This is a genomic window from Flavobacterium sp. WV_118_3 (assembly GCF_039778605.1).
Taxonomy (GTDB): domain Bacteria; phylum Bacteroidota; class Bacteroidia; order Flavobacteriales; family Flavobacteriaceae; genus Flavobacterium.
This window is the reverse complement of the sequence record NZ_CP156060.1, coordinates 2,693,223-2,750,893: the sequence shown is the minus strand read 5'-3', so window position 1 is coordinate 2,750,893 and position 57,671 is coordinate 2,693,223. Positions and strand designations below refer to the sequence as shown.

The following is a 57,671-nucleotide window of genomic DNA, read 5'->3' as shown; positions in this document are numbered from 1 at the left end:
AAAATCGGAATGGTAGAAACAGAATATGGTTTCCACGTAATTAAGGTAGACGATAAATACGACGCTGTTCGTTTGGCTACTATTGCACAAAAAATTGAGCCATCTGAGGCAACTGCTGATGCGATTTATGTAAAAGCTACAAAATTAGAAGCGGAAGCTGCAGATAAAGATTTTGACAAAGTAGCAAAAGAAATGGGATTAACGGTAGTTCCGGCTATGAACGTTAAAGCGACAGACGAAAGTCTTCCAGGACTTCAAAACCAGAGACAAATTGTACTTTGGGCATTTGGAAAAGATACAAAAGAAGGAGCTGTTAAGAAATTTGATAACCTTGAAGGACATATCATCGCAAAATTAAAAGGGAAAAACGAAACCGGATTGATTTCTTTGGAAGAGGCTAAACAAACGGTATTGCCAATCCTGAGAAACCAGAAAAAAGCGGAGAAAATCAAAGCTAAAATGCAAGGTGCTACTTTGGAAGCGGTTTCACAAAAATCAGGTGCTGCTGTTAACGTAGCTTCAAATGTGACAATCGATAACCCAAGTATCCCGAACATCGGGCAAGAGCCTAAAGTTGTAGGAACGGCTTTCGGATTAGGAAACGGAAAAACTTCAAAATTAATTGAAGGTCAAATGGCTGTTTTCATGATCAGAACGAAAGACGTAGTAAAAGCTCCGGCTTTACCCAACTATGCGACTTACACTGCAAAAATCAAAACACAATCACAAGGCGCTTCTTCATACCGCGTAATCGCTGCCCTGAAAGCAGCTGCTAAGATTGAAGATAACAGAGCTGCGTTACAATAGTATACCGACTGTAGTCCATAAAAAAAGGCATCCGATGAAAATCGGATGCCTTTTTTTATGATGCTTTTTTTATAAAATCATTTCAGAATAGGGAATAACAACCGGAAAGCCTTTTTCTTTAAAATAAGCCGTAGGATCACCTGGCGCTATGGCAAGTATAAAATCGCCGCCCCAGGCACCAAGACTCTTTAAGACGCCTTTAAAATCGTTGAAAAAGCGTTCCTTAACGGTTTCCATTTCCAATATATCACTTAGCATACTTTCGTGTTGATTGATCAACGAACCGAATTGATACAAATCATTGGCAACAAGAATCGCTTCCGTTAGCGCATCGATTTTAGGAATCATTTTGTCAATACGTTGCTGTTTGTCGTAATAACTCATAATCGCCGATTTGCTGCTTTGCTTCTGATTCAGATAGACAAAGTACAGATTTTGCTGAAAGGATAAATCCAACTGCAAAGGGGTTACCGTAGGTCGTTTAAAACGCGTCAGCTGGTAAATGATGGGGGTATTGTTTTGCGCACAGGCAATGTCATAACCGCTACCGCCAAAACTGGTTTCCAGCAAACGATAGGCGTCGATCTGAAGCCATTGTGCGATATTATTAATCAAAGTCGAAGACGTACCAAGTCCCCATAAACGCGGAAACGTTAAACGCGTCGTTACACTATATCCGGTATCGGAACCAAGAAAATCAGGATTAAGCTGTGCGGCTTCATACAAAATTTCGATTAAGGTGTTTTTGATTTCGGCTTGCGATCCGAAATTTTCCTTATTACGAATACTGTCAAACGAAATAGTGTCTTCAAACCAGATGCTCGAATCGGCATCATAACTTTGCCAACGTATCATTTGTTCCGGGCCTTTTTCGATATCGAGAAACTGACCGTATTTTGTGGGAAGTGCAATCGCTTTCGCACCGTCCAGAACGACATATTCGCCGGTAAGCAGGAGTTTTCCGTTGCTGTAAAAAGTCTTTTTCAAAATGAATTATTTACGTAAAGATGCCAAATAGTCAACTACAGCCGAATGACTCACCGTGTGATGCTCGAAATGAGCGGTTACCTGTAGACGTTCGGTTTCGGTAGCCTGAAACTGATTCAGGATATTCATCAAATGCATTTTCATATGCCCCTGTTGAATTCCGGTCGTCGTTAAGGAACGTAAAGCGGCAAAATTTTGCGCCAGTCCGGCAACAGCTACGATTTGCATTAACTCTTCGGCAGATGGATGTTCCAACATTTCAAGTGCTATTTTTACTAAAGGATGTAAGCCGGTTAAACCACCTACTGTTCCCAATGCCAGAGGGATTTCCATCCAAAACGTAAAAATACCGTTTTCGACTTTGGCATGCGAAAGGCTCGAATATTTTCCGTTTCGGGAAGCAAAAGCATGCACTCCGGCTTCTACCGCTCGGAAATCATTTCCGGTTGCGATCACCACGGCATCGATACCGTTCATGATTCCTTTATTGTGTGTTACGGCGCGATACGGTTCGATTTCGGCTATCTGAACAGCACGAACAAACTTTTCGGCGAACTCTTCCTGCGAAATATGTTTGTCTTCTTTTAAATCGGCTACCGGACAGGAAACTTCCGCTCTAACAAGACAATTCGGAACATAATTAGACAAAATACTCATCACCACCTGGATTTGTTTTTCCATTTCCGAAAAAGCATCGTACTGAAGCGCTTGTTCTTTTAAGGTCTTGGCAAATTGCTCCAGACAGGAATTGATAAAATTGGCCCCCATACTGTCTTTGGTATTAAAAGTAGCATGAAGCTGGTAGTAATGCTCCAGTTCGCCGGTTTTATCGCGCAGGTTGATATCGATAATTCCGCCACCTCTTTTTTGCATGTTTTTCGTAATGCTTTCGGTCTCGGAAAAGAATTTCGGTTTAATGGTGTGGAAAAAGGTTTCCAGTTTATCGGTAGCACCTTTGTAAATAAAGTGTACCTGACCGATTTTTTCGGTACTGATCACCGTGGTTTTAAAGCCACCACGATTGGACCAGAATTTGGCTGCTTTTGACGCTGCTGCTACTACAGAACTTTCCTCGATAGCCATTGGAATGGTCACATTTTTTCCGTTGATCAAAAAATTGGGTGCCACACCCAAAGGCATGTAGAAATTGGAAATTGTATTTTCAATAAACTCATCGTGAAGCTTTTGAAGGGCTTCGTCGGAATTCCAATATTGGGTGATAACTTGTTTGGCAGTTTCCGGATTGTTAAAATGGGTGTTCACAATCCAGTTGATTTTTTCTTCTTTCGACAACTTCGAAAATCCAGCAATAGCTTTCGTCATTTTTTGGCATCTTGAATTCTACTGCAAAGATAAGATTTCGAAAATGCAATCGGGGATAATTTTTAAAATACGTTTTTTTAAGGAAAAAATTACAGTAAAAACTTATAAAATTGGCTTTAAATTCGAAAATTGAATTTGCATTTAACACATAAAGTTATGGCTAATTGATAAATTTTCACTAAAATTGGAAGTTTTTTTACCATTTGACAAAATGAATTACTTTAAAAAATCGTTATTTCTACTGTTACTGACATCATTGTCGGCGGTAGCACAACAGAAAATTACGCTCGAAGAGATTTGGAGCGGTGCTTTTAGAACGCAGGGAATGACTGCTTTAGAAGCGATGAAGAACACGAATCAGTATACGGTTCTGAATTATGACCGGAATTCGCGGTCGTCACAAATTGATCTGTATGATTTCGCCACACTAAACAAAGTCACCACGCTGATCGACTCTAAAGATCACAAACAACTGGACGGAATAGACAGTTATACTTTTAGCCCGGACGAAAAGAAAATTTTAATTGCGAATAACTCTGATCAGATTTTCCGCCATTCTTTTGTAGCCGATTATTTTATCTACGACATTGCCAAAAAGACCCTGACCAAACTGGCCGACTATAAAGTTCAGGAGCCAACTTTCTCACCGGACGGGACCAAAATAGGATACGCACACGACAACAACTTATACGTGTACGACCTGACCACACAAAAACACACTCAAATCACGAAAGACGGAAAGAAAAACCACATCATCAACGGTATTACCGATTGGGTGTATGAGGAAGAATTTTCGTTTGTACGCGCTTTCGACTGGAATGCCGGAAGTGATAAAATCGGATTTATCCGTTTTGACGAAACCGAAGTACCGGAATTTTCTATGGACATGTATAACCAGGGATTATACCCGACACAATACGTATTCAAATATCCAAAAGCAGGAGAGAAAAACGCGATTGTATCGTTGCACGTGTATGATGTAAAGACCGGAGCAACAAAAAAAATCAACCTGGATACCTACAAGGATTTCTACATTGCCCGTATCAAATGGACCAATGAAGCGAATACGTTAAGTGCGCAGGTATTAAACCGTCATCAGAACAATCTGGATCTTTTATTTGTAGACGGAAATTCCGGAGCGACAAAAATCGTTGTAAACGAAAAAGACAAAGCCTATGTGGATGTGACGGATAACCTAACGTTTTTAAAAGACAATAGTTTTATCTGGACCAGCGAAAAAGACGGTTTTAACCATATTTACCATTACGACAAAAACGGAAAGTTAATCAATCAGATTACCAAAGGGAAATGGGAAGTGACCAACTACTATGGATTTGATACTAAGACGGGAACAATTTTCTATCAGTCGGTAGAAAACGGTTCCATCAACCGTGATGTATACAGTATTAAATTAAACGGAAAGGACAAAAAGAGACTAACTACTGAAACCGGTACCAATGCGGCGACGTTTAGTCCGAATTTTGAGTATTTTATCAATTCGTTTTCAAGTGCTAAAAACACACCGCGCTATACCCTTAACGAAAGCAAAACCGGTAAGCTTGTAAAAACCATCGTTTCGAACGAAGCTTTGGAAAGCAAACTGGCAAAATACGATTTACCAACAAAAGAGTTTTTTGAATTAACTACCGAAAAAGGAAACCGTTTGAACGCGTGGATCCTGAAACCGAAAGATTTTGATCCGAACAAAAAATACCCGGTATTTATGTACCAATATTCCGGACCGGGATCACAACAGGTAAACAACGACTGGAACAATACCGACGACTACTGGTTTGCGATGTTAACGCAACAAGGGTATATTGTAGCTTGTGTTGACGGACGCGGAACCGGTTTTAAAGGAGCTGAATTTAAAAAATGCACCTATAAAGAATTAGGAAAATTTGAGGTAGAAGACCAGATCGACGCTGCAAAAGTAATTGGGAACTACCCTTATGTTGACAAAACCAGAATTGGAATTTTTGGTTGGAGTTATGGAGGTTTCATGTCGTCAAACTGTATTTTCCAGGGGAATGACACCTTTAAAATGGCCATTGCTGTGGCTCCGGTGACCAGCTGGAGATATTATGACAGCGTTTATACAGAACGATACATGCAGACACCTCAGGAGAATGCATCCGGATATGACAACAATTCACCAATCACACATGTGGCGAAATTAAAAGGAAACTTCCTTTTGATCCATGGAACTGCCGATGACAATGTGCATGTGCAGAATACCATGAAAATGGTCGAAGCGTTGGTACAGGCAAACAAACAGTTTGACTGGGCGATTTATCCGGACAAAAACCACGGTATCTACGGTGGGAAAACCCGTTTGCAATTGTATACTAAAATGACCAACTTTATCAAAGAAAAACTATAATTAAACCAAAAACCAAAAACGAAGCAAATGAGCGAACAGAAAGTAAAACAAGGACATCCAAAGGGACTTTGGGTATTATTCGGAACCGAGATGTGGGAACGTTTCAATTTCTACGGAATGCGTGCGTTGTTAACTTTATTCCTGGTTAATTCATTATTAATGAAAGAGGCTGATGCTTCTTTAATTTATGGAGGATTCTTAGGTCTTTGTTATTTAACACCTCTTTTAGGCGGGTTTATTGCCGATCGTTTCTTCGGGAACAGAAATTGTATCTTGTTAGGAGGTTTTATGATGGCTGTAGGTCAGCTGTTACTGTTTACCAGTGCGACCGTTTTTCCAACAAATTTACCATTAGCGACCACGTTAATGTGGACAGCACTTGGGATTATTATCTTCGGAAACGGATTCTTTAAGCCGAATATTTCCAGTATGGTGGGAAGTTTGTACCCAAAACAGGAAAAAACAAAATTAGATACTGCTTTTACCATTTTCTATATGGGAATCAACATCGGTGCATTTTTAGGACAGTTTATATGTCCGTTTGTAGGAGATGTTAAGGATTCGGGAGGAATAAGAGATATCCATGCTTTTAAATGGGGATTCTTGGCAGCCGCTATAGCGATGTTAATAGGAACTGTGTTGTTCTATATCCTTAAAAACAAATATGTAGTTACCCCGGAAGGAAAACCTATCGGAGGACTACCTTCCGGTCATGATACGGGAGATTATGAAGAAGGAGAGTCTCAAAAAGCTCATTTTTCACCACTTTCTTTAGGACTAGCAGTTGTAGCATTCATAGGATTATTTTCAATCTTTCATTACTTTACGGATGGTGATAATGTGGTCAAAACAATTATTTATCCAATTATCTATGCGAGTGGTTTAACATTGGCGGGTTTAATTTTATCGGATAAAACATTAACAAAAGTAGAAACACAAAGAATTTGGGTTATTTATATTGTTTCGTTTTTCGTGATTTTCTTCTGGGCTGCTTTCGAGCAAGCCGGATCTTCCTTGACATTTATTGCGGATAATCAAACCGATCGTAACTTTTTCGGATGGAACATGCCACCATCAATGGTACAGATCTTTAACGGATTATTCGTTGTAATATTTGCTGTTCCTTTCAGTATCTTATGGGATAAATTAAGAAATGCAGGAAAAGAGCCTACTTCACCATTCAAACAGGCTACAGGATTAATGCTTATCGCAATTAGTTACTTTATTATTGCTCATAGTGTAAAAGATTTAGGAAACAACGGATTATTAGCTATTTATTGGTTAATCTTATTATATCTTATTCAAACTTTTGGAGAATTATGTTTATCACCAATCGGATTATCACTAGTTGGTAAATTGGCACCAAAGCGTTTTGCTTCTTTGGCATATGGAGTATTCTTTATTTCAAATGCAGCAGGTTATGCATTATCCGGAACATTAGGATCTATTTTACCCGCTACAGGAGACAAATTCAATAAGGCAAAAGAATTAGGAATCGACCTTCAGGCGATTTTAGACAAAACTGTTACACCAACTGCTGAACAGTTAAAATTATTAGCCGACAATCAAATCAGTGCACAAAACCCTGTTTTTGCAGGATTTGAAATTCACAATTTATATGAATTCTTTATGGTGTTCGTTGTATTGTGTGGTATTGCATCAATTGTATTATTCTTATTGACTCCGGTTCTTAAGAAAATGATGCACGGTGTAAAATAATTTTAATCCCTTTAAAAAGCAGCTATGTGGAATAAACATCCAAAGGCATTGCCATTTTTGTTCCTGTCCGAAATGTGGGAACGTTTCGGTTATTATCTGATGATCGGTATTTTCACCCTTTATCTAAAAGACGTGGAAGCCGGTTTTGCAATGACCGAAAAAGAAGCCTCCGATTTATACGGAACTTTTATTGCATTAGTATTCTTAACACCGTTTTTAGGTGGATTAATAGCCGACCGTTATTTAGGCTATCGCAAATCGATTGTATTGGGAGGAATCCTGATGGGACTCGGATATTTCCTGATGGGCGTGCATTCGATTACCGTATTGTATATCGCAATGACGCTGGTTATTGTTGGGAACGGATTTTTTAAACCGAATATTTCGACCTTGTTAGGAAACTTCTATTCCAAAGAAGAATATAAAGACAAAAAAGACGAAGGCTACAATATTTTCTATATGGGGATTAACGTAGGCGCCTTTATCTGTAACTTCTTCGGTGCGGCACTGCAAATCCTGTTAGGATGGCACTGGGCTTTTATGGCTGCCGGTGTGGGGATGTTTATCGGAGTATTGGTATTCCTGATGGGAACCAAACACTATGCAGGTTATGATCATAAAAAAGGCGTACAGGATGGTGACATGCCGTTCTGGAAAATCGTATTATTTATCCTGGTACCGTCAGCGGTATTTGGAGTAATCGGATGGTTGCTAAAAGGAGTGGCTTCCGAGTCCAATCCGGACAGTTATATCTTCGGATCCGATAGTACCGATGCCTTTATCTTTGCCTGTATTCCGGTAATATTGTTTTATTCCAGCTTGTATTTTAAAGCCAAAACAGAAGACAAAAGACCGATTGCGGCCTTATTGGCCATTTTCGGTGTTGTAATATTATTCTGGGCCGTTTTCAAACTAAACGGCTCGGCATTGACAACCTGGGCCGATCGGTATACCGATCGACAAACAACCGGTACGACTTCGAAAGTCTTTAACGGACTAAAGTTGGCCAAGGAAGTCGAATATAAAAAAGACTCGGTCGAATTATACGATGCGCAGTTCCGTTTGCAAAAAGAAAACGGTGTGGTTAAAAAAGAAGTCAACTACCCGTTGTATTTTAGAAACGTAGCACCGGAAAAACTACCGGCCGAAGGATCAAAAGTAAGTTTATGGGCCACCAATTTAAGTCAGTCGATTAACCCGGGTTGGGTAATCATCCTGACGCCTTTGGTAGTCGCCTTTTTTACCTTCCTTCGCAACCGTCGTAAAGAACCGTCAACACCAACCAAAATCGCTTTCGGTTTACTGATTTCGGCCTTGTCGGTATTGGTTATGGTTGCAGCGGTAAAAATGGGAGGAAACGGAACCGAAAAAGTAAGCGTATGGTGGTTAGTGGCCAATTATGGTGTGATCACGATCGGGGAACTGTTTTTAAGCCCGATGGGATTATCGGTGGTTTCCAAATTAAGCCCAACCAATATCACCTCGTTAATGATGGGAGGATGGTTTTTAGCAACGTCAATCGGAAACAAATTAAGTGGCGTATTAGCCAGTATGTGGGACACCTACGAAGACAAAACCGACTTCTTCTGGGTCAATTTTAGCTTATTGCTAACGGCATCCTTAATGATGTTTGTGTTGTTGAAATGGTTAAATGCCATTATGAAAGAAAAAGGAATAAATTAGAATATGTATCAAACAGATAATTTAGAAACAATTCAAAATTTTAAAGGCAAGTACCCCAAACAATTGTGGTACTTGTTTTTTAGTGAAATGTGGGAACGTTTCAGTTTCTACGGAATGAGAGGGATGCTGGTAATCTTTATGGTAAGCCAGCTAATGATGAACGGAGAAGTAGCCAACCTGCAATATGGCGCTACTCAGGCATTCGTATATGCCTTTACTTTTATAGGCGGATTGTTTGCCGACAAAATCCTTGGGTATCGTAAATCCCTGTTTTGGGGAGGATTGCTAATGATCGTGGGAAGTGTGATTCTGGCAATCGATCCGAAGCAGTTTTTCTTTTTCGGAATCAGCTTTACGATTGTAGGAACCGGATTCTTTAAGCCGAATATCTCGACCATGGTTGGGAAGTTGTATAAAGATGACGATATCCGTAGAGATGCGGGATTTTCGTTGTTTTATGCCGGAGTTAACCTGGGTGCTTTAATCGGAGGATATATCTGTATCGCGGTAGCCAACGGAAGCATGCTAAGTAGTATGGTGCCGGAACACCTGCGTTGGAATGTAGCCTTTGGTTTTGCTTCGGTGGTGATGTTTATCAGTTTAATCACGTTTACGCAAACGCAGAAAAGTCTTGGTCCAATCGGACTTTCACCCTTAACACATCTGGAAACATCCAAGAGAAAGTTATACGAATATGCAACCTATATCGGATCGTTAATCGTATTGCCCATCATCATGACGATGGTGTCCAAAACGGAATATACCGATATCTTTATGTACATTATCGGACCGTGTTCGTTGTTGTATTTGTTTTATGAAATGAAAAACTACTCGGTAGCCGAAAATAAAAAATTATTAGCGGCCTTGGTATTTATCATCTTTTCGATTTTCTTCTGGGCGTTCTTCGAACAAAGTGGTGGGTCGTTAAGTCTTTTCGCGGCAAACAACCTAAACAATACCATGTTCGGAATGAAATTTGATCCGAATGGTGTGAACAACTCCGCAAACTCCTTGTTCGTAATTGTTTTCGCGGCTTTGGTCGGAATGGTGTGGTTATGGATGGCGCGTAAAAAAATCGAACCCAATACGATTGTGAAATTCGGATTGGGATTCCTGTTTCTGGCAGGTGGTTTCTACGTATTTTACTATACTAAATTCTTTGCCGATGCCAACGGTATGACAGGTTTAGACTTGTTTACATTCGGTTGGTTTGTGATCACCTTCGGGGAACTGTGTTTGTCACCGATCGGAATGTCGGTAATGACCAAATTATCACCGGAAAAATTACAGGCGGTATTAATGGGAATGTGGTTCCTGGCGAGTGCCTACGGACAATATTTCGCAGGATTGTTAGGAGCCAACATCGCCAAAGCTTCCGAACATGCGACCAACCTTGAAAAATTAAATATTTATGCCGATGGCTACAAGCAATTGGCACTTTACGCCCTGATTGCAGGGATTATACTGATTGTTATTGCACCACTCGTTAAAAAATTAATGCAGGGCGTTAAATAACATACTAAATTAAGCATACCATAATGGCAACAACTTCAGCAAACCCCGATTTTTTTAAAACCAAAGTATTAGGACATCCGTCAGGATTATTCGTATTGTTTTTTACCGAAATGTGGGAACGTTTTTCGTTCTACGGAATGCGCGTATTATTGGTAAATTTCCTTACAATGGCCGTAGCCGGAGTCGACATGCCGGGTTGGGGATGGAGTAGTGAAAATGCCGGAGCCTTATTCGGAACCTATGCCGGATTACTCTACTTAACCCCGATTTTGGGCGGTATGATAGCCGACCGTTATATCGGTTACCGTTGGGCGATTGTAGTTGGTGCCGCCATTATGACCCTCGGTCACGCCGCTATGGCTGTAGAAACCGAGTTTATGCTTTACCTCGGATTGGGATTACTCGTTATAGGAACCGGATTCTTTAAGCCGAATATGACTTCGATTATTTCTCAGATGTACAAAGACCTGCCGGAAAAAAAGGACGGTGCCTACACCATTTTCTATATGGGAGTTAATGCCGGTGCTTTTTTCGGAATGATGCTTTGTGGTTATCTGGCGGAAAAAATCGGATGGAGTTGGGGATTCGGATTGGCCGGAATCTTTATGTTATTAGGAACATTACAATTCTGGATGGCCAAACCGCTATTCGGAACGATTGGTGATGTACCGGATAAAGCCAAGAAAGATGCCGAAATCGATGCGACCGAAAAACGGAACCCATTCACCACAATCGATAAAATCCTGATTGTGATCACATCGTTAATTGGTGTATTGTATATTTTTAACGATCCATTATCCAAAATCGGAAAGATCAATATTTTACCACAGGAATTTGTAGTTTCAAAAGATACCTTAACCGGACCTTTGGTTGTAATTATAATCGGCCTGGTGTTGTTCCTGTTTTTGGCAATTAGTCGTATTCTACGGTACGAACGTGTGGTACGCGATCGTATGTTTGCGTTTATCGTATTTGCGTTTTTTACCGTTTTCTTCTGGTTATCGTTCGAACAGGCGGCAACGTCACTGGTTATTTTTGCCCGTGATTTTACCGACCGCGCACTGGATGGAAATTCATTGGTGATTTTTAATATTGTAAACACCTTACTAACCGTAATTCCACTGGCGATTATTACATGGGTTTTGGTTTTATTGTTTAAACAAACACGATCTCAGATTTTACGTTCGAACATTACTCTGTTTATCTGTTTCGGATTGATGTGGGGCATCGTAATCTGGATGTTATACCGTGAATTCACAAGTGCAGCATCCGAAGTGACGGTTTCCTGGTTTAGTATCCTAAACTCCTTTTTTATTATTGTTTTTGCTTCGTTATATACCCGTTGGTGGGATAGTAAATACAACCCAAGTGCGGCGGTTAAATACGGATTGGGATTAATCATTATGGGATTAGGCTATGCCGTATTGGCCTATGGTGCGTCGGTGATTCCGCAGGGTGCCGTAGCCGGAACCGTACGCGTTAGTATGATCTGGCTTATTCTGGCCTATTTATTTCATACCTTAGGCGAATTGTGTCTGGCACCGGTAGGACTATCCTATGTGAGTAAACTGGTACCGCCGCGAATGATTGCTTTTATGTTTGGAATGTGGTATCTGGGTATCGCCATCGGAAACAAACTGGCGGCTAGTGTTGGAGGAATGATTGATGATGTGGTACGCGATTATGATATGACAACCTTTTTCCTGATCTTCACACTGGTGCCGATTGTAGCGGGTAGTTGTATCATGTTGCTGAATCCGGTATTGAAAAAATTAATGCATGGTGTTAAATAAATGTTTTAGTACATGAAAAAACTAGTTTTTGTATGCATATTTGCATTGGTTTCGATGTTGACAAACGCACAGGAGACTTCGCTGGAATGGCATACGGATGTTAAAAAGGCGGTACAGCTTTCGCAAAAAGAAAACAAACCGCTGTTTCTGTTTTTTACCGGAAGCGACTGGTGCGGCTGGTGCATCCGATTGCAGAAAGAAGTATTTTTTCAGCCGGAGTTTGTTACCTGGGCCAAAGAAAATGTCATTCTGGTAGAATTGGATTTTCCGCGGAGAAAAGCATTGGCACCCGAAATACAACAAACCAACAATCAACTGATGCAATTATTTGGCGTTAGAGGTTATCCGACGGTATGGTTTGTAAAAGCAACGGAAAAAGAAGGGAAAATTAATTTCGAAAAACTGGGAAGTACCGGATATGTCGCTGGCGGACCGGCAGCCTGGTTAACAGGAGCAAATCAAATAATCAAAAAATAAAATAAAAAGCAATGAAAAAAATACTAGTACTATTGTTCCTGACGGTTGGAGCAATTGCTGCCCAGGCGCAGGAAATCAGATGGATGACGTTTGATGAGGCAATTAAAGCCCAAAAGAAAAACCCGAAACCCATTTTTATGGATGTCTATACCGATTGGTGCGGACCATGTAAATTATTAGACAAAAATACATTTAGCGACAAAACGGTTGCGGATTATATTTCAAAAAACTACTATGCCGTAAAATTTAATGCCGAAGGAAACTCGGAAGTAAATTACAAAGGCAAAAAATATACGAACCCGACTTTCGATGCCAACAGAAGGGGAAGAAACGGAATCCATGAGTTTACCATGTTTTTACAGGTTCAGGGGTATCCGTCGATGTTTATCTTAGATAAAAAAGGAGATGTACAGTCACCATTGGTGGGCTACAGAACTCCTGAGGAATTGCTAAAAGATTTAAAAGGTTAATTGATACTAGCAATTGAAAAAAATCCCTTTTTACCGGTAGCGTAAAAAGGGATTTTTGTTTTCCGGCAACTCACTTCCCACCGCGTTATGTCGGATTTATAATTGGTTCCGTCAGCGATGATCAATTTCGGTTGTACGATACCAATCAGTCGATCCAGATTAATTTTTGGATGATTGATCAATATGACAATGTCCGGCTTTTGAATAGCGTCGTATATTCCATCGCGATCAACAATCAGGATTTTTCGACCGTTATAAAAAAACGTATTGCGTAGTGGCAGATATTGGATTTTAGGATAAAATAAACCACTTCGGTAACATTTTAGATTGCGGTTTGTATCGATAAGACTGTCGTTCGAATAGACTGCAAGATGATTGTGGTTCTTTATCGTGATCAGCGTATGTTGTTGCTGAAAAACAACTAATTCGTCCGTATTTCTCGTACGATATAGCGTAAGCCAATACGTGACTTGAAACAAGATAAGCGTCGAAAGCAATCCCATTAATCGGATCGGATTTCGTTTTTGAGACCAAAAAAGCAACGTGATCAGTAGTAAATAAAGAGCCAACAGTAGGCCAAGGTTAAAGGGAAGATCGCGTAGCGTTAACGAACGGAACGATGCGATCCAGCCGATATACGAATTCATGGTTTCGATCAGAAACGACAATACTTTCCCTAAAAATAAAACAAGACTTCCCGGGATAAAATTAAGGATCGTCAGTAGGATGCCGAATGTCAGAATAACGGTCGTCATGGGTAAAACCACCAGATTGGAAACGATAAATAATAACGGAATCTGATGAAAATAGAAAAGGCATAACGGAAGTACGCCAATCTGGGCGGCAAACGAAACAAACACGATTCCGATAAAATAACGGGCGATCGGATTTTTCGGTAATCGGATTTTCTGAAAAACAGTTTGCAGCGAAATAATGGCAAACACAGCCATATAACTCAATTGAAAACCGACATCAAAAACAAAGTTGGGTTTCAAAACCACCAAAAGAAGCAGGGAAACCAAAATGCCCTGATAACTATTCGCCGAACGGTTTAAAAAAAGACCCAAGTTCAAAAAACTCAACATCGTTACCGAACGAACCACCGAAGCCGAAAAGCCAGTCAATAGCGCGTAAAACCAAAGAAGTACTATTGGGATCAGGAGCTGTAGTGTTTTGCCGTTTTTAATCCTTTTTAGCGGCTTTGTTAGAAAAAATAGGATTCCGTATAAAAGGGCGATATGAAGCCCGGAAATGGCCAGAATATGCGCCGCACCGGCATCGGCATAAGCGGAGACAGTTTGACTATCCATGTCCTGTCGTTGTCCTAATACCAAAGCATTGATAATATGTTGTGTTTCCGGTTTAAAATGATGCTTTACAAAACCTTTGAGTAAGCGATCGCGATAGGTGGCAATCCGACTTGTAATGGTATTGGAATGACCTGTGACTATAAAATTGTCCTGATTCAGATAAATTTGATGGAACACATTCCGTTTGGCCATATAATCGGCATAATTAAACTGAAAAGGATTGCTGTTTTTCGGTAAAGCGGCTACAGCATCGTACAGGAGTATTTCGGAGCCAATTACAGGCTTGGGAAGGACAATCGATTTCGAAACATAGAGTAAAAGTGTTCCGTTTGCTTTTTGCTGATCGATCTCCGACACCTTAAAAAGATACTTTTCGAAAGCAGTACGGGTTTTTAGTCGTTCCGAGAGCATTCCCCGGATGGGATAATGTCCGTGATGGGGTAAATAATGACTATAATGTTTCTGCTGATTTGGCGCATAATGGAGGTGATGTGTACAACTTCCACAGAGAAAAGACAGCAAATAAACACTAAGTCCGAAATAGTTTTGTTGGATAAAATGCCGGTTGGAATAGCCATAACAAACACAAAACAGGACAAATGAAATCGCTAGGGCTATAAAAAGGACTGTTGTGTCCGGTTTTGTATAAAAGTCGACTACAATTCCGGATACAAAGCAACACGTAATTCCGAATATGGGATATCGCAATACCTTCATGGAAACAATAAGGTATTGAAAAAAAGCGAAAAATAAAAACCGGGATTAGTTCACCATTCGGTTGGCCTGAACAAACGAACGCTCGTAATACGGTTCTTTTGTTGACGAAATGATCACACCGCTGGACGTTGAGGAATGAATGAATTTTATTTCGTCTTCGACTACTTCTACAACCAGTCCGACATGATTGATAACCCGTCTGCCATTGGTTTTAAAGAAAACAAGATCCCCGCGTTTAATATCTTTAAATTCGAGTTTTTCGCCCACTTTGGCCATGTCGTTGGAACTTCGGGGCAGTTGCATGTCAAACGAACTAAAAACAGCGGTAACAAGTCCGGAGCAATCCATTCCTTCGCGGGTTGTTCCGCCACCGCGATAACGAACACCAAGATAATCCATCGCGCTGTTGGTTAATTGTTCGGCCAGATAACTTTCGTTTTCATGGCTCACAATGATATCGTTTTCCGGAATATCACTGTCTACAATTTTTCTTTTTTTCTTATCCGTTTTTTTAGATTCGGACGGTTTGGCGTTTTTATCGGAAACGGCTACAGTTTTAGATTTTGTTCTTTCGGAATAGGTATAAACTCCTTTTTTTTCGGCTTCTTTTTTAGAAGTGATAATGGTAGGAGCGGCAGTTTTACAGGAAACCACCAGAAATAATAAAACCAATACTTGTATAACCTTTCTCATATCTTCAAACGCTTTTCAACAAAATTAGGGAAATAATTTTTTGGGCTTATGTTAAATTATCCATAATTAAACGGGCCGTTTTATCGCTAGCACCTTCTCCGCCGAGCTTTTCTTCCAGCAAATCATAAGCAGCCAATACTTTGGAACGATGATTCGGCTCTAATATTTTATGCAGCTCTGCTTTAATTTTTTTAGGATTGCAATCGTTCTGGATCAATTCGGTTACCACTTCCTGATCCATGATCAGATTTACGAGTGAAATATATTTTAAGGTGATGATGCGTTTGGCAATCTGATACGAGATCCAGTTTCCTTTATAAAGCACCACTTCGGGGACTTTAAAAAGCGCGGTTTCCAGGGTGGCGGTTCCGGAAGTGACCAGTGCCGCATGTGCCACACTCAGCAAATCGTACGTTTTATTTGAAATAAAATGCACCCTTTTGTTGATCAGGAATTGTTGGTAAAACTCAAAATCCTGACTTGGTGCGCCGGCAATCACAAACTGATAGTCCGGAAAGCTGTCGACAGCCGATAGCATTTCGGATAACATTTTGGAAATTTCCTGTTTCCGGCTACCGGGTAATAATGCAATGATCGGTTTGTCGTCCAGATCGTGCTCTTTTCTAAATTTTTCGGTATCGGTTTTTGGCCGGTTATGAATCGCATCGATTAACGGATGGCCAACAAAATCGACCGGATACTGGTGTTTTTTCTCGTAAAAATCCTTTTCAAAAGGAAGAATCACATACATTTTATCCACATCGCGCTTAATAGCATGAATACGGTTTTCTTTCCAGGCCCAGATTTGCGGCGAAATATAATAATGTGTTTTCATACCAAGGGCTTTGGCCCATTTGGCGATACGCATATTAAAACCGGGATAATCGATAAAAATCAACACATCCGGTTGAAAAGCCAGAATATCGGCTTTACAGATTTTAATATTATTGAGGATCGTTTTCAGATTCATAACGACTTCTGCAAACCCCATAAAAGCCAGATCGCGGTAATGTTTTACCAGTGTTCCGCCGGCTTGTTGCATCAGATCACCACCCCAAAAGCGGATTTCGGCTGTGGGATCGTGTTGTAAAAGAGCTTTTATCAGATTGGAACCGTGCAGATCGCCCGAAGCTTCCCCGGCAATAATATAGTATTTCATGTTGGTACGATTATAATAGAACGGTTAGGATGGCCAAAAAAAGGGTTGCCAGTACAACACCACGTGCCATTTCTTCTTTGTGGAATTTTAATAAAATAAAAAAACAAATCAGATTAGCAATAGCACCGAGCGTGATCACTTTTCCGGATAAATGTTGTTGGCGGATAAAATGCAAGCCTTCAATACCGCGAATATCGGTAAACAACAACAGAAAAAGTCCGGCGCCAATACAGGCGGCCACAATACCGATAAGAAACCCGATGATAAGATCTTTTTTAGTCATAGTGTTTTTATGGATTAAGATTCCAGGTATTCAGTTGCTGGATGGCATGGTGTGCTGTTAAATCAAATTGAACCGGAACTACGGAAATATATCCGTTGGCCAACGCCCATTCGTCGGTATCTTCACCTTTATCCTGATTGATAAATTCGCCGGTTAACCAATAATAGTCTTTCCCTTGCGGATTGGTTCTTTTATCAAAACGCTCTTCCCACATGGCTTTGGCCTGGCGACATACTTTGATTCCTTTGATTTCGTCTGCCGGTAATTTTGGCAAATTCACATTTAGAATAACACTGTCGGGTAATCCTTTTTCCAGTACTTGCAGCGTGATCTTCTTTACAAAAGCCTTTACCGGTTCAAAATCGGCATTCCAGCTAAAATCGAGTAGCGAAAAACCAATGGCCGGAATTCCTTCGATACCGGCTTCTACCGCGGCGCTCATCGTTCCGGAATAGATGATATTGATAGATGAATTCGAACCGTGGTTGATTCCTGAAACACAAAGATCCGGTTTGCGCTTTAAAATTTCATGTACGGCAATTTTTACACAGTCAACCGGAGTTCCGGAACAACTGTATTCCATATCCAGATCGGCATCGATTTTGACTTTTTCGATATGTAGCGTATTATTAATGGTGATGGCGTGTCCCATAGCCGATTGCGGACTGTCGGGCGCCACTACAACTACATCACCAATCTCTTTCATGACAGCAATTAAAGCACGTATTCCGGGTGCAACAATACTATCATCGTTGGTTACCAGAATCAAAGGTTTTTTGTTCATTTCGGGCATTTTTTTAACTTTCGCTAAAATACGCAATTTCTAAATTTGTTCTGGTACAATTTTTGTTTTTTGAAATTTTAAGAAAGGGCTGATGATTCACTAATAAAAAGAAACCTTTAACAAAAAATTATCCGTATATTAAGAGAGTGGCGTCCTTTTTTATGTAATTTAGTTGAAAAATAGTAATGAATACTTTTTGGCAGTTTATGAAGAGAAATTATAAGATTGTATTGTTGATAACCGCTTTGTCAGCAATACTTTGGAGTTTTATGCCCAGCAAAAAATCAGATCCGGAAAAAGACCGTCTTTTACTGGAATTACTGACATTTGTGTTGGAAAAAGGGCATTATGATCCGGTGCAGATGGATGACGCGTTTTCAAAAAGTGTTTATAAAGAATACATTTCGGCACTCGATCCGTCGAAGCGATTCTTTATCCAGTCGGATATCGATGAGTTTTCGAAATACGAGACACAGATCGACGATATGATCCGTAATAAGGATTTAACCTTTTTTGACCTTACGTATACCCGTTTGATGGAACGAATGGGAGAAGCGAAAGGCATTTACAAAGACATTCTGGCACGTCCGTTTGATTTTAATACAGACGAGCAAATCAATCTGGATTATGACAAACAGCCGTTTTCTAAAAATAAACTGGAATTAAAAAGCCGTTGGGAAAAACAACTGAAATTAAATGTATTGTCTTCTGTAACCGATAAGCTGAAATTACAGGAAAAAGACAAAGAAGATAAAGGAACCAAAAAAGAAGGGACAACCACCAAAAAAGAATCCGATTCCAAACCAAAAACAATGGAAGAATTGGAGAAAAGCTCTCGAGAAACGACCTTAAAATCGTTGGATGAATATTTTGGATTTGTTCAGGAATTGGATCGTGACGATTGGTTTTCAGTGTATCTGAATGCGATTGTTGAACGATTTGATCCGCATACCTTTTATTTTGCACCGGACGACAAAGAGAAATTCGACATTAGTATTAGCGGAAGTCTGGAAGGAATCGGAGCGCGTTTACAAAAGAAAAATGACTATACTGAAATTACCGAACTGATACCGGGTGGACCGGCATGGAGAGGAAAACAATTGGAACAGGGTGATGTGATCATGAAAGTTGCTCAAGGGAATGCAGAGCCGGTAGATGTGGTTGGAATGCGTTTGGACGATGTGGTGAAAAAAATTAAAGGTAAAAAAGGAACCGAGGTTCGTCTGACCGTTAAAAAAGTAGACGGAACGATCAAAGTGATTCCAATTGTCCGTGAGGTGGTTGAAATTGAGGAAACTTATGCCAAATCATCGATTGTAAAAAAAGGGGATATGACGTATGGTATCATCAATCTTCCGAAGTTCTATATCGATTTTGAAAATAAAGATAAAAGAGACGCTTTTAAAGATGTGGCTCAGGAAATCGAACGCCTTAAAAAACAAAATGTTCAGGGAATTGTGATGGATCTTAGAGACAATGGTGGTGGATCGTTACAAACCGTTGTCGATATGGTTGGTTTATTTATTGATCAGGGGCCGGTGGTTCAGGTGAAATCGGCTAACGGTAAAAAAGAAGTATTATACAACAAACAGTCAAAAGTACACTGGGACGGACCGTTGGTGGTGATGGTGAATAATTTCTCAGCTTCGGCATCCGAAATTTTTGCAGCAGCCATCCAGGATTATAAGCGCGGTGTAGTGATTGGAAGCAAACATACCTATGGAAAAGGGACGGTACAAAATGTAATCGACCTGAATCAGTTTATCCGAAGTAACCCTTATGGTGACTTAGGTGCGTTGAAAACAACTACGCAGAAATTCTACCGTGTTAACGGAGGTTCTACACAACGCGAAGGTGTATTGAGTGATATCGTAATGCCGGATCGTTATTCGTATATCGATATGGGTGAGCGTGATATCGACAATGCAATGCCGTGGGATAAAATTGACCCGGCGAATTACCAACCGGTAAAAGGATTGGATTTTACAGCAGCTATAGCAAAAAGTAAAGAGCGTATGGCGACAAACGAGCAATTCAAATTGATCGATGAAAATGCCAAATGGATTAGCTCCCGTAAGGATATGAATACATTGAGTCTTAACTTTAATAAGTTCCGAGCTGAAGAAACGGCAGTTGAAAACACCGCTAAAAAATTCAAAGCACTGGCCGATTATAAAAACAATTTGTCATTCGGATCCTTGCCATATGAAAAAGAAATGTTTAAAAATGACACCGTACTGGCTCAGAAAAGAGAGCGTTGGCATGAAAGCCTTGGTAACGATGTATATGTTGATGAGGCTTTGAATATCCTAAACGATATGAAAAGTAGTGGAAAAGATGTTAAAGGTTCCATCACATTAAAAGACAAAAAAAATAAAATTGTTGATAAAGTAAATTAATGAGTTTATCAAATCAATCGCTTACTGCTTTAGCGCTCCAGAAATTCCGCAGGAATTTTTGGGGCGTTTTCAGTTTAGTGTTTATAGCTGTACTGGTTTTTATTTCCGTTTTTGGCTATTTTTTAGCCCCGGATTCTACCCAATATGCCAACTGGGGTGATCTGGCCATTCGTTCGAAAGAACCCGGTTTTAAAGTGACGATGTTACAGGTTCCGTTGGAAAACCAACCTGAAAGTCATTGGTATGATTATTTTACGGGTCATCCGGAAACGGTTATGCAAAAACCGATCAATACTTATAAAATAGCAAACGACAGCTTGTATTTTGACGAGTATTCGGACGATAAGAGTATTGTTATTTCCGATAAAATTCCTTTATCTGCTTTTGGAAAAGCTGTTGGTAATAAAACGATTGAAAAAGAACATATCACCGAAAAGAAATTCCTTTTAGGAACGGATAATCAGGGACGTGACCTGCTTAGTCGGTTGATTATTGGATCGCGGGTTTCGATAGCCATCGGATTTGTAGCCGTTTTGATTTCACTGGTCGTTGGAATTTTCTTTGGCGCTTTAGCAGGTTATTATGGCGGTAAGATTGATGCGATGGTGATGTGGTTGATCAATGTAATTTGGTCCATTCCTACCTTGTTATTGGTCATCGCGATTACATTGGCACTGGGAAAAGGATTCTGGCAGGTTTTTGTAGCCGTAGGACTTACCATGTGGGTGGAAGTCGCCCGTGTGGTTCGCGGCCAGGTTATGGGAATTAAAGAAATGCAATATGTAACCGCGGCACGTGCTTTAGGCTATACGAACAGCCGGATTATATTCCACCATATATTACCCAACAGTATGGCACCGGTGATCGTAATTTCGGCGGCCAATTTCGCCTCGGCAATTCTGGTCGAAAGTGGATTAAGCTTTTTAGGATTAGGTGCGCAGTTACCCGTACCGAGTTGGGGTGCTATGATCAAAGATAACTACAATTATATCATCCTCGGAAAACCCTATCTGGCGATTATTCCAGGTGTGGCCATGTTGCTACTTGTTCTGGCCTTTATGATGATCGGAAATGCATTACGCGATGCGCTTGATGTAAAGACATAAATTAATGATCTCAAAATAAAATTGTTTATTATGTTTAGCGTTCTGTTTTGTCCGGATGCTGTTCCCTTTTTAGTAAGTTGAATTTACAAAATTTGTAAATTATTTTCGTTTTTTGTAACTTTAACTAGCACAAGAGTTTATGTGGGGAATTATGGAGGTCAATACGAAAGTATTTAAAGAAATATGTATTGAACGGGTTGAAGATCAGGATTACAAAACGATAACAAAGACACGATTTTTCTTTAATTGGAAAACGGAACAACAAAATAAGGTATACAAACTAAGAATTTTAGAAAGTGAAATTGTTTTAGGACTAATGTCGCTTATAGATTACCGGGAGGATTGTCTGTTAACCATAAATCTTTTGGCAGTTTCCAAAGAGAATAGGGGGAAGAATAAGCAGTATGAGGATATTGCGGGTAATTTAATAGCCTATGCCTGTCGGGAAGCGATACGGTTATATGCAGAAAAAGGATGTGTTTCGTTATTGCCAAAAACAGAACTAAGGCAGCATTACATTAGTAAATATGGAATGAAAAATGCTGGAAAATACCTGTATTTAGACGGAATATTATTGTTTAATCTCGTAGAAAAATACGACAGATGAAAAGAGATCAATTAAATAAAAAATATACAGCGGAAGAACAGGCCGAATCATTTGTGTTTCGTAGTAAGAGCACTTCAAAACAAAAAAAAGAAGCTGCCGATGAACTGAATCGGGCAAGAAAAGACACTAATGAGTCGTTAACGGAGCATCAGTTATTGTATGCACGTGTACAACAATTGCGTTTTGAAATAGAAGATTATTTGAAATCGGGTGTTTATACTAAAGAACTGTCTTTTGCTTTTTTTCTGCGAAAATATATACGGTTGCGCTATAAAATAAATAAAGACTTTGCGAAAGACATACAATTGTCTGAAACGGAGTTAAGTTCGATATTGAGTAATGATAGATCGCCGAGTAAAAAGACCATTATTCGCTTAGAGATTCATTCTAATAATGTATTACCGGCTCTTTATTGGTATAAATTGCTGGAAAAAGAAAAAGAGTACGAAATACAAATGGATAGTGAAATCCGAAAAAGCGAGGAGAAGCATGTTCAGAATCGTTTGATTCTGGATTTCTAAATCAAAAAGGGCTGTTTTCAATTTGAAACAGCCCTTTTTGGTTTTATGGGGTAGTATCTCACTAACTGTGTAAGTATAAAAATAATGGGGTTTTAAAACCCCATTATTTTTATGTTTAATTTTAAATGTTACACAGTCTTATGAAAAAAGAAGATTTATTATCGGAAGAGTTTTTAAAACAGTTTAAAACTGGAGAAGACCTAAATGGCTTTCTTGCCCAACTACAAAAGCGTGGATTGGAAGCTATTCTTAATGGCGAATTGGATTCTCATTTAGGGTATGATAAACATGAGAAATCCCCCTGTTCGAACTCTCGTAATGGTTTTTCCAAAAAGAAAATAAAAACCTCTTTTGGTGAATCAGAACTTCAGGTTCCCAGAGACAGAGAAGCTTCTTTCAATCCCATGATAATCCCTAAAAGGCAAAGTATGGCTGACGGATTGGAAAATGTCATCATATCGCTTTATGCCAAAGGAATGAGTGTTAGCGATATTGAAGAACAGATAAGGGAAGTGTACAATTTTGAGGTATCTACCTCTACTATATCAAGGATTACAGAATCGGTATCCAATGCATTGTTGCTTGGTAAAACCGTCTATTAGAGCCTGTTTCTTTAATAGTTTGGATGGATGGTATCGTATTTAAAGTTCGTGAAAGCTCTAAGGTCATCAACAAGACCATTTATCTAGCTGTAGGCCTAAACAGAGACGGTAAAAAGGAAGTTCTTGGTATGTGGTTAGGCAAGAATGAAAGTGCCAGTTTTTGGTTGGGAGTATTAACGACTTTAAAAGCCCGAGGTGTGGAAGATATTCTCATTACTGCAACTGACAACCTCAATGGCTTTACACAAACCATTAAAAACGTATTCCCGGAATCGCAAACACAAATCTGTGTTGTACATCAAATCCGGAACTCAGCCCGTTATATAGTCTGGAAAGATAAAAAGGAGTTTTCTAAAGATATGAAACAGATTTATGATGCGCCAACCAAACAAGCTGCAAAAGGAGCTTTGGAAGATTTTGCCAGCAAATGGAATCATAAATATCCTTATGCTGTTAAATCCTGGGAAGAAAACTGGGAGGAACTTACCGTCTTTTTTGACTTCCCAATTGAAATCAGAAAAATCATTTACACCACAAATCTAATTGAAAATCTTAATGGAAAAATTAGAAAATATACCAAAAACAAATTGTCATTCCCTACGGATGAAGCCGTTTTAAAATCCGTATATTTGGCTTTAAGAGAAGCAACCAAAAAATGGACTATACCAATCCATAATTGGGGATTAATCCTCAATCAGTTCTTAACCATATTTGAAAAAAGGGTTCAACTTTAAGTAAAAAGTCAAACCCTGTTATTTTTTAACTTACACACTTTTTGGGATAGTGTCTTTTATGGATTACGCGTTTGGATTGAGATTTTTCAGGTTTAATTGCGCTTCCTGTAATTCAATTTTACGCTCTTTATTTTTGTTGGTCAGTTTTAACAGCTTTTTCTTCCATTTGATGTCGTCTTCGGGAGTAAGCTTGTCTTTGTCTTTTAAGGTTTTATACTTTGCAGTCTGCTTGTCCAAATCCTTCTGACTGTCGGCTAACCTTTCGGTTGCTTTATGAACGTTTTTCTGAGCCTTTTCGATATCTTTTTTGACTTTTTCGGCTTTTTGCAATTCTTTGGCCAGTCGTTTTTGTTCTTTTTCGGCCGTTTTACGCTGTTTTTCGGCTTCTTTAAGTGCTAATTCGTGTTCTTTAAGCTTTGCTTTTTCCAGTCGCTCTTTTTCTTCTTTGATTTTTTTTAAATCGTCAAGACTTTGTGAAAGATGTGCTTCGGCATTGTTGCTAACGGTTTCTTTCGAAATTTCCTGTCCAAAACTAAACTGTGTTGAAATAACAGCTAGTGCAACCATCAATTTTACTTTCATAGATACTACTTTTATTAATTTTAAAAGGGTTATAACTATTTATTATCTTTACAAATGTAACAAAAATCAAGCCATGTCTGTAGTAATAGCGATGAAACGACCTCTATTTCTGATAAAACTCCTTTTAATGTTTTTTTTCTTGTTTTCATGTGATAAAAAAGCAACTGAAGCTTCCTTTTCCGGAGTGGCTGAAAAGGAAATTGTGACCGAAGCCGATAGCACATCCGCTACTTTTACGATGGCAAGTTTTGACTATTTTCCCACTTCGACCACTGGAGTGGTGATCAACCATGAAGCGTATTCCTTTTCCTATGTCGAACCCTATGAACAGGCAGAATGGGTAGCCTATACACTAACAAAAGATGATTTGTCCAACAGGGACTTTAAGCGTCCGTTGTTTACAGAGGATAAAGACGTAAAATCGGGATCAGCAAGTTGGCGAAATTATAAACAATCCGGTTATGATAAAGGACATTTGTGCCCGGCTGGTGATCGGAAAAAGAATTATAAAATGTTTGAAGAAACCTTTCTGACGTCTAATATTTCGCCGCAATTGCATCACTTTAATGATGGTGTCTGGAACCGACTGGAACAAAAAGTACGGTATTGGGCTACAAAGTATGACGGATTATATGTGGTAACCGGAGGCGTTTTATCTGAAAACTTAAAAACCATCGGCAAAGAAAATGTCGCCGTTCCGAATTATTTCTATAAAGTACTGATGACCAGAAAAGGCGATAAAATGATCGGTTTTTTGGTGCCACATGCGGTAAGTGATCGTCCGTTATACGAATTTGTAGTCGATGTGGATACGATTGAAAAACTGACCGGTATCGATTTCTTTCCACAATTACCGGACGCTATCGAAAATAAATTCGAAAAGAACAGCGATTATAAAGCCTGGAGTTTTAATTAGATTACCATTCGTTTACTTTGTTGGCATCCATTTTCAGGAATACAAACAACAAAATGGTGAATGCCCATAAACTCGATCCGCCATAGGAGAAAAAGGGTAGTGGTACTCCAATGGTTGGAAACATCTTGATCAGCATCGAAATATTTACAAAAAAGTGGGTAAACAGGAATGTTGCGACACAATAGCCGTACACCCGACTGAATTTTGTTTTCTGATGTTCGGCAAGATAGATAATCCGCATAAAAAGGGTTACAAATAATACGATTACAACTGAGGCACCGGCAAATCCCCATTCTTCACCAACAGTTGTAAAAATATAATCGGTATGTTGTTCCGGTACGAAACCACCTTTGGTTTGCGTTCCTTCGAGATAGCCTTTACCAAGCCAGCTTCCGGAACCAATAGCAATCATCGACTGATTCAGGTTGTATCCTTCCCGCTGCATGTTGACGTCTTTTCCAAGAAGTACATTAATACGATCTTTCTGGTGTGCTTCCAATACGTTTTCGTAAACATAATCCACCGAGAATACAAATCCGGTTATCAATACAAAAATAATCCCGTAAACAAGCGGATTCCGATTGATACGACGGTTAAAGATATAATGGATGATCATTATAATAAATGCCAGTATAACGATAAATACCGGTTTGATAATCAAGGCGAGAATAAAGAGTACAATTGCGATAAAACCGGTCCAGAGATACCAGCTTGGTAATCCTTCGCGATATAAAACGAATACCAGTGAAATAAAGATCATGGCGCTACCGGCATCGGGTTGTAGAAGGATTAAAACAACCGGAAAGCCAAATACGGCCAGTGCGATTATCTGATGCTTAAATAATTTGATATTGATTTGTGTGTCACTCAGTAGCTTCGCTAAAAGTAAAGCCGTGGCGGTTTTTACGAACTCAGACGGTTGGAAACCGAAACCGCCAAACTGGTACCAGTTGGTTTGTCCTTTAATGGTCTTACCAAAGGCAAATAGTCCGAGGAGCAGGACAATACCTAGTGCATAAAAGACAATAGCGTACTTTTCGAATATCTTGGCATCCACAGAAAGTATGGTGAAAATCAACGGGATGGTAAGCATGATAAAAAGCATCTGCTTACCGTAGGTCTGACTTAAATCAAAAATGGAGGTTTCCTCAAGAGGTAACGAAGCCGAGTAGATATTCATCCACCCCATGATCACCAATACAATATATATAAGTATGGTAATCCAATCGATATTATTCGCTACGCTCTGATTTTTCATTATCGGTTATTAATTGTAAAAGGCACACCACTAGTCACCTTGTCGTATTCATGTTGTAAACTACCTTCCAGCATTCTTTTTTCCAAATCGGTACGGGTAATGGTCTTTTTCAGATATTTTTCAATCATCAAACTGGAAATAGGCCCGGCCCAACGCGCACCCCAATAACCGTTTTCTACCAATACGGCGATCGCGATTTTAGGATCATGTCGCGGTGCAAAGGCTACGAAAACCGAGTGGTCGGTTAGCTGTACTCTTTTTCCGTTGATTTTGGTAAAGTTTTCGGCCGTACCGGTTTTACCGCAAATCTCAATTCCTTCTACACGAAGGCTGGCTGCGGTTCCCATATTGTACACGTCGAATAAACCATCGATCACTGGTCGGAAATATTGTTTGTCGATAGATGTAATGTGTTTGGTTGTAAACTTTTTATCGATCTTATGTTTTTCAATTTTTCGGATTACGTGAGGGGTATAGTAATAACCTTCATTGGCAATTGTGGCCATCATATTCGCCAACTGAATTGGTGTCATGGTTACCTCACCCTGTCCGATGGAATTGGAAATAATGGTTGTACTTTTCCAACCCCCATTCGGATACCAACGATCATAGTAGCGAGAAGTCGGGATATGTCCTTTTCTTCCCGGTGGAAGATCGTAACCCATAAAATTTCCTAATCCGAAGCTCTTCATATGGGCACTCCAGGCATCCACACCAAAACGAGGTTTGTTATATTTTTCGATGGTTCGTTTAAACACATTGGCAAAATAGGCATTACAGGATTTGTAAATGCCGTTATGCAATTTGATATTTCCGCCGGGACAGTGGCATTTCATAAAAGCACCTCTACCGTAGGAAAACCCGTGATGACAAACAAAGGTTGTATTTTCGTCGATTACTTCTTCCTGAAGTCCGGCCAGACCGGTTAATATTTTAAAAGGTGATCCCGGCGGATATTCTGCCAAAAGTCCGCGGTCGTATAACGGCTTTGCAATCGAATCGTTATACAACATGGTATAATTCTTAGAACGCTCGCGACCTACCAAAATGGCCGGATCATAAGATGGAGCGGTCACCAAAGCCAGGATTTCACCGGTTTTGGGTTCGATCGCAACAATACCACCGCGTTTATTTACCATTAAAGCTTCGCCATACTTTTGAAGTTCGGAATCGATAGTTAAGGTGATGTCTTCTCCTTGAACGGCAATTGTATCATAAATACCGTCTTTATAGGGGCCTATTTCACGGTTAAAGCGATCCCGTTGGATATATTTTACTCCTTTGGTACCGCGTAAAACCTCTTCATACATCTGTTCTACACCTTGCATACCGATCAAATCCCCGCTTTTGTAATACGGTTTCTTTTTGATGATGTTATCGTTTACCTGTGTGATATAACCAAAGATATTGGCACCGACGGCCACCTGATAGTCCCGTAAAGAACGTTTCAGAATCTCGAAACCGGAAAATTTCCGGATCTTTTCCTGAAAAGCAGCGTATTCCATTTTGTTTAACTGTGCGATAAACACCGATGGGAGCATCGGACTGTAAACACGTGCTTTTTCAATTTTTTTGATAAAATCTTCTTTGGTAATATTAAGTAGATTACAAAATTCCAGGGTATCGATATTTTTAACATCCTTTGGTGTTACCATAATATCATATGACGGCTGGTTGGCTACCAATAGCTGACCATTACGGTCGTAGATGTAACCGCGTTCCGGATATTCGTATTTGATTTTGATCGCGTTATTATCCGATTTTTGGATATAGGAATCGTCTAAAATCTGCAAATAAAAAAGCCTTGCCATTATCAGCAGTGCTGCAATAACAATCAAACCGGGTAATAAAAGTTTTCTCATCGTTTGCTAGGCTTAATTAAATAAATAATTATGATGCAAAGCAGTAAGGTAAATATAGTGCTTAGTAAAGTTCGCAATAAAATATCCCAAATAAAATTAAAACGGAATATTTCTAATAAATATAATACTAAATGATGGGTAACTACAGCAATAAGGATAAACGAAAAACGTTCGGGCGTTAACTTATCGGTAATTTTAACGGTTTGATATTCGTAACTCACCCCGAATGAGAATTTAAAAAAGGTTGGTCTGAAATAGGCCAGGGTTACACAGGCCGCAGCATGCACTCCTCCGGAATTGGAAAACATATCCATCACAAGTCCCAGAAAGAAGCTGGCAACCAGCAAACCGGCTTTACTACCGTTTACCGGATATAAAATGATAAAAAGAATATACGGATACGGATTGATAAAACCCAGAAAGTCGATGTTGTTAAAGATAACAACCTGTATAGCGAGCAGCACGACAAAGCGTAAGCTATTTGTGATAAACGTACTATTCATTTTTTGTCTCTTCTTCTAATTTCTGGATTTCCTGTTTTTTTAGGTTTTCAATTACATAGACATGGCCTAAATTGGTCATATCGTTAAATAAACGAACGTTCAGCGTATAGTAATTGGTTGCCTTGTCGATATACACTTTATCAATAGTACCGATAGGAATATTTTCAGGAAAAATTTCCGAACGACCACCGGTAACAATAGTATCGCCTTTACGTACAGAAGCCAGACGAGGAACGTCGATCAACTGAGCAAAACCTACATTTTTCCCGTTCCATATCAGGGAACCGAAGTGGTTTGATTTTTTAATCTTGGCATTGATCTGCGATTTCACATTCAGAATACTTTGTACGGTCGAATAACTACTGGATGTTTTTTCGATAATACCGACTACGCCCAAACTGTTTACGACACCCATATCGGGTTTAATACCGTCCTGTTGTCCGCCCAATAAGGTCAGGTAATTTTCTTTACTGTTAAAAGTATTGTTGATTACCTTGGCATTATACACTTTTATATTTTCGATTCCGGACGGTTTCGGTAAGGCACTTCCGGCTGTTAAGGAATCGGTATTGTTAAAAAGCAGTTTTTTCAACTGAGCGTTTTCATTGGCCAGCTGGTTGTTTTGTTCGCGAAGGTTCAGATATTCTTTAACGTTATTGATCTTTTCGTATACAAATCCGGTAAACACATTCGCCGAACTGATATAGCGGCTTCTATGATAGGAATGGGATTGTATGGTCAATGATAAAGAAATGCCCAAAAGCAGCAAAAACAGTAACCGGTTACTGTTTTTTAATATAAAGTTAAAGATTTGCTGCATGAATTAGTTCTTTATTTGATAAGAATCCCTTTGAATTTCTGAATATTTTTTAATGCCATTCCCGTTCCTCTTACAACGGCTCTTAATGGATCTTCGGCGATATAAACCGGTAAATCCGTTTTTTGAGAGATACGCTTGTCAAGTCCTCGTAACATCGAACCTCCTCCGGCCAGATAAATACCGGTATTGTAAATATCGGCGGCCAGTTCGGGTGGTGTTTGTGATAAGGTTTCCATAACCGCATCTTCAATACGTTGTATGGATTTGTCTAAGGCTTTTGCGATCTCGCGGTACGAAACGTCCACCTGTTTTGGTTTCCCGGTTAACAAGTCACGTCCCTGAACCGACATTTCATCTGGTGGCGTATCCAGGTCTTCCGTAGCGGCACCAATAGCAATTTTAATTTTTTCAGCGGTACTTTCTCCAACAAAAAGGTTGTGTTGTGTTCGCATATAATACACGATATCGTTAGTAAACACGTCACCGGCAATTTTAACCGATTTGTCACAAACAATTCCGCCTAATGCAATTACCGCGATTTCGGTAGTACCCCCTCCGATATCGACAATCATATTACCTTTCGGTTGCATAATATCCACACCGATACCGATAGCCGCAGCCATCGGTTCGTGGATCAGGTATACTTCTTTTCCATTAACCCGCTCACAGGATTCTTTTACCGCCCGCATTTCCACCTCCGTAATACCGGAAGGGATACAAACCACCATTCGCAAAGCCGGTGTAAACATTTTTTTCTTTAGCGCCGGAATGCTTTTAATGAACAAACTGATCATTTTTTCCGATGCGTCAAAATCAGCAATTACACCATCCTTTAGAGGACGTATGGTTTTGATGTTTTCATGAGTCTTACCCTGCATCTGGTTCGCCTCTTTACCAACAGCAATAATTTTCCCAGAAACACGATCACGAGCAACGATAGATGGACTATCAACGACAACTTTGTCATTGTGGATAATAAGGGTATTTGCGGTACCTAGGTCAATCGCAATATCCTCAGTCATGAAATCAAAAAATCCCATACAAAAAAGGGTTTAATACATTTATAAATAATTAGCCTACAAAAATAATAAAATTAATGTTTAAAATGACGAACTCCGGTAAATACCATCGCAACTTTATTTTCGTTACAATAGTTGATACTCAGTTCGTCTTTTATAGAGCCACCCGGTTGAATAACAGCGGTAATTCCGGCATTTTTTGCCAACTCAACACAATCCGGGAAAGGGAAGAAAGCATCGCTTGCCATTACTGCTCCGTTCAGATCAAAAAGGAATGAATTTGCTTTTTCTACAGCCTGGCGTAAAGCATCCACTCGGGACGTTTGTCCGGTTCCGGAAGCGTATAGCTGTTTGTTTTTGGCAAAAACAATAGTGTTTGATTTGGTGTGTTTACAGATTTTTGAGGCAAACAGTAAATCTTCAATTTCCTGTTCTGTAGGTGCTGTTACTGTAACGGTTTTTAAAAGCTCTTTATTGTCTGTAATATTGTCTTTATCCTGAATTAACATTCCATTAAGACAAGTGCGTACCTGTTTTGTAGGTAATTCCACCTCATTCTGGATCAGGATAATTCTGTTTTTCTTTTCTTCTAAAATAGCGATCGCTTTTTCGTCATATGCCGGAGCAATTACCACTTCGCAAAATAATTTATTGATTTCTTCCGCAGCGGCTTCGTCAATTTTTCCATTGGCGATCAAAACACCACCGAAAGCCGAAGTCGGATCACCCGCTAAAGCATCCAGATAAGCGTCTTTCATTGTCTTACGCGTTGCCAATCCGCAAGCATTATTGTGCTTTAAAATGGCAAATGTCGGATCGTCATTTTTAAACTCGTTCATTAGGTTTACCGCCGCATCAACATCCAATAGGTTGTTGTATGAAAGCTCTTTTCCGTGTACTTTGGTAAACATCGCGTCGAAATCGCCAAAGAAATATCCCTTTTGGTGCGGGTTTTCCCCATAACGCAAAATCTGACCGTTGGCTACACTCGCCTTATAAACCGTTTCATCGGTATTGAAATAATTGAAAATCGCACCGTCGTAATGTGATGAAACATGGAACGCTTTGGTTGCCAAAAGACGTCTTTCTTCCAAAGTAGTCGCGCCGTTTCCGTTGGTAATCATATCAAGGAATAACGCATATTCGTTAACCGATGCCACGATAACGGTATCTTTAAAGTTTTTAGCCGCCGCACGGATCAGGGAAATACCACCGATGTCGATTTTTTCGATAATATCGGCTTCATTAGCTCCGGAAGCAACAGTTTTTTCAAACGGATACAAATCAACAATAACCAAATCAATTTGTGGAATTTCATATTCCTTCATTTGTTGTACATCGCCTTCGTGATCCTGACGGTTTAAGATTCCTCCGAAAATTTTCGGATGTAAGGTTTTAACGCGTCCGCCTAAAATGGAAGGATACGACGTTACATCTTCCACAGGAACTACCGGAATACCCAGATTTTTAATAAAATCTTCGGTTCCACCGGTTGAATAAATCGTCACATTGTGGTCATGTAATTTTCTAACGATAGGTTCCAGGCCGTCTTTGTCGAATACCGAAATTAAAGCCGATTGAATGGTTTTTGTTGTGTTCATTGTGTTGTTGTGTTTTTTAAAGGTGCAAAAGTAATTATTGTTACAATAACATTCAAAAGAAAGGGCATTAGATTTTAGTCTTTTTTGATTTTTTTTCGCGGTTTTTGATCTGATTCACAGCTTTATTGGATGCAAAACTTTAAGCGATAGAAGAGAATCGGATACGGGTCGGGTTTGGGTATGATGGAACTATTGGGTATTTGTGTAAATTTTCTGTAACATTTGCGGTTTTTTACCTACTAATTGGCTAGGATATTGCTCAAAAAATACAGAATTTTACAAAAGTTAAACCCGTCACTATGTTGTTATACCTGAGACTGCTAAAAGAAAGTTTGAGTTTTGCACTCAATGCTTTGCGGAATAATAAATTGCGAACCCTGTTGTCGCTGTTGGGTGTTACAATTGGTATCTTTTCGATTATTGCCGTACTGGCGGCTGTCGATTCTATGGATCGTAAAATTAAAAATGACCTTAGCGGACTGGATAAAAATACGATCTACCTGATGCGTTTTTCATTCGGACCATCGGAAGTACCCCAATGGAAACGCGAGCAATTCCCGGATGTAACCTACGAAGAATTCGACTATCTGAAACGGTCATTAAACGATCTGGATAAAATTTCATTCAATCTGTTTACCCGTAAAGAAAATATCAAATACGAATCGAATACGGTGAGCAGTATTAATGTGACCCCGTGTACTAATGAGTTTATCGATATTGAAAAGCTAAAATTTGCGCAGGGACGTTTTTTTAACGAAGCAGAATCCAATTCGGGCTCGCCGGTAATCATTATTGGAAGCGAAGTCGCAACAGGATTGTTTGGCACGATGGATCCGATGGGTAAAAAAATACGTTTATACGGACAACGGTTTACAGTGATTGGTGTTCTGGATAAAGAAGGATCAAGTACTTTTGGACCGAGTAGAGACGTTTCGGTTTTCCTTCCTGTAAATTTTCTAAGACGATTATATGGTGATAATAGTGATATGCTAACGCCGGCGATTCTGATAAAACCGGTAAAAGGTGTCGATATCGAAGCTTTTAAAGGTGAATTGATCCAAAAGTTACGTACATTCAGAGGGCTAAAAACCGGAGATATCAATAACTTTTTTATCAATGTATTATCCGGATTTACGGATCTGATCGATAATATCGTCGGGCAAATGAATGTGGTAGGCTGGATTATCAGTGGTTTTTCCCTGTTGGTAGGAGGTTTCGGAATTGCCAATATTATGTTTGTGTCGGTAAAAGAACGAACCAACCTGATTGGGATTCAGAAAGCTTTAGGAGCGAAAAATCGATTTATATTATTCCAATTCCTGTTTGAAGCCGTTATTCTATCGGTAATCGGAGGATTGGTCGGAATGTTTTTGGTTTGGATTATTGCTTTGGTATTGTCGAAAGTATTGGACTTTGAATTTGTACTTGGTTTCTGGAATATCATTATCGGAACGTCACTTGCCGCTTTTATAGGATTAATTTCCGGGATTATCCCGGCGATTTCAGCCTCCAAACTGGACCCGGTGGAAGCCATCCGAAGCGGAATGTAAACACGGGTAAAAAGAAAGAACACCTGATAGGTTTTTAAAACCTGTCAGGTGTCAAATACTATAGTAGTATTGTATACTATTATGCTGAAGCAGTCGCTACGTTTTTATCGATTTTATTTACCAATCCCACTAAAACTTTACCCGGACCGACTTCTGTAAACAAAGTGGCACCGTCGGCGATCATTTGTTGTACGGATTGCGTCCATTTTACCGGAGCGGTTAATTGCGTGATCAAATTCTTTTTGATTTCAGCAGGATCCGAAACAGCTTTTGCCGGTACGTTTTGGTATACGGGACAAATAGGCGTGTTAAATGTTGTTGCTTCGATAGCTGCTGCCAGTTCTTCGCGGGCCGGTTCCATCATAGGCGAGTGGAAGGCACCACCAACCGGAAGGATCAAGGCACGTTTTGCTCCGGCTTCTTTCATCGCTTCGCAGGCTTTTTCCACAGCCGTTAACTCACCGGAAATTACCAACTGACCCGGGCAATTGTAATTGGCAGCTACAACCACTCCGTCGATTGAAGCACATACGTCTTCTACCACTTTATCCTCAAGACCTAAAACGGCCGCCATAGTAGATGGAGTGATTTCGCAGGCTTTTTGCATCGCCATGGCTCTTTGGGAAACCAATTGTAAAGCATCTTCAAACGATAAGGTTCCGTTGGCAACCAAAGCCGAAAATTCCCCTAACGAGTGACCGGCAACCATTTCCGGTTTAAAGTCGTCACCAAGGGTTTTGGCCAAAATAACCGAATGTAAAAAAACAGCCGGTTGTGTTACTTTGGTTTCTTTTAATTGTTCGGCAGTACCTTCAAACATAATGTCGGTAATGCGAAAACCTAATATCTCGTTTGCTTTTTCGAATAGCGCTTTAGCCAGTGCCGAATTTTCGTATAATTCTTTACCCATTCCGGTAAACTGCGCTCCCTGACCCGGAAATACATATGCTTTCATATTCTTCTCTGTTGGTTTTGTTTGTTATTGACAGACAAAAATAGTGTTTTTTAGCATATTGGAAAGCAGATTGTTGCCGAGCCTGAAATAAGAAACCGTTGCAGTTTCCCTAAAAAGGTAGGCTGCAACGGTTCTACTTAAAACCAGATTATGAAATAATTATTGCTTTACAAGTTGTAATTCGATGTTTAAACGAACGTCGTCGCTCACCAATACACCACCGGTTTCCAAAGCGGAATTCCAGTTTAAGCCCCAGTCTTTACGGCTGATTTTTCCGGAAATGTTTAATCCGGCTTTGGTATTACCCCAAGGGTCTTTCATTAAACCGCTGAATTCTACCGGTAGTTTTACAAATTTAGTAACACCACGTAAGCTAAGATCACCGGATAATTCGTAGTTATTGTCGTCTACTTTGGTAAAAGATGACGCTTTAAAAGTCAGTTTTGGATGGTTCTCCACATCGAAAAAGTCAGCACTTTTTAAATGGTTGTCACGATCGGCATTTCGGGTGTCTACCGAATTCACATCGGCTGAAAAGCTAATCGAAGCATTTTCGAAGTTATCACCATCGGTTGTGATGGTAGCGTCGTAGTTTTCGAATTTACCGGAAACATTAGTAAACATCATGTGTTTTACTTTAAATCCTATTTCGGAGTGTGTCGGATCAATTGCCCATTTTGTAGTTGCCATAATAATATGTTTTAAAAGTTATAATATTGTTTTTTAATTTTTTATTTATTCGATTTCCATCGGAACTTCCATTAATAAGAATTCAGCATCGGAAGTCGCGGTAATGGTTACTTTGTCGGTATTCCAGATTCCCAATCCATCGCGGGTGTCTAAAGCCTGATCATTTACAGAAACCGCCCCTTTTAATACGAAAACATAAAGTCCGTTTCCGTCTTTTTTAAAGGCGTATTCTTTTGCGACACCGGCGTCGAATTTCCCCATGTGAAACCAGGCATCCTGATTGATCCAAACGCCTTCGTCATCCGGATTTGGTGACAATACCTGTTGTAACACATTATGTCTTTCGTCTTCGTTTAATGTGATCTGATCATAACGTGGTGCGACATTTCGTTTGTTCGGGAAAACCCATATCTGAAGGAACTTAACCTCTTGATCTGCGTTTTTGTTGTATTCGCTATGACGTACACCGGTTCCGGCGCTCATCACCTGGATATCACCTTTTTTGATAACGGTTTTGTTACCCATACTATCCTGATGTTCCAAATCGCCTTCCAGTGGAATACTGATGATTTCCATATTGTCGTGCGGATGTGTCCCAAATCCCATTCCGGCAGCTACCGTATCGTCGTTTAAAACGCGTAAGGCTCCGAAACGAACCCTTTCCGGGTTAAAATAATTAGCAAAACTAAAGGTGTGGAAACTTTGTAACCAGCCATGATTGGCGTTTCCTCTGGTGTTGGCTTTATGCAATACGATATTTTCCATAATCTTCGAGTTGGTATTTTGAATATGATTAAATCCTACAGGTTCTTGTGGGTCGGAAATAGCTTCTTTGGCTAATGCCGTTCCGGTGATGACAGCTCCGGTTCCCAACAAACTTTTTTTGATAAAATCTTTTCGGTTCATAACGGTTATTTTGATAGTTCAAAGATACAACCGATTGATAACGAATATACTTAACCTAGATTAAGAAATAAAAAAATCCCCGTCACAAGTCGTGGAACGGGGATAGGAAGTTTATTTTTTGAGTAAACGGGCTTTCATCTTACTGAAAAACTCCGGCGTTACTCCTATATAAGAAGCGATTTGTTTTTGTGGCAGGCAATGGATCAGATCCGGATGTTTTTTGGTAAACTTGTCATAACGCGCTTCGGCCGTAAAACTAAGGTTGTCAATTAACCGTTGCTGATTGGCGACAAGCGAATTCTCAATCAGTATTCTAAAAAAGCGCTCCATTTTAGGAACTTCGTCATAAAGGCGCTCCTGGTTTTCTTTGGATAACAGAATCACCTCCGAATCTTCATTGGTTTCGATATATAATTGTCCGGGACGTTGCGACAGATAGCTGTACATATCGGCAATCCACCAACCAGGTGAGGCAAAACTCACCACATGTTCCACACCGTTTTCATCGATCGTATAACTGCGCAAAATACCTTTGATCACAAAATAGGAGTGAAGGCATATTTCGCCCTCCTTTAATAAAATGCTTTTGGCTTTATAGGATTGAAATTCCGTAGCCGCCACGACGCGCTCCTGTTCTTCGGAGGTGAGTGTGACATATCGGGCAATAGTATCAAGGAGTAGGTTCATGTTTTAGGCGTTTACGGTTATCAAAGTAGCGGTTTCTTTAGCTCTTTCGGTAATCGATTCGATAGGAGTTTCCAGTGTATCACTGGTTAAAACAACCCCCATTCGACGGTACGGTCTGGAAGTCGGTTTACCAAATATTCTGAAATCTGTTTTCGGTAAAGCGGCTACTTTTTCAATTCCGGTATAGGTTGGCTGTTCGGAATCTTCCGAAGCCAATATCACGGCACTGGCACCGTTTTTTTCTAAAGTGATGGCTGCAATTGGCAGGCTCAAAATGGCGCGTAGGTGTAATTCAAACTCGTTAAAATTTTGTGTCCCGGCTAAAGTTACCATTCCGGTATCGTGCGGGCGTGGTGATAATTCGGAAAAATAAACTCCTTCGTTTGTCAGGAAAAATTCCACACCAAACAATCCGGCGCCACCTAAGGCTTCGGTTACTTTTCGAGCCATATCCTGTGCTTCGGCGATAGCTGCGTCGGATACACGAGCCGGTTGCCAGCTTTCCTGATAATCCCCGCGTTCTTGTCGGTGGCCGATTGGCGCGCAGAAAAGCGTTGGATTGTTATTTTGGGTTACGGTGAGTAAGGTGATTTCGGAATGGAAATTCACAAAAGCTTCCACGATTACTTCCACGACATCGCCGCGGGAACCGTCTACGGCATATTGCCAGGCTTTAGCGATATCATCTCCCGATTTGATAGTCGACTGCCCTTTTCCGGACGACGACATTAACGGTTTAACCACACAAGGAATCCCAACTTCCGCAACGGCTTTTTCCAGTTCTGCCGCCGAAGTCGCATAGCGATAATTCGCGGTGCGCAGCCCTAAATCCTTAGCGGCCAAATCGCGGATCGCTTTTCGGTTCATCGTAAAGTTGGCTGCTTTGGCCGATGGAACCACGGTAATGCCTTGTTTTTCGTAATCGTAAAAACGCTCGGTACGAATGGCTTCAATTTCCGGTACAATAAAATCGGGTTGGTGTTTGGCTACCAGGGCATCTAAAGCAGCGCCATCTAGCATGTTGATCACTTCAAAACCATGAGCAACCTGCATGGCCGGAGCGTTAGCATAGCTGTCGACAGCAATTACCGTTTGTCCGATACGTTGTGCGGCGATCACAAATTCTTTTCCGAGTTCACCGGAACCTAATAGTAGTATTTTTTTAGTCATTGTAGAGTGTTGTATTTTAGTAGTTTGTTGTTGTGAATTGTCGGATTGACCGTTAAAAAAAAGTCCCGACAAAGTCGGGACAAATTTATGCTAAAACTTCCGAAGTTGCTACCGCTTCTTTAATACGGTGCAAAGCTTCTTTTAGTAGATCGTCGCTGGTTGCGTATGAAAAACGGATACAGTTCGGGTTTCCGAAGGCATCACCTGTTACTGTGGCTACATTGGCTTCGGCCAAAAGATACATGGCAAAATCATCCGCATTGTTGATCAGTGTGCCGCGTAAAGTTTTTCCGAAGAAAGCCGAAACATCGGGGAAAACGTAGAAAGCACCTTCCGGTACGTTAATTTTCATTCCGGGAATTTCTTTAATCAAACCAACTACAAGATCGCGTCGTTGTTGGAACGCCTGAACCATGTGTTTTAATACGGTTGGATCGGCTTCAACTGCGGCAATCGTTGCGCGTTGTGCGATGGTATTGGCACCACTGGTAACCTGACCCTGCATTTTGGTACAGGCTTTGGCGATAAATTCCGGTGCACCGATATAACCTATTCTCCATCCGGTCATGGCAAAAGCTTTGGCTACTCCGTTTACGGTAATGGTTCTGTCTAACATACCTGGAATAGACGCGATACTGCAATACGATCCAGTGAAGTTAATATGCTCGTAAATCTCATCCGATACCACATAAACTGAAGGATGTTTTTCCAATACGGCTACCAATGCCGTTAATTCTTCTTTGCTATATACCGAACCACTTGGATTACAAGGAGAACTGAACCACATCATTTTGGTTGTCGGTGTAATCGCTGCTTCCAGTTGTTCCGGAGTGATTTTAAAGTCACTATCAATGCTGGTTGGAACTTCTACCGGAACACCACCGGCCATTTTAATGATTTCGTAATAGCTTACCCAGTAAGGCGCTGGTAAAATCACTTCGTCACCAGGGTTGATCATTACCTGTGCAATATTATATAACGATTGTTTCGCACCGGTTGATACTACAATTTGAGACGGTTTGTAGTCTAATCCGTTATCTCGTTTGAATTTTTTACAAATAGCTTCCTTTAGTTCCAGGTAACCTTCTACGGGAGGATAGGAACTGTAATTATCGTGAATGGCCTGAATAGCGGCTTCTTTGATAAAGTCGGGCGTGTTAAAGTCAGGTTCGCCAAGACTTAAACTGATAATGTCTATTCCGGCGGCTTTTAATTCTCGGGCTTTGGCAGCCATGGCCAGGGTTTGCGATGTCGATAAATTATTAATTCTATCAGAAAGCGGATTCATAAAAATGATTTTGTTTTGAAGTTTATGGTTTATACGTAGTTTTTAAGCGATAGCTGGTTTTTGTCCCATTTCTTTTAAGTGTTTGAAATGCGAGTAAACCGCAGAACGCATCGTTTTAAATTCGTAATACGGAAGGTTGCATTCCATAGCCGTTTGTTTTACGATTTCCCCGATTTTACTATAGTGAATATGACTGATGTTCGGGAAAATATGATGCTCGATCTGGTGATTTAAGCCACCGGTATACCAGTTGACAATTTTGTTTTTTGGTGCAAAATTGGCAGTTGTATATAATTGATGAACGGCCCAGGTGTTTTCCAATTCTCCGTTATCGTCCGGTTGTGGGTGGTGAATGTCTTCTACAACGTGTGCCAATTGGAACACCACACTCAGAATTAATCCGGCGGTATAGTGCATGATGAAGAATCCTAATAATACTTCCCACCAAACGATTCCTAAAAGCATCGGAAGGATTAGCCATAAAGCAAAATAAATGATTTTGGTAATGACTAATGTGGTCCATAATTTAAACGGACTTGGGAATTCACCATACGATAATTTTCGTTTGATATAACGTCGCATCTGACGGAAATCGGTCGTGATCGCCCAGTTAAACGTTAGCAATCCATATAGGAAAATAGAATAGTATTGTTGAAAACGGTGTACAGGTGACCATTTGGCGTGTTCGGTAAAACGGATAATGCGACCTGCGTCAAGGTCTTCGTCATGACCGTGGATATTGGTGTAGGTATGGTGCAATACATTGTGTTGTACCTGCCAGTTGTATACATTTCCGGCCAGGATATACATACTGCCGCCCATAATTTTGTTTAACCATGGTTTTGAAGAGTATGCCCCGTGATTTCCATCGTGCATCACGTTCATTCCCACACCGGCCATTCCAACGCCAATCAGGATCGTCATTAGTAAATGGATCCATAGCGGCATACTAATGGTTAGGATTAAAAAATACGGGATCAGAAAGATACTAAACATGATAATGGTTTTCATGTGTAGTTTCCAGTTTCCGGTTTTCTTGATATTGTTTTCCTTAAAATAATCGTTAACTCGTTTGTTTAGTGTCCTGAAAAATTTTAAACTATCGGTTTTTGAAAAAAGTGGAGTCTGTTTTATCATAAGTTTATTAAAATGCAAAATTTTCGTTCAAAGGTAATTATTAATAGAAATGTAATAGGTTAAAAATGAAAAAAAATGAAGGACAAAATGCTTACTTTTGCAGAAAATTTTGAATAATGCAGGATATTGTAAAGTATTTTCCTAATCTAACAGAAGATCAGGTTTCTAAGTTTCGTGAATTGGAAGTTTTGTATAAAGATTGGAACGCTAAAATTAATGTGATTTCGAGAAAAGATATAGACGAATTGTACGAAAAACACGTATTGCATTCACTTGGAATTGCGAAGATACAGGAGTTTAAACCGGGATCAAAAATTATGGATGTGGGCACCGGAGGCGGTTTTCCGGGAATCCCGTTGGCGATACTGTATCCTGAAGTGGATTTTTATCTGATTGATGTGATTGCCAAAAAAATCCGTGTGGTAAATGAAGTGGCAACCGCTTTGGGATTGCAAAATGTCAAAGCCGAACAAATGCGGGCGGAAAACGTAAAAGAAGAATTTGATTTTATCGTAAGTCGTGCGGTGACCAATATGCCGGATTTTGTAAAATGGGTAAAAGATAAGGTGAAGAAAAAGCAAAATCACGAACTGAAAAACGGGATCCTTTATTTAAAAGGGGGCGATCTGACGGAAGAGTTGCAGGATTTTCCAAAAGCAACCCAATATGATCTTGCGGATTATTTTAAAACAGAATTTTTTGAAACTAAAAAAGTGGTACACTTACCATTAAAATATAAGGTTTAGTTTTTACACCTGACAGGTTTCAAAAACCTGTCAGGTGTAAATTATAAGAAATAAAAAAGGCTCACATTAGAGTGCTCCCAAAAAGTTAGACAAATTTATAATTAAATTTGACAATAATGAGCTCGGTATTTCACCGGGCTCATTCCATTTAAATTAAGTTTAATTCTATTGTTATTGTAATAGCTTATGTACTTTTTAAGCTCTTGTTTTAAATGTTCTGTTGATTTAAACTTTTGAAGATAAAACAACTCTGATTTAATAATACCAAAAAAGTTTTCTATAACAGCATTGTCTAAGCAATTCCCTTTTCTTGACATACTTTGAGTAACTCCCTTGTCCTTCAATAATCTTTGATATTGTTTCATTTGGTATTGCCATCCTTGATCAGAGTGCAATATAAGCCCAGTATTATCTGCTATTTTCCTAAATGACTTTTTAAGCATATTAGTGACCTGTTCAAAATTTGGCCTTTCTGATAATTCATAGCTTATTATTTCTCCATTAAATAGATCAATGACAGGAGACAAGTATAGCTTCTTTCCCTTTACATTGAATTCGGTTATATCAGTTGCCCATTTTTGATTGGGTTGTTCTGCTTTAAAATTCCGTTGTAATATATTAGGTGCTATCTTGCCATGTTCTCCTTTATACGATTTATATTTCTTAACTCTTATTAAACTCTTAAGCCCTAAAACTTTCATTAGTTTCAATACAGTCTTGTGATTAATTACAAAACCTTTATTCCTTATCTCAAGAGTGATACGGCGATAGCCCAGACGACCTTTATGAGAATGATAGATCGATTTAATCAACTCTTTAAGCTCTGTATATTTGTCAATAACAGCGTTTCTCTTTTGATGATAATAATAACTAATCCGTGCCATATTTGCATGATCCAATAAAAGAGATAGATCATGGTTATGCCTTAATTCCTCTATGGTTTGTGCCTTTTGTTTTGCTCGGCTTCTTCTGCTTGAATTAAGGCTTGTAACTTTTTTAAATAGGCTACTTGAGCACGTAAAGATTCATTTTCCAGTAAAAGCTCTTCTTCTCTGGTCAAAGGTTTATCGGATTTCTTTTTAGCTCTTTTGTAAGTCATCGATATGGGTTTTCCTTTTGGTTTTTGTACTAAACCTGGTTGCGCCATGGTTTTTAAATTGACGCTGCCAGGCCAAGATTATCCCATCATTGGGAATGTTGAAAAATAAACAGGCCTGACTCAAAGATAAACACTTCTGATCAATGGTACGTATAACTTTTAGCTTAAAATCGGAACTGTAATTCTGATTCTTACGGGATAACAGACCTTCTTTTCCATACTTAAGATAGAAGTTTATCCATCTTCCAAGATTAGTTTTACTAATTTCTTGCTCCTGAGCAACTGAGCCCTTTGAGCGGTTTTTATTTAATACTTCTTCTACACAATGAAGTTTAAATTCATAATTGTACTTGACTTTTCTTTCCATAAAAAATGCCCCCAAATAGTGTCTAACTTTTTGGGGGCAGTTCACATTAGTGAGCCTTTTTTTGCACCTTACGGTGTGATATATTATCCTAAAAATGGATATCTGTAATTTGTTGGCGGAACGAAAGTTTCCTTAATGGTTCTTGGGGATACCCAACGCATTAAGTTCAATACCGAACCGGCTTTATCGTTAGTTCCGGATGCTCTGGCACCACCAAACGGTTGTTGACCTACAACAGCTCCGGTTGGTTTGTCGTTGATATAGAAGTTTCCGGCTGCATTTTCAAGGGCTTTAGTAGCTTGTTCGATAGCGTAGCGATCCTGACTAAAGATAGCTCCTGTTAAAGCATATTCAGAAGTACTGTCTACTAAAGCAAGGGTTTCTTCCCATTTCGCATCTTCGTATACATAGATTGTCAACACAGGTCCGAATAATTCGGTTTCCATAGTCGAGTATTTTGGATTTGTCGTAACGATTACCGTTGGTTCGATAAAGTATCCTACGGATTTGTCGTAGTTACCACCAGCGATAATTTCGGCATCGCTGTCTTTTTTCGCCTGATCGATAAATCCGGCTAATTTGTCGAAAGAACTTTCGGAGATTACGGCGGATACAAAGTTAGATGGATCTTCCGGTGATCCCATTTTCATAGAAGCGATATCGGCAACTAATAATTCTTTAACTTGAGACCAGGTTGATTTTGGTAAATACGCTCTGGAAGCTGCCGAACATTTTTGTCCCTGATATTCGAAAGCACCTCTCGATAAAGCGGTAGCCACCTGAGCTGGAATAGCCGATGGGTGTGCTACTACGAAATCTTTACCTCCGGTTTCACCTACGATTCTAGGGTATGTTTTGTATTTGCTGATGTTTTGTCCGATTTTAGCCCACATATCGTTGAAAACGCCTGTAGAACCTGTAAAGTGGATACCTGCGAAATCAGGACTTGCCAATAATGTATCGGAAATCATTGAAGAGTTACCATACACTACGTTGATAACACCTGCCGGTAAACCAGCTTCTTTGAAAACCTCAACAATTACGTTAGCCGAGTAGATTTGTGTAGCACTTGGTTTCCATACTACTACGTTCCCCATTAAAGCTGGAGAAGCTGGTAAATTTCCGGCAATAGCAGTAAAGTTAAAAGGAGTGATCGCATATACGAAACCTTCTAACGGACGGTGTTCTACACGATTCCAAACGCCTTCTGACGAAATTGGTTGCTCAGCATACACCTGAGTCATAAACTGAACGTTAAAACGTAAGAAGTCAATTAACTCACAAGCCGAGTCAATTTCTGCCTGGTGAACGGTTTTTGCCTGTGCAATCATTGTAGCGGCATTGATTTTAGCTCGGTAAGGACCTGCTAATAAATCGGCTGCTTTTAAGAAAATAGAAGCACGGTGTTCCCACGAAAGGGCGGCCCATTTTTTCTTTGCTTCCAGCGCTGTGCTAATCGCTTTTTCGATATGCTCTTTTTCGGCTTGGTGGTATTGTCCCACGATGTGTTTATGGTCGAATGGAGGTGTTAGGTTTTTGGTGTTTCCGGTGCGGATTTCTTCACCACCTATATATAAAGGTACATCAACATTGGCGTTGTACAATTCTTTGAAAGTTGCTAAAACAGCATCTCTTTCCGGCGTACCTGGCGCATACGATTTTACAGGTTCGTTAACGGCTTTAGGTACATTATAAATTCCTTTTGGCATAACAATTTGTATTTATTATTTATCAAATTTTCGCGTAGCGAAGATACAAATTATTCACGAAAAAGGTGTTTTTTGTGGTGTTAATGCTTTGGTAAAAAATGAATTAATTCAAGGCAAAAGGAGCGCTTAACCGGAATGTAGGAATTATTACACGGAAGGAGCGGGTTGAGGTGAAATTGATCATGTTGAAATACCCGCGCATGGCTCCAAACGGTGAAGAAAGCAGGCATCCGGAGCTGTAGGTGTGTTTTTCACCCGGTTTGAGTACCGGCTTTTTACCGATCACGCCTTCGCCGTCAACAATCTCAAGATCGTTAAGGGAGTCGTAAATCTCCCAGTGACGCGAGTTCAATTGAACGGAATCCTTGCTTTGGTTTTCGATCGTGATCTCATAACTAAAGGCAAAGTGAATCTTGTAGTTTTTGAAGTAAGTGCCTTCAAAACTAGTCAGAACTGAAATTTTTATGCCTCTGGTTATTTGTGAAACCATAATTTTTCCGATTGGATTTTTGGGAAATAATTCCAAAAATAGCAAATATTTGAATCGATTCGGATAAATTTAAAACTTTTTTAATTCGTGATGTTTTCAGAAGTGGCAAAACCACGTCCGATGATTTTGTCATAGCGGTCGTTGTTTCCGCGATAATACACAATTACAAAATAATTGTTTTCCGTTTGGTAGAAATTGCCGTCAATAGCGTTCTGATTGTCTACTTTACCCTTGGCATCCAATAAAACATATTGGTAGTTTACAAAACCTTGTTTCAGTAAAATAGCCTTTTCATAAACACCTTTCTGCGCGTTAAAATCCATTTTGTTTTCGGGTGCCAGAGCAAAATTGTTAAACATCCCGTTTATGTAAATGTCTTTCTTATCGATAGTTGTTGGCGGAATCAATGTAAAATAAACCCAGGCGTAATCGGCTTCGGTTTCACCGTTTTCGGAGCCAATATTACGTACGTAAAAACTACCGTTGATATCCGGATAATAGGTGTATGGTTTGTCACCTCTCGGAGAATTGGCAAATAGCAGGGAATTGTAAATTTCACCGGAAGTCACCTTTCCTACGTTGTTGCCGGGATTACGGATGTCTTTATTGTCGAAATACAAAAACTCGTTACCACCCCAAAACTGGGTTTCCTGATTGTAACGGTAAATTAAATCAGCGCCTAAAGTATACTGTGGTTTGATGTTTAAAATGGCATTGTCCCATCGCCCGTTTTGTAATAACGCAACTTTAATATTCTGAACCGGATTTTGCAGTGTGTTATTGTCGCCCATTTTGATAGTAAAATCCAGATTTTGCTTTTTCTCGATATCGGTCAGGTTACGGGAACGTTTGATTTGTAACGGAACGGAAAGGTTTTCTTCATAAATGATAAAACGTCTGGAAAAAACAAGCTCCTGGTTGTCGTTAAAAATTTTGATCATGTAATTACCGGATAATAATATACGGTTAAAACGATTCGGGAAGGCCTGTTTGTAATGCGAATAAATCTGGAGCGTATTAAAAGAATTCTGATACGTCATAATTCTCTGATTGTCCATTCCCTGAAGGTATTCCGATTTGGCCAGTATGGTTGGCGTCCAGTCGTAATTGTATTGGGTAATCGTATAATAATAATCGGCTTCGTTGCCAAATAAATCATCAAACTGTAATTCGAAAGTATCACCCAGACGAAACATCGGAATGGTATTGGCACCGCTTTGAACAAACGACACGGTTTTGATGTTGAACGGTGGATTCACTTCCTTTTCAACCTGGGAAAAAACGGAAGCAGAACCGGATAATACACAAGACAGAAGCAGTAAAAATCGTAGTTTTTTATAAAATAACATAGGGCTTTTTTGAATTGTCAGTGAGGTAAAGATAAACAATTCGCTACAACAATCCGTTAAAAAAAGCTATCCGTTATGGATTTTATTTGCGACAAACGGGAATTATTTCCCCTTTGGCCAGACAATAGCGTTCTACAAGTTCCGGTGCAATTTTTTTCGTATAATCTTCTTCGGTTACGGTAAAGCCCATGCTGCGAAGCTTGTCAAAATAATCCCGTCCGTATACGCGCACATGATCATACTGACCAAAAATAGCGGCCCGTTCTTTCGGATCGGTAATAGAATCGTCTTCGAAAGTTGTGGCGCGGTTTAAATCCTGCGGAATCTGAAAAATCCCCATGCCACCGGGTTTTAAAACGCGGTATAACTCCTGCATGGCTTTGGTATCGTCTGGAATATGCTCCAAAACGTGGTTGCACAAAATCAGGTCGTAGGAGTTATCGGCAAACGGAAGATTACAAATGTCGGCCTTAACATCGGCCAGTGGCGAAAGGAGGTCGGTTGTGGTGTACTCTAGATTTTTCTGGTTTCGGAAACGTTTGTAAAAAGCCTGTTCCGGAGCAAAGTGCAATACTTTTTTAGGAGCGGTAAAGAAATCGGTTTCATTTTTCAGATACAGCCAAAGCAAACGATGCCGTTCCAGCGAAAGTGTGCTGGGCGACAATACGTTATTCCGTTGTGTTCCGTAGCCGTACGGAAGGAAACTTCGGAAGCTTCTACCATCGATTGGATCGGTAAAGGTATTTCCTTTTAGGGCCAAAGCCAAAACAGGGCGTGCCACATAACTCAGACGGATCAGTAGCGGTCTCGGAATGGTATTTAGTATAAATTTGAAAGCGGATTTCATGTACAGGAATTTATCATGCAGACACTATATAAGGATAGCGTCTGCATGGGGCTTGTTTTTAGAGTACTAAAGCTTGTTTTCGGAATTCGTTTTCTTCGTCGGATTGAATACCTAATGCCTGATAGATGTATTGAAAAGTGGATAATAATTCCGGTTTTCCGTCTACTATAGCCACATCATGCTCAAAATGAGCGCTTGGTTTTCCATCGCGGGTCGAAATTGTCCAACCGTCTTTTAGGGTTTTGATGTTTCGGGTTCCCATATTAATCATCGGTTCGATGGCAACAACCATCCCTTCAATGAAAAGTTTTCCACGTCCTCTTTTACCGTAGTTTGGCATTTCCGGTTCTTCATGCATTTTACGGCCTAAACCATGTCCGACTAATTCGCGGACCACTCCGTATCCATGACCTTCGGCATATTTTTGAATCGCATTTCCAACATCTTCCACGCGGTTTCCGATTTTAAATTCACGGATACCGACATATAAGGATTCTTTGGTTACCTGAAGTAATTTTTTCGTTTCGGGAGCCACGTCACCGATTTCGAAAGTATAGGCGTGATCTCCGTAAAACTCATTTTTAATAACACCACAGTCAACCGAAACAATATCGCCTTCCTGAATCGGTCGGTCGGTTGGTAAACCGTGGACAACTTGGTCATTTACACTGGTCAATAAGGTCGACGGACATCCGTATAATCCTAAAAATCCCGGGATGGCATGGTGATCTCTGATAAAAGTTTCAGCTAATTTATCCAGTTGAAGCGTAGTGACACCGGGTTTGATTTCGCCGGCAATCATCCCTAAGGTTTTGGAAACCAAAAGGGCACTCTCACGCATTAATTCTATTTCTTCTCTTGTTTTAGGAATAATCATAACGTTATTTTTCAGACTGCAAAAGTACAATATTCTGTTGATTATTTTTAATTGAAATGCAGGTATGAGTTTTATCATATTTTCGTAACTTCTCGGAGTTTAATTTTACCCAAAAGTAAAGTGTATGAGCAAATATGTAACGGCAGCGGAAGCTGTTAAAGTAATAAAGTCAAACGATCGTATTTACGTTCAGGCGGCAGCGGCCACGCCAACTGTTTTGACTAAAGCGTTGGCCGAGCGGGCATCCGAACTGAGAAATGTAGAATTATGCCACCTGCATACCGAAGGAGAAGCGGCTTACGCAAACCCGGAACTGGCAGCAAGTTTTCACGTCAATTCCTTTTTTATCGGGCAAAACGTCCGGCATACGATAGCATCCGGAAACGGATCGTATACACCGGTGTTTTTAAGTGAATTGCCCCATTTGTTCCGGAAGGGGGCTATTCCGTTGGATGTGGTTTTTATTCATGTATCACCACCGGATAGCCATGGCTATTGCTCGTTGGGTGTTTCGGTAGAAGCATCGATTGCCGCGGTGGAAAATTCTAAAATAGTGATTGCTCAGGTCAATCCGAATATGCCGCGAACTTTTGGTGATGGAATTCTACACGTTTCGGAAATCGATTATCTGGTTGAAGTCAATGAACCGATTCACGGGCACGGATCGAAAGAAATTAATCCGGTTGAAGCCAGAATTGGGGAACTGGTAGCCGGACTGATTGAAGATGAAAGCACACTGCAAATGGGAATTGGCTCGATACCCAATGCGGTTCTGGCGCAATTGGTAAATCATAAAAACCTGGGTTTGCATACCGAGATGTTTTCGGATGGGGTAATTGATCTTATTGAAAATGATGTGATCAACTGTAATTTTAAAGGCGTAAACCGCGGCCGGGCTTTAGCAACCTTTTTAATTGGTTCGCAACGGTTGTATGATTTTGTAAATGACAATCCGTTTATTGAAATGCGGGAATCGTCTTATGTGAATGATACTTCTGTTATCCGTAGAAATCCTAAAATGATAGCCATCAATTCGGCGATAGAAGTCGACATTACCGGACAGGTTTGTGCCGATTCGATCGGAGCTAAAATGTATTCGGGTGTTGGAGGTCAGATGGATTTTGTTCGTGGTGCCTCACTCAGTAAAGGAGGAAAAGCGATTATTGCGTTACCATCGGTAACAAAAAGAGGAGAGAGCCGTATCGTACCATATTTAAAACAAGGTGCCGGAGTGGTCACAACCCGTTCGCATGTGCAATATGTGGTTACGGAATATGGTATCGCCGATTTATACGGTAAGACACTAAAACAACGTTCGGACGAACTGGTAAAAATTGCGCATCCGGATCACCGGGAATGGATTGAGAAGGCCTATTATGAACTAAGTCATTTCAAATAAAAATAGAAAAAGCTCCATTCGGAGCTTTTTCTATTTTTGAATCGGATGTAAAAGCGAATGTTGTGTCATCGCAGCCGGTTTTTCGATTCCCATTAACTCTAGTATGGTTGGTGCAATATCGCCTAAAATACCATTGTCGATAAATTGTAATTCCTTGTCTACTAAGATGATAGGAACCGGATTCGTAGTGTGTGCCGTATTGGGTGTACCATCCGGATTGATCATGGTTTCACAATTACCGTGATCAGCAATTACAATAGTAGTATAATCGTTTGCCAAAGCGGTTTCGATGACTTCTTTTACGCAGATGTCAACGGCTTCACAGGCTTTAATCGCGGCTTCCATAACACCGGTATGGCCCACCATATCGCCATTGGCAAAATTCAGACAAACAAAATCCACGTCACCTTTTCGTAATTCCGGGATTAGCGCATCTTTAAGATCGAAGGCACTCATCTCCGGTTTCAGATCATAGGTAGCAACCTTTGGCGACGGACATAAGAGTCGGCTTTCACCTATAAAAGGTTCTTCACGGCCACCGGAAAAGAAAAAGGTAACATGCGGGTATTTTTCCGTTTCGGCAATCCGGATTTGTTTTTTATGGTTTCTCTCCAGGACTTCTCCCAGTGTTTCGGTAATGTTTTCCTTGTCGTAAATGACGTGAACATTTTTATAGGTATCGTCATAATTGGTCATTGTCACATAATACAAATCCAGTTTGTGCATGTTTTGCTCGTGCAGGTCTTTTTGCGACAACACCTCGGTTAACTGACGTCCGCGGTCGGTTCTGAAATTAAAGAAAATCACCACATCACCGTCTTTTACTGTAGCAATCGGATGCTGTTGTTCGTCAACGATAACAATTGGTTCAATAAATTCGTCAGTCACATTATTATGATAACTGGCCAAAACACTTAATACCGGATTGGTAGAAGGTGTGCCTTGTCCGTTTACGATAAGATCATATGCTTTTTTGATACGTTCCCATCTTTTATCGCGATCCATAGCATAATAACGCCCAATAATTGAGGCCAGTTTGGCATTAGAACGGTGTAGGTAATTTTCAAGATCTTCGATATAGCGCGCACCCGATTTCGGATCGACATCACGACCATCGGTAAAAGCGTGCACAAAAACGTTTTGTACTCCCGATTCCTGAGCGGCATCCAACAGACCTCTTAAATGAGACGTATGGGAATGCACACCACCATCGGAAACAAGACCTAAAAAGTGAACCGCTTTATGGTTCTTTTTGGCATAGTCGAAAGCGGCTTGTACTTCTTTTTCGTTATTTAACGTTTTTTTCTGAACGGCCAGATTAATTTTGGCCAGATCCTGGTAAATAATTCTTCCGGCACCAAGGTTCATATGACCCACTTCGGAATTTCCCATCTGACCTTCCGGAAGGCCAACATTTAGACCATCGGTACGTAACGAAGCATTTGGATATCGGGTATAAAGACTGTCAATAAAAGGCGTGTTGGCATTGTCGATTGCTGAAACTTTAGGATCGGGTGATTTTCCCCAACCATCCAGAATCATTAAAATAACTTTCTTTTTCATGTTTTGAACCATTTTTTGGCATTGTTGTAATCAATATAGTAGCGAAAACTAATTGATAGTGTGTTGTTAAGATTGTTGCTTAAAGTGCGCTCTAAATTATCAATAATATTTTTATTTAAGCGTCTTTCGGAGTGAATTGCGTTGTTGCGGTACAAAATTGACAACTGACTACCGGGCGCAAACCACCACGAATAAGATAAATCAAAATTCCAGATTTTAAAATTAGAATTTTGATTCTCGTTATAGGTTGCATTGGGAAGAAAATAACCCTCGTTGGTTAGTGTAAGAAAAGTAAGATTTTCGGCATACGACCAGTAATAACGTGCCTTCAGGTTGATGGTCATTCGGCTGTTAATCGAAAATTTTCCGGTTACAGTATTTTCGATCGTATTTCGGTTTCGGTTCGCAAAGATGATCTGATCAGCATCAAAATCGACCCAGCCTTTTTCGTTATTTTGACGGTTCCAGTCCATTGCGTAAATCAATGTAAACTGATCACTAAAACGATACCGCGGACTAATCCGGATTCCGAAATTCCGACGTTTGTCCTGATCGTAAAAATCTACAAACAAATTGGCATCCAAAGCAAAAGGATAATTATAGTTGGTGGAAATATCAATCCAGTTAAACATATATTTTGGATTATAGACATAGCGTCCGTCTTTGCGAGGCTGGTAAAAATCGAAAGTTTCAAATGGCGACACTAAAAAACCGGCTCCGAAATAATGATTCTTTTTATCGGTAGTTTCCAGATTAAATTCCAGCGAAGCTTCCTGCGGTTTTCCGGTCACATTTTCCAGTTCGGTATAGGTAATCGTACTAATTTTAAAGGTGTTAAAAGTCTTATTCGGATTTAGAATACGGTAACTACCATTAAACGTAAGGTTATGATAGTTGGTCATAAAAATGATTCCCAAATCATTGATGTCGTATTGGTCTGATATATAGGAGGCATTCGTGCTAAAGCGATAGTTGCCGCTGGTTTTCCCAAAGTTGAGATAGGCCGTATATCCGTTTTTATTTCCATCGAAATCATTCACGTGACTAAATTTTACATTTCCGGAAAGATTATAGGTGTTGGCTTTGGTATTCAGGTCGAAAAGGAAAGCACTCACGTTTGCATCCCGAAAAGCACCTTCGCGGATTACGCTGGTATTAACTACTGAGACGGATGAATTTTTGCGGAAACGCTGATCCAGTACCAGAATGTTATAGTTGGCCAAAGGTTCGACCACTTCAGATCGGATGGCTCCGGTTTCGGAATTTCGGATGGTCGCTTCGGCTTTTTCGGTAACCGCATTCATCACACCAATTCCGAGCCCTTTTGATGTCCGACCGGAAATTTTAACGGCATTGATCAGATTGATCCGTGACGGATATTGTTGTATTTCTTCATTTTCGCCAACATCCGGTGAAGTAGACGGCGACCCGCCAATCCTACGGGAATAGAGTAGGCTTCCCTTGTTAAACATATCGGTACCTTCGGTAAAAAAAGGTCGGTTTTCATTAAACTGTTGTTCAAATGGGCCAAGGTTTAGAACTACGTTGTCGAAGGCGGTTTGTCCGAAATCCGGTACAAGAATTGCATCCAGCGTAAACGAATCATTGATTCCGTATTTGATATCCATTCCGGCTTTAAACTCGGTATTGGTACCATTGGCTTTGTTGTTGTTTATGTAATAGGAAGAATAGGGAATCAGAAAGAGACGGGTAGGCGGTTTGATATCCTGAATTCCTTCTAAAATTCCGGCTTGTGTAATTGTATTTCCGATCTTATTATCGATACGATTCCAGGTGAATTTCTGGCGATCCCGACGAATTTCCCTAAAAAAATTCACGCCCCATATTTGTTCTTTTTGTTCGGAAAAACGCAGGGCGGCATATGGAATTTTCATTTCAACCGTCCAGCCATAATCGGTCAGATTGACATTGCTATACCAGATGCCATCCCAGGAATAATCTTCTCCGCTTTCGGTGGCAAGACAATCCATTTGTGTACCGGCGGTACTCACAAAAAAGCGAAAATCCTGTTGCCCGTCGTTATAACCATTAATAAAAATACCGAAAAAATCGGAGGTTCCGAATTTATCTCTTTCGGTGATTTCTTTCACAATTTTAGATGGATCATCATACAGAAAGGCGGCAATATAAATACCGTCGTCATCGTATAAAACCTTTACTTCGGTACGTTTTTCGTAAGGTGCGGAGTTCCCGTTATCGGGTTGAAAGGTGATAAAGCCGGTTGCAGATTCCGCATTTTTCCATTCATTTTCGTTGGGTTTTCCATCGATAATAATAGTGTTTCTAAGCGGTGAAGCCTTAAGTCTTTTTTTATTTTGAAAGTCGGGTGTAACCTCCTGTCCGAAAATAAATGTTGCATTTATGGCAATAAAAACGATAAAAATTACGTTTTTCATTTAATTTTTGAGTTGAAATTAACAAATATACTTTTTTTAATTCTGTTTTGTAAGAATAAATGTTGTTTTAAATGTTAAATTGTGATAAAATGAAATTAAAATGTTAAAGTTAGGGGGTAAATAATAAAAAACATTTGGTTGTTTAAAATTTATCTATATTTTTGGACTCGACACACAGTAATATAATTAATAGAGTATCAATGGCTTATAAAGTTTTGCCGGTTTTGTTCCTTTTTTTGTTGTCTTTTAAACCACTAAGCACAAAGGAAACAGACCCACCAAAGTTAGTAGCGGCCAACGCGAAAGCTTCGTTTGAATTAAAAGTTAAAAATTTATACACAGCGCTCAATCCCCAGACGTTTGCTATGCCAAAACTGGAGAGTTTTTCCAAAGCATTGGAAGGTTTTTACCAGTTGAAAGAACAAGGCCTTATCAAAAAAGATATTTTAACTTTAATCGATTTTAGTTTGTCTTCCGCCCAAAAACGACTTTGGGTGATCGACATGGCTACCAACACTATTTTATTGCAATCGGTAGTATCGCACGGACGTAACAGCGGTGACGAATTTGCTACGCAGTTTTCCAACGAAAACAACTCTTTTATGAGTAGCTTAGGTTTTTACGCTACTGGTGAAGTATATCAGGGTAAACACGGAATGTCTTTACGCCTGGATGGATTGGAATATGGCATCAATGACAATGCGCGCAATCGTGCGGTTGTGATGCACGGTGCTGATTATGCCAATGAAAACATTATTTCAAAACAAGGCCGATTGGGAAGAAGTCAGGGATGTCCTGCTGTTCCGGTTGCCCTTCACAAAGAAATTATCAATTTAATAAAAGAGAAATCCTGTCTTTTTATTTATCACCCGTCACGTAATTATGAGAATAAGTCTAAACTAATCTCGTAATTTGGCGTAGAGTTCGAAATCAAGATCATAAATATCGTTTCTGAATTGAAGCCCGTCTTTGTCCATCCATGCTGTCCAGTACAGCTGATGCACAAAGGTGGGTTTTTTCAATACAATACTTTGCGTTTTATTGGATGCAATCATTTTATCCACACGTTCCTTACTCCAGTTGTTTTCTTCTTTTTCCAGAATAAATCCGGACAACTTAAATGGATCTTCGACACGGATACAGCCCGAACTTAACGCTCTGTTATTGAGTTTAAAGAAATCCCGGTGATTGGTGTCATGCAGATATACCAGATGTTTATTGCTAAAATTAAATTTGATTAATCCTAAAGAATTATTGGATCCCGGTTTTTGTACATAGCGATAATTGTTGGATTTTCCGGCATTCCAATTTTCCGGACTAACCACATTTCCTTTCATATCGTAAATGGTGATTCCGGTTGAGGCAAAATAATTCAGGTTTCTACTGGCCGACGGCGTCAGGTCTTCTTTTAAAATCGTTGGTGGAACCGTCCATGTAGGATTGATCACCAAATTACTGAACTTTGACGATAATACCGGCGTACGTCTTTTGGCGCGTCCCACAACCACCCGGTGATTCTGGATCGTATCGTTGTTGTTGACCAGGTATAAATTAAAATCAGGAATATTAATAATTACATAGCTTTCGCCTAAATCTCTTGGGAACCAACGCCAACGTTCCAAATTGGCTATGATTTGTTTTTTTCGTTGTGCTTTCGAGAGATTCATCGCGGCTACGGTTCCTTTTCCGATTACGCCATCGGGTGTTAAGCCGTGTCGTTTCTGGAATTTTTTTACAGCCGACTGTGTTTTATCGTCGTATATTTTTGTCAGGGAGTCCGGTTTTTTATAATCACCCCAATAGGCCAGTCGCTTTTTGACGTCGATTATAGCTGCATTGGTATCGTTAGGAATCAATTTGTCCTTAACAGCAATATGTTTAAGATTGTCATTGGGCATACTTTCGATTTTGCGAAGCGCATCTTTTAACCTTAAATAGACAATGTGTTGTGGTTTTAAAGAGTCCAGACTTTGCAGAATGGTATGGTTTTTTAGCGCATACTGTAATTTATGACTAAGGTCAATCTCTTTCGGATACATATCCCAATCGGAATATAATTTGGTCGGTTCCAGTTTACCATTATACAAATGGCTGGCCAGTTTATAGAAGATTTCCGTATGAAGGATATCATTTGTGATCCGGTCTTTTTCGGCCAGATTTTTATGATTGTTGTCTTGTTCTGTAATCGTACTAAAGTTATAATCGTCCGGGTTAAGGCCATCTAACTCAATGTTTTTAATGGATTCGGTTAGTGCAGAACGATCCTTTTCCAGCGTCCATACGGTTTTATACAGGTTGTTTTTATAGAATTGTTTTACAACATCGGAACTATTGGCAAAATAAGTAGAATCAATTGCAATAGCTTCGGGAAAAGCAAGCGGCGCCACTTTTACCGTGTCTTTGTGTACAATTTGTTTGTCTGCAATAGCAGCCGGTTCCTTTTTGCAGCCAAAAAGAAACATGGGAACCAATAATAGACAGTAGCGTTGCAACATAGTCATATAAATTTATTCTATAAGTTACGAAAATAATAGTAAACCAGAAAAACGTGTAGGTTTTTATACCATTTTCCTCATAACAAAATGTATGCCGATTGTTGGAATGTCAAAAGCATCACCGACAATTTCATATCCCATTTTTTTATAGAAATCGACAGCAGCTTCCCGCGCATTAAACCAAATGAGGGAACCGTTCTGTTCTTTTATACAGATTTCTGCTTCGCTAACAAGGCGTTCCCCATATCTTTTTTTTTGGAATTCGTTCAAAACTGCCATTCCCCGGAGCTGAAATTGCCCAACCTGAGGAAATAATTTGTGGCAGGAGGCAAAAATGGAAACAATTCCAGCGAGTGTACTGTTGTTGTATAACCCTAAATGCGTAGTTGTTTCCAGATCGTCTCCTTCAAAAATACAACTTTCCAAAGGCCTACCCGGTCGTAAAACCGGCTAACGTACCTGAAAAGTAGTAGTACTGTTGATTTTTTTTACGAAAACCATTTTTGCTCTTCTGAATAAATTCAGATACTATAATTATTTTGACACATAATATAATTATAACTTAGATGCAGGAAAAATGAAATAGTTGCTTCGAAAAAAACTATTTTTTTTAAGTGGTACCCCAAAAGCAATCCTATGTGGCATTTTGAATAGCGATAAAGCCGGAAATTTATTTTTTGGACTGCATTTTAAAGGCATTATAAACCGCCTGGTGAATAACCGTTGCATGGGTTTCATCGGGCATATAATCGAAAATTACTGTTGCATTTTTATGTGATTTGATGGTCTGGTATAGCGCTTCCACTTCCTGATACATTTTCAGATCTTCGGCTTTGCTTGGAGCGCCAATATAGATCGTAACCGGATTTTTTAGATTTTTGGTAAGCAGATCTCCGGCATTTTTTAATAAAACCTGTTCGCCCCACCATAAACTCGGACTAATAATGATATAATTGCTAAACAACTGCGGACGTTTGATTAAAATTTCGGAAGCCATTAATCCGGCCAACGATTCCCCGATAACGGTTTTTTGCTCGTTGGTACGGTAGTTTTTCGTTATATACGGCTGTAATTCTTTTTCAAGAAAATCCATATAGTGTTGCGAACCGCCATATTGCGGAAAGCTACTCTTTTTAAAACCTTCTTTCTCGATAAAATCGATGTTGGTTACGGCAAACGTAAAATCCCGTCTTCGGTTGGTATTTTCAATTCCTACGACAATAGACTCGGGTAAACGATTCACCCACGATTGCGAACTAAAGCGCACGATTCCTGCCAGATGTATAAAATCCTCTTC

At 39.8% G+C, this 57,671-nt stretch carries 50 protein-coding genes and 1 pseudogene (2 of these 51 cut by a window edge); 18 read left to right on the top strand and 33 right to left on the bottom strand.

Features of this window, described 5'->3' with window-relative positions; translation table 11 throughout:
* Nucleotides 1-807, top strand: partial view of a peptidylprolyl isomerase gene (locus ABFU83_RS12855; protein ID WP_347066467.1) — the 3' end only. 1,293 nt of this gene lie to the left of the window's left edge; the window shows 807 of its 2,100 coding nt (coding positions 1,294-2,100); the start codon falls outside the window, past its left edge; its stop codon occupies nt 805-807.
* A gap of 69 nt (nt 808-876) precedes the next feature.
* Here ABFU83_RS12855 and ABFU83_RS12850 read toward each other — a convergent pair whose 3' ends face one another.
* Nucleotides 877-1,794 (bottom strand): GYDIA family GHMP kinase, encoded by a 918-nt coding sequence (locus tag ABFU83_RS12850; protein WP_347066465.1) that lies wholly within the window; start codon nt 1,792-1,794, stop codon nt 877-879.
* A gap of 6 nt (nt 1,795-1,800) precedes the next feature.
* Nucleotides 1,801-3,117 carry a hydroxymethylglutaryl-CoA reductase, degradative gene (locus ABFU83_RS12845; RefSeq protein ID WP_347066464.1) on the bottom strand — a complete coding sequence of 439 codons (1,317 nt, stop codon included), beginning with the start codon at nt 3,115-3,117 and terminating at the stop codon, nt 1,801-1,803.
* Nucleotides 3,118-3,328: 211 nt separating this feature from the next.
* Between ABFU83_RS12845 and ABFU83_RS12840 the strand changes: the two genes are divergently transcribed.
* The 7 genes from ABFU83_RS12840 to ABFU83_RS12810 are packed head-to-tail and all read left to right on the top strand — an operon-like array spanning nt 3,329 to nt 13,157.
* Nucleotides 3,329-5,500 carry a DPP IV N-terminal domain-containing protein gene (locus ABFU83_RS12840; protein ID WP_347066462.1) on the top strand — a complete coding sequence of 724 codons (2,172 nt, stop codon included), beginning with the start codon at nt 3,329-3,331 and terminating at the stop codon, nt 5,498-5,500.
* A gap of 27 nt (nt 5,501-5,527) precedes the next feature.
* Nucleotides 5,528-7,219 carry a peptide MFS transporter gene (locus tag ABFU83_RS12835; protein WP_347066461.1) on the top strand — a complete coding sequence of 564 codons (1,692 nt, stop codon included), beginning with the start codon at nt 5,528-5,530 and terminating at the stop codon, nt 7,217-7,219.
* A gap of 24 nt (nt 7,220-7,243) precedes the next feature.
* On the top strand, nt 7,244-8,902 hold the full coding sequence (locus ABFU83_RS12830) for a peptide MFS transporter (RefSeq protein WP_347066459.1): 1,659 nt from the start codon (nt 7,244-7,246) through the stop codon (nt 8,900-8,902).
* Between the two features lie 3 nt (nt 8,903-8,905).
* Nucleotides 8,906-10,417, top strand: a complete 1,512-nt coding sequence (locus tag ABFU83_RS12825) for a peptide MFS transporter (protein WP_347066458.1) — start codon at nt 8,906-8,908, stop codon at nt 10,415-10,417.
* 23 nt (nt 10,418-10,440) lie between these two features.
* Nucleotides 10,441-12,210, top strand: coding sequence for an oligopeptide:H+ symporter (locus ABFU83_RS12820; RefSeq protein WP_347066456.1), 1,770 nt, complete (start codon nt 10,441-10,443; stop codon nt 12,208-12,210).
* 12 nt (nt 12,211-12,222) lie between these two features.
* Nucleotides 12,223-12,687 carry a thioredoxin family protein gene (locus ABFU83_RS12815; protein ID WP_347066454.1) on the top strand — a complete coding sequence of 155 codons (465 nt, stop codon included), beginning with the start codon at nt 12,223-12,225 and terminating at the stop codon, nt 12,685-12,687.
* 11 nt (nt 12,688-12,698) lie between these two features.
* Nucleotides 12,699-13,157 carry a thioredoxin fold domain-containing protein gene (locus ABFU83_RS12810; protein ID WP_347066452.1) on the top strand — a complete coding sequence of 153 codons (459 nt, stop codon included), beginning with the start codon at nt 12,699-12,701 and terminating at the stop codon, nt 13,155-13,157.
* On the opposite strand, the gene ABFU83_RS12805 is transcribed toward ABFU83_RS12810, so the two are convergent.
* Genes ABFU83_RS12805 through surE form a run of 5 tightly spaced genes read right to left on the bottom strand, consistent with a single transcriptional unit; the run spans nt 13,154 to nt 18,103 of the window.
* A complete protein-coding gene (locus ABFU83_RS12805; protein WP_347066451.1) occupies nt 13,154-15,184 on the bottom strand; it encodes a ComEC/Rec2 family competence protein in 2,031 nt (676 codons plus the stop codon). The genes ABFU83_RS12810 and ABFU83_RS12805 overlap by 4 nt on opposite strands.
* Before the next feature lie 45 nt (nt 15,185-15,229).
* The gene (locus tag ABFU83_RS12800) at nt 15,230-15,877 is read right to left on the bottom strand and encodes an NlpC/P60 family protein (RefSeq protein WP_347066449.1); all 648 of its coding nucleotides are present in this window, start codon (nt 15,875-15,877) and stop codon (nt 15,230-15,232) included.
* Between the two features lie 46 nt (nt 15,878-15,923).
* Nucleotides 15,924-17,036 (bottom strand): lipid-A-disaccharide synthase, encoded by a 1,113-nt coding sequence (gene lpxB / locus ABFU83_RS12795; protein WP_347066448.1) that lies wholly within the window; start codon nt 17,034-17,036, stop codon nt 15,924-15,926.
* 10 nt (nt 17,037-17,046) lie between these two features.
* A complete protein-coding gene (locus tag ABFU83_RS12790; RefSeq protein WP_347066446.1) occupies nt 17,047-17,319 on the bottom strand; it encodes a hypothetical protein in 273 nt (90 codons plus the stop codon).
* Between the two features lie 7 nt (nt 17,320-17,326).
* Nucleotides 17,327-18,103, bottom strand: a complete 777-nt coding sequence (surE, locus tag ABFU83_RS12785; protein ID WP_347066444.1) for a 5'/3'-nucleotidase SurE — start codon at nt 18,101-18,103, stop codon at nt 17,327-17,329.
* Between the two features lie 185 nt (nt 18,104-18,288).
* Between surE and ABFU83_RS12780 the strand changes: the two genes are divergently transcribed.
* The 5 genes and pseudogenes from ABFU83_RS12780 (at nt 18,289) to ABFU83_RS12760 (ending at nt 24,072) form a co-directional block, all read left to right on the top strand.
* Nucleotides 18,289-20,502 carry a carboxy terminal-processing peptidase gene (locus ABFU83_RS12780; protein ID WP_347066442.1) on the top strand — a complete coding sequence of 738 codons (2,214 nt, stop codon included), beginning with the start codon at nt 18,289-18,291 and terminating at the stop codon, nt 20,500-20,502.
* A complete protein-coding gene (locus ABFU83_RS12775) occupies nt 20,502-21,608 on the top strand; it encodes an ABC transporter permease (protein WP_347066441.1) in 1,107 nt (368 codons plus the stop codon). The genes ABFU83_RS12780 and ABFU83_RS12775 overlap by 1 nt, the downstream gene beginning before the upstream one ends.
* A 139-nt stretch (nt 21,609-21,747) precedes the next feature.
* Nucleotides 21,748-22,215, top strand: a complete 468-nt coding sequence (locus tag ABFU83_RS12770; protein ID WP_347066439.1) for an N-acetyltransferase — start codon at nt 21,748-21,750, stop codon at nt 22,213-22,215.
* Nucleotides 22,212-22,736: a hypothetical protein gene (locus tag ABFU83_RS12765; RefSeq protein WP_347066438.1), complete on the top strand. Its 525-nt coding sequence runs from the start codon at nt 22,212-22,214 to the stop codon at nt 22,734-22,736. Before ABFU83_RS12770 ends, ABFU83_RS12765 begins: the two co-directional genes overlap by 4 nt.
* A 140-nt stretch (nt 22,737-22,876) precedes the next feature.
* Nucleotides 22,877-24,072, top strand: a pseudogene (locus tag ABFU83_RS12760) (IS256 family transposase).
* A gap of 63 nt (nt 24,073-24,135) precedes the next feature.
* Here ABFU83_RS12760 and ABFU83_RS12755 read toward each other — a convergent pair.
* Entirely contained in the window at nt 24,136-24,654 is a 519-nt protein-coding gene (locus tag ABFU83_RS12755; RefSeq protein WP_347066436.1) for a hypothetical protein, read from the bottom strand.
* A 238-nt stretch (nt 24,655-24,892) separates the two neighbouring features.
* Between ABFU83_RS12755 and ABFU83_RS12750 the strand changes: the two genes are divergently transcribed.
* On the top strand, nt 24,893-25,570 hold the full coding sequence (locus tag ABFU83_RS12750) for a DNA/RNA non-specific endonuclease (RefSeq protein WP_347070219.1): 678 nt from the start codon (nt 24,893-24,895) through the stop codon (nt 25,568-25,570).
* Nucleotide 25,571: 1 nt separating this feature from the next.
* Here ABFU83_RS12750 and rodA read toward each other — a convergent pair whose 3' ends face one another.
* The 6 genes from rodA to purH are packed head-to-tail and all read right to left on the bottom strand — an operon-like array spanning nt 25,572 to nt 32,633.
* On the bottom strand, nt 25,572-26,828 hold the full coding sequence (rodA, locus tag ABFU83_RS12745) for a rod shape-determining protein RodA (protein WP_347066434.1): 1,257 nt from the start codon (nt 26,826-26,828) through the stop codon (nt 25,572-25,574).
* Nucleotides 26,828-28,690, bottom strand: coding sequence for a penicillin-binding protein 2 (gene mrdA / locus ABFU83_RS12740; protein WP_347066432.1), 1,863 nt, complete (start codon nt 28,688-28,690; stop codon nt 26,828-26,830). Before mrdA ends, rodA begins: the two co-directional genes overlap by 1 nt.
* On the bottom strand, nt 28,687-29,193 hold the full coding sequence (locus ABFU83_RS12735) for a rod shape-determining protein MreD (RefSeq protein ID WP_136402144.1): 507 nt from the start codon (nt 29,191-29,193) through the stop codon (nt 28,687-28,689). Before ABFU83_RS12735 ends, mrdA begins: the two co-directional genes overlap by 4 nt.
* Nucleotides 29,186-30,013, bottom strand: a complete 828-nt coding sequence (mreC, locus tag ABFU83_RS12730) for a rod shape-determining protein MreC (RefSeq protein ID WP_347066430.1) — start codon at nt 30,011-30,013, stop codon at nt 29,186-29,188. Before mreC ends, ABFU83_RS12735 begins: the two co-directional genes overlap by 8 nt.
* An 11-nt stretch (nt 30,014-30,024) precedes the next feature.
* Nucleotides 30,025-31,053, bottom strand: coding sequence for a rod shape-determining protein (locus ABFU83_RS12725; protein ID WP_136402146.1), 1,029 nt, complete (start codon nt 31,051-31,053; stop codon nt 30,025-30,027).
* 53 nt (nt 31,054-31,106) lie between these two features.
* Entirely contained in the window at nt 31,107-32,633 is a 1,527-nt protein-coding gene (purH, locus tag ABFU83_RS12720; RefSeq protein ID WP_347066428.1) for a bifunctional phosphoribosylaminoimidazolecarboxamide formyltransferase/IMP cyclohydrolase, read from the bottom strand.
* A gap of 299 nt (nt 32,634-32,932) precedes the next feature.
* Here purH and ABFU83_RS12715 point away from each other — a divergent pair, with 299 nt between their 5' ends.
* Nucleotides 32,933-34,183 (top strand): ABC transporter permease, encoded by a 1,251-nt coding sequence (locus ABFU83_RS12715; RefSeq protein WP_347066426.1) that lies wholly within the window; start codon nt 32,933-32,935, stop codon nt 34,181-34,183.
* A gap of 79 nt (nt 34,184-34,262) precedes the next feature.
* Here the strand turns inward: ABFU83_RS12715 and fabD are convergent, their stop codons facing one another.
* From fabD to ABFU83_RS12680, 7 genes are all read right to left on the bottom strand, one after another.
* Nucleotides 34,263-35,138: an ACP S-malonyltransferase gene (gene fabD, locus ABFU83_RS12710; RefSeq protein WP_347066424.1), complete on the bottom strand. Its 876-nt coding sequence runs from the start codon at nt 35,136-35,138 to the stop codon at nt 34,263-34,265.
* A gap of 159 nt (nt 35,139-35,297) precedes the next feature.
* Nucleotides 35,298-35,828 (bottom strand): YceI family protein, encoded by a 531-nt coding sequence (locus ABFU83_RS12705; protein WP_347066423.1) that lies wholly within the window; start codon nt 35,826-35,828, stop codon nt 35,298-35,300.
* A gap of 45 nt (nt 35,829-35,873) precedes the next feature.
* A complete protein-coding gene (locus ABFU83_RS12700; protein ID WP_347070218.1) occupies nt 35,874-36,593 on the bottom strand; it encodes a pirin family protein in 720 nt (239 codons plus the stop codon).
* Between the two features lie 252 nt (nt 36,594-36,845).
* Nucleotides 36,846-37,421, bottom strand: a complete 576-nt coding sequence (locus ABFU83_RS12695) for a Crp/Fnr family transcriptional regulator (RefSeq protein ID WP_347066422.1) — start codon at nt 37,419-37,421, stop codon at nt 36,846-36,848.
* A gap of 3 nt (nt 37,422-37,424) precedes the next feature.
* Nucleotides 37,425-38,591, bottom strand: a complete 1,167-nt coding sequence (gene purT, locus ABFU83_RS12690) for a formate-dependent phosphoribosylglycinamide formyltransferase (protein ID WP_347066420.1) — start codon at nt 38,589-38,591, stop codon at nt 37,425-37,427.
* 85 nt (nt 38,592-38,676) lie between these two features.
* Nucleotides 38,677-39,879 carry a pyridoxal phosphate-dependent aminotransferase gene (locus ABFU83_RS12685; protein WP_347066418.1) on the bottom strand — a complete coding sequence of 401 codons (1,203 nt, stop codon included), beginning with the start codon at nt 39,877-39,879 and terminating at the stop codon, nt 38,677-38,679.
* 42 nt (nt 39,880-39,921) lie between these two features.
* On the bottom strand, nt 39,922-41,016 hold the full coding sequence (locus ABFU83_RS12680; RefSeq protein WP_347066416.1) for an acyl-CoA desaturase: 1,095 nt from the start codon (nt 41,014-41,016) through the stop codon (nt 39,922-39,924).
* 116 nt (nt 41,017-41,132) lie between these two features.
* On the opposite strand from ABFU83_RS12680, the gene rsmG reads away from it, so the two are divergent.
* Nucleotides 41,133-41,762: a 16S rRNA (guanine(527)-N(7))-methyltransferase RsmG gene (gene rsmG / locus ABFU83_RS12675; RefSeq protein ID WP_347066414.1), complete on the top strand. Its 630-nt coding sequence runs from the start codon at nt 41,133-41,135 to the stop codon at nt 41,760-41,762.
* Nucleotides 41,763-41,863: 101 nt separating this feature from the next.
* Here the strand turns inward: rsmG and ABFU83_RS12670 are convergent, their stop codons facing one another.
* The 7 genes from ABFU83_RS12670 to map all read right to left on the bottom strand — a co-directional run bounded on the left by ABFU83_RS12670 (nt 41,864) and on the right by map (nt 48,500).
* Nucleotides 41,864-42,787 carry an IS3 family transposase gene (locus ABFU83_RS12670; RefSeq protein WP_347070199.1) on the bottom strand — a complete coding sequence of 308 codons (924 nt, stop codon included), beginning with the start codon at nt 42,785-42,787 and terminating at the stop codon, nt 41,864-41,866.
* Nucleotides 42,788-42,841: 54 nt separating this feature from the next.
* Nucleotides 42,842-43,228, bottom strand: a complete 387-nt coding sequence (locus ABFU83_RS12665) for a transposase (RefSeq protein WP_347066413.1) — start codon at nt 43,226-43,228, stop codon at nt 42,842-42,844.
* A gap of 83 nt (nt 43,229-43,311) precedes the next feature.
* Nucleotides 43,312-44,937, bottom strand: coding sequence for an L-glutamate gamma-semialdehyde dehydrogenase (pruA, locus tag ABFU83_RS12660; RefSeq protein ID WP_347066411.1), 1,626 nt, complete (start codon nt 44,935-44,937; stop codon nt 43,312-43,314).
* Between the two features lie 103 nt (nt 44,938-45,040).
* Nucleotides 45,041-45,427 carry a Co2+/Mg2+ efflux protein ApaG gene (apaG, locus tag ABFU83_RS12655; RefSeq protein ID WP_136402904.1) on the bottom strand — a complete coding sequence of 129 codons (387 nt, stop codon included), beginning with the start codon at nt 45,425-45,427 and terminating at the stop codon, nt 45,041-45,043.
* Between the two features lie 80 nt (nt 45,428-45,507).
* Entirely contained in the window at nt 45,508-46,776 is a 1,269-nt protein-coding gene (locus tag ABFU83_RS12650) for a DUF5103 domain-containing protein (protein WP_347066409.1), read from the bottom strand.
* An 82-nt stretch (nt 46,777-46,858) separates the two neighbouring features.
* On the bottom strand, nt 46,859-47,623 hold the full coding sequence (locus ABFU83_RS12645) for a methyltransferase domain-containing protein (protein WP_347066408.1): 765 nt from the start codon (nt 47,621-47,623) through the stop codon (nt 46,859-46,861).
* 58 nt (nt 47,624-47,681) lie between these two features.
* Nucleotides 47,682-48,500 carry a type I methionyl aminopeptidase gene (gene map / locus ABFU83_RS12640; protein WP_347066406.1) on the bottom strand — a complete coding sequence of 273 codons (819 nt, stop codon included), beginning with the start codon at nt 48,498-48,500 and terminating at the stop codon, nt 47,682-47,684.
* A gap of 124 nt (nt 48,501-48,624) precedes the next feature.
* On the opposite strand from map, the gene ABFU83_RS12635 reads away from it, so the two are divergent.
* The gene (locus ABFU83_RS12635; RefSeq protein ID WP_347066404.1) at nt 48,625-49,899 is read left to right on the top strand and encodes an acetyl-CoA hydrolase/transferase C-terminal domain-containing protein; all 1,275 of its coding nucleotides are present in this window, start codon (nt 48,625-48,627) and stop codon (nt 49,897-49,899) included.
* A 30-nt stretch (nt 49,900-49,929) separates the two neighbouring features.
* On the opposite strand, the gene gpmI is transcribed toward ABFU83_RS12635, so the two are convergent.
* Both gpmI and ABFU83_RS12625 read right to left on the bottom strand, forming a co-directional pair.
* On the bottom strand, nt 49,930-51,462 hold the full coding sequence (gpmI, locus tag ABFU83_RS12630; protein ID WP_347066402.1) for a 2,3-bisphosphoglycerate-independent phosphoglycerate mutase: 1,533 nt from the start codon (nt 51,460-51,462) through the stop codon (nt 49,930-49,932).
* On the bottom strand, nt 51,459-53,879 hold the full coding sequence (locus ABFU83_RS12625; protein WP_347066400.1) for a DUF5916 domain-containing protein: 2,421 nt from the start codon (nt 53,877-53,879) through the stop codon (nt 51,459-51,461). The genes gpmI and ABFU83_RS12625 overlap by 4 nt, the downstream gene beginning before the upstream one ends.
* Before the next feature lie 200 nt (nt 53,880-54,079).
* On the opposite strand from ABFU83_RS12625, the gene ABFU83_RS12620 reads away from it, so the two are divergent.
* Nucleotides 54,080-54,790, top strand: coding sequence for a murein L,D-transpeptidase catalytic domain family protein (locus ABFU83_RS12620; RefSeq protein ID WP_347066398.1), 711 nt, complete (start codon nt 54,080-54,082; stop codon nt 54,788-54,790).
* Here the strand turns inward: ABFU83_RS12620 and ABFU83_RS12615 are convergent.
* From ABFU83_RS12615 to ABFU83_RS12605, 3 genes are all read right to left on the bottom strand, one after another.
* Nucleotides 54,779-56,374 (bottom strand): L,D-transpeptidase family protein, encoded by a 1,596-nt coding sequence (locus ABFU83_RS12615; protein ID WP_347066396.1) that lies wholly within the window; start codon nt 56,372-56,374, stop codon nt 54,779-54,781. The two genes, ABFU83_RS12620 and ABFU83_RS12615, sit on opposite strands and share 12 nt — an antisense overlap.
* Before the next feature lie 63 nt (nt 56,375-56,437).
* The gene (locus ABFU83_RS12610; protein ID WP_347066394.1) at nt 56,438-56,800 is read right to left on the bottom strand and encodes a GNAT family N-acetyltransferase; all 363 of its coding nucleotides are present in this window, start codon (nt 56,798-56,800) and stop codon (nt 56,438-56,440) included.
* Between the two features lie 244 nt (nt 56,801-57,044).
* Nucleotides 57,045-57,671 carry the 3' portion of an alpha/beta hydrolase-fold protein gene (locus ABFU83_RS12605; protein ID WP_347066392.1) on the bottom strand. The gene runs 222 nt beyond the window's last position, so only the last 627 of its 849 coding nucleotides appear in the window; its start codon lies off the right edge, out of view; it ends in the stop codon at nt 57,045-57,047.

Bases quoted from the DNA above. Each gene is read 5' to 3' on its own strand.
- ABFU83_RS12680 (WP_347066416.1), bottom strand. From the start codon at position 41,016: ATGATAAAACAGACTCCACTTTTTTCAAAAACCGATAGTTTAAAATTT.
- map (WP_347066406.1), bottom strand. From the start codon at position 48,500: ATGATTATTCCTAAAACAAGAGAAGAAATAGAATTAATGCGTGAGAGT.
- pruA (WP_347066411.1), bottom strand. From the start codon at position 44,937: ATGCCAAAAGGAATTTATAATGTACCTAAAGCCGTTAACGAACCTGTA.
- rodA (WP_347066434.1), bottom strand. From the start codon at position 26,828: ATGAAAAATCAGAGCGTAGCGAATAATATCGATTGGATTACCATACTT.
- ABFU83_RS12765 (WP_347066438.1), top strand. From the start codon at position 22,212: ATGAAAAGAGATCAATTAAATAAAAAATATACAGCGGAAGAACAGGCC.
- ABFU83_RS12625 (WP_347066400.1), bottom strand. From the start codon at position 53,879: ATGAAAAACGTAATTTTTATCGTTTTTATTGCCATAAATGCAACATTT.
- ABFU83_RS12790 (WP_347066446.1), bottom strand. From the start codon at position 17,319: ATGACTAAAAAAGATCTTATCATCGGGTTTCTTATCGGTATTGTGGCC.
- ABFU83_RS12645 (WP_347066408.1), bottom strand. From the start codon at position 47,623: ATGAAATCCGCTTTCAAATTTATACTAAATACCATTCCGAGACCGCTA.
- ABFU83_RS12770 (WP_347066439.1), top strand. From the start codon at position 21,748: ATGTGGGGAATTATGGAGGTCAATACGAAAGTATTTAAAGAAATATGT.
- purT (WP_347066420.1), bottom strand. From the start codon at position 38,591: ATGACTAAAAAAATACTACTATTAGGTTCCGGTGAACTCGGAAAAGAA.
- ABFU83_RS12825 (WP_347066458.1), top strand. From the start codon at position 8,906: ATGTATCAAACAGATAATTTAGAAACAATTCAAAATTTTAAAGGCAAG.
- ABFU83_RS12665 (WP_347066413.1), bottom strand. From the start codon at position 43,228: ATGGAAAGAAAAGTCAAGTACAATTATGAATTTAAACTTCATTGTGTA.
- ABFU83_RS12725 (WP_136402146.1), bottom strand. From the start codon at position 31,053: ATGGGATTTTTTGATTTCATGACTGAGGATATTGCGATTGACCTAGGT.
- mreC (WP_347066430.1), bottom strand. From the start codon at position 30,013: ATGCAGCAAATCTTTAACTTTATATTAAAAAACAGTAACCGGTTACTG.
- ABFU83_RS12810 (WP_347066452.1), top strand. From the start codon at position 12,699: ATGAAAAAAATACTAGTACTATTGTTCCTGACGGTTGGAGCAATTGCT.
- lpxB (WP_347066448.1), bottom strand. From the start codon at position 17,036: ATGAAATACTATATTATTGCCGGGGAAGCTTCGGGCGATCTGCACGGT.
- ABFU83_RS12780 (WP_347066442.1), top strand. From the start codon at position 18,289: ATGAATACTTTTTGGCAGTTTATGAAGAGAAATTATAAGATTGTATTG.
- ABFU83_RS12650 (WP_347066409.1), bottom strand. From the start codon at position 46,776: ATGTTATTTTATAAAAAACTACGATTTTTACTGCTTCTGTCTTGTGTA.
- ABFU83_RS12700 (WP_347070218.1), bottom strand. From the start codon at position 36,593: ATGGAAAATATCGTATTGCATAAAGCCAACACCAGAGGAAACGCCAAT.
- rsmG (WP_347066414.1), top strand. From the start codon at position 41,133: ATGCAGGATATTGTAAAGTATTTTCCTAATCTAACAGAAGATCAGGTT.
- ABFU83_RS12615 (WP_347066396.1), bottom strand. From the start codon at position 56,374: ATGTTGCAACGCTACTGTCTATTATTGGTTCCCATGTTTCTTTTTGGC.
- ABFU83_RS12835 (WP_347066461.1), top strand. From the start codon at position 5,528: ATGAGCGAACAGAAAGTAAAACAAGGACATCCAAAGGGACTTTGGGTA.
- ABFU83_RS12735 (WP_136402144.1), bottom strand. From the start codon at position 29,193: ATGAATAGTACGTTTATCACAAATAGCTTACGCTTTGTCGTGCTGCTC.
- surE (WP_347066444.1), bottom strand. From the start codon at position 18,103: ATGAACAAAAAACCTTTGATTCTGGTAACCAACGATGATAGTATTGTT.
- gpmI (WP_347066402.1), bottom strand. From the start codon at position 51,462: ATGAAAAAGAAAGTTATTTTAATGATTCTGGATGGTTGGGGAAAATCA.
- purH (WP_347066428.1), bottom strand. From the start codon at position 32,633: ATGAACACAACAAAAACCATTCAATCGGCTTTAATTTCGGTATTCGAC.
- ABFU83_RS12620 (WP_347066398.1), top strand. From the start codon at position 54,080: ATGGCTTATAAAGTTTTGCCGGTTTTGTTCCTTTTTTTGTTGTCTTTT.
- ABFU83_RS12805 (WP_347066451.1), bottom strand. From the start codon at position 15,184: ATGAAGGTATTGCGATATCCCATATTCGGAATTACGTGTTGCTTTGTA.
- apaG (WP_136402904.1), bottom strand. From the start codon at position 45,427: ATGGTTTCACAAATAACCAGAGGCATAAAAATTTCAGTTCTGACTAGT.
- ABFU83_RS12705 (WP_347066423.1), bottom strand. From the start codon at position 35,828: ATGGCAACTACAAAATGGGCAATTGATCCGACACACTCCGAAATAGGA.
- ABFU83_RS12845 (WP_347066464.1), bottom strand. From the start codon at position 3,117: ATGACGAAAGCTATTGCTGGATTTTCGAAGTTGTCGAAAGAAGAAAAA.
- ABFU83_RS12775 (WP_347066441.1), top strand. From the start codon at position 20,502: ATGAGTTTATCAAATCAATCGCTTACTGCTTTAGCGCTCCAGAAATTC.
- ABFU83_RS12800 (WP_347066449.1), bottom strand. From the start codon at position 15,877: ATGAGAAAGGTTATACAAGTATTGGTTTTATTATTTCTGGTGGTTTCC.
- ABFU83_RS12840 (WP_347066462.1), top strand. From the start codon at position 3,329: ATGAATTACTTTAAAAAATCGTTATTTCTACTGTTACTGACATCATTG.
- mrdA (WP_347066432.1), bottom strand. From the start codon at position 28,690: ATGAGAAAACTTTTATTACCCGGTTTGATTGTTATTGCAGCACTGCTG.
- fabD (WP_347066424.1), bottom strand. From the start codon at position 35,138: ATGAAAGCATATGTATTTCCGGGTCAGGGAGCGCAGTTTACCGGAATG.
- ABFU83_RS12755 (WP_347066436.1), bottom strand. From the start codon at position 24,654: ATGAAAGTAAAATTGATGGTTGCACTAGCTGTTATTTCAACACAGTTT.
- ABFU83_RS12695 (WP_347066422.1), bottom strand. From the start codon at position 37,421: ATGAACCTACTCCTTGATACTATTGCCCGATATGTCACACTCACCTCC.
- ABFU83_RS12635 (WP_347066404.1), top strand. From the start codon at position 48,625: ATGAGCAAATATGTAACGGCAGCGGAAGCTGTTAAAGTAATAAAGTCA.
- ABFU83_RS12750 (WP_347070219.1), top strand. From the start codon at position 24,893: ATGGCAAGTTTTGACTATTTTCCCACTTCGACCACTGGAGTGGTGATC.
- ABFU83_RS12815 (WP_347066454.1), top strand. From the start codon at position 12,223: ATGAAAAAACTAGTTTTTGTATGCATATTTGCATTGGTTTCGATGTTG.
- ABFU83_RS12830 (WP_347066459.1), top strand. From the start codon at position 7,244: ATGTGGAATAAACATCCAAAGGCATTGCCATTTTTGTTCCTGTCCGAA.
- ABFU83_RS12685 (WP_347066418.1), bottom strand. From the start codon at position 39,879: ATGAATCCGCTTTCTGATAGAATTAATAATTTATCGACATCGCAAACC.
- ABFU83_RS12820 (WP_347066456.1), top strand. From the start codon at position 10,441: ATGGCAACAACTTCAGCAAACCCCGATTTTTTTAAAACCAAAGTATTA.
- ABFU83_RS12715 (WP_347066426.1), top strand. From the start codon at position 32,933: ATGTTGTTATACCTGAGACTGCTAAAAGAAAGTTTGAGTTTTGCACTC.